Below are 54,092 nucleotides of genomic sequence, written 5' to 3' on the forward strand. Positions count from 1 at the left end.
CACCGACAACATGACGATCTCGGGTGAGACGATCGACTACGGGCCGTGCGCCTTCATGGAGGCCTTCGATCCGGCTTCTGTCTACAGCTCGATCGACCTCCAGGGCCGCTACGCGTTCGGGCGCCAGTCGCGCATCGGCGAGTGGAACCTCGCGCGTTTGGCCGAGGCGCTGCTGCCGACGATCGACGCCGACACCGACCGTGCCGTCGAGCTCGCCCAGAACGCGCTCAGCCGATACGCGGACGCGTTCAACGCCGCCTGGTCGGAGGGAATGCGAGTCAAGCTCGGCATACCAGCTGATGTCGACGAAGCCGTCACGACGGCCCTGTCGACCGATCTGGTCAGTCTGCTGGAGATCGGACGCGTCGACTACACAGGGTTCTTCCGCCGGCTCGCGGACGCGGCGCGGGGCGAAGCGGGGGCGGCGCACGAGCTGTTCGCGGACCCCGAGCCGTTCAACCTGTGGGCACAGCGGTGGCTGGCCCTCGGCCCGGATGCTGCGGCGATGGATGCCCGCAACCCGGTGTACATCCCGCGCAATCACGTGGTGGAAGAGGCGCTGGATGCGGCCACCGCCGGTGACCTCGAGCCGTTCGCGCGCCTGTTGGCCGTGGTCCGCTCACCCTTCGTCGAGCGAGAGGGGTGTGAGCGTTTCGCGCGGCCGGCCCCGGACAGCTTCGGGCCGTACCGGACCTTCTGCGGCACCTGAGCGCATCCGTCGCGATGCGACCGCATCGGCCGGAGCAGCGCCTCAGCGGTAGTTCACGAACTGCAGATCGACGTCGAGGTCGGCGGCCTTGAGCAGGCGCTGCACCTCCTGCAGGTCGTCGCGGCTCTTCGACTGCACGCGCAGCTCGTCGCCCTGGATCTGCGACTTGACCGACTTCGGCCCCTCGTCGCGGATGATCTTGCCGATCTTCTTCGCGTTCTCCTGCGAGATGCCTTCCTTGAGCGTGGAGACGATGCGGAACTCCTTGCCGCTGGCCTGTGGCTCGCCGCTGTCGAGGCTCTTCAGGGAGATGCCGCGCTTGACGAGTTTGGTCTGGAAGACGTCGAGGGCCGCCGTCGCACGCTCCTCGCTGTTGGCCTTGATCAGCACGGCCTCGCCGCTCCATTCGATCGAGACGCCGGTGCCCTTGAAGTCGTAGCGCTGCTCGAGCTCCTTGCGCGCCTGATTGAGCGCGTTGTCGGCTTCCTGGCGATCGATCTTGGAGACGATGTCAAAACTGGAGTCTGCCATCCCTCAAATCTACTCCCGCCTCGCAGTCGCCACCTGTCTGCGGACCCGACGCCGACCGAGTGCGGGGCGGCTCTGGTGAGGTGGGGCGGCATCCGACACACTGAACGGATGGGATCAGCGTTGACCACCATAGGACTTCCCGTCGCGCTCGGGATCATCATGTTCGGCCTGGGGCTGAGCCTCACGCCGCGGGACTTCGCCCGTGTCGCGACCCAGCCCAAGGCCGTGCTCGTCGCCCTCGGGTGTCAGCTGCTGCTCCTCCCGGTCTTGTGCTTCGGTCTGGTGATTCTCTTCCAGCTCCCTCCGATCCTCGCGGTCGGGATGATGATGCTCGCCGCCTCGCCGGGTGGCACGACCGCGAACCTCTACTCACACCTGTTCCGCGGCGACATCGCCCTGAACATCTCGCTCACCGCCCTGAACTCCGTCATCGCCGTCGTGACCCTCCCGCTGATCACGAACTTCGCGATCTGGTACTTCGACCCGTTCGACGATCAGCTCGGCCTGCAGTGGGCCAAGACCCTCGAGGTATTCGCGATCGTGCTGCTTCCCGTCATCGGCGGCATGATCGTGCGCCGACTCTGGCCGCGGTTCGCCCGCGGGATGGACCGGCCCGTGCGGGTCATCTCGGTGATCGTCCTGGTCATCGTGATCGCCGGAGCCGTCGCGGCGAACTGGGCGCTGCTGGTCGAGAACGCCGGGCGCCTCGCACTCATCACCATCGTGTTCTGTGTGCTCAGTCTGTCGGTCGGATACCTCGTGCCGCGACTGGTGCGAGTCGGACGCCGGCAGGCGATCGCGTCGTCGTTCGAGATCGGCATCCACAACGCGACCCTCGCGATCGTCATCGCCCAGACGGTGCTGGGGTCGGTCGAGCTGAGCCTTCCCGCCGCGGTCTACGGCGTTCTGATGTTCTTCATCGCGTTCGGCTTCGGATTCCTCATCCGGGGCAGGCAGGATGCTCCCGACACCGACGGGACAGAAGCGACCGCGGCCTCCACGACCGGGGAGCGGGCATGACGGGCGGATGCCTCCCGGAGCCGTCGGCGGAGTCCTTAGACTGGCCGCACACCGGACGAGGAGGCTGCATGCGCCCGTTGACCGAGAACGACGTCCGCGAGTCGTTCGTGAACGCCGCACCCGACGAGATCACGCGGGTGAAGCTGCCCGCCGACTTCGTGCTGACGGAGTGGGACCACACCGACTTCTTCGCATGGCGCGATCCGCAGACCCGCGGCAGGGGTTACATGATCGCCGAGGTCGGCGGGGAACCGACCGGTGTGGTGCTGCGGGCGAGCTCGGGCTCCTCTCACGCCCGCCCGGCGATGTGCAACCTGTGTCACACGATGCAGCCCGGTGACCAGGTCGCCCTGTTCACGGCGCGCAAAGCGGGGGATGCCGGCGACAACGGCGACAGCATCGGCACATACATCTGCGCCGACCTGTCGTGTCACGAGAACGTGCGGCTTGCCGCGCCGCTGGCTCCGAACGAGATGCGGGCGAGTGTCGACCGCCGTATCGACGGCACCCGCCAGCGCGCCGAGGCGCTCGTGAACCGCGTGGCGGAGGCCGCATGACCGGCTCAGTGGTCGTCATCGGCGACGCGCTCATCGACGAGATCCGCGACGAGCGCGGAGTGCGGGAGTTCGTCGGGGGAGCGGCGCTGAACGTGGCGGTCGGGCTCAGTCGGCTGGGGGTTCCCACAACGCTCATCGCGATGGTCGGCGACGACGAGTCCGGCGATCACATCCGCTCCTACCTCCACGACTACGACGTCGAGCTCCTCGCCTCTCCCGCGCCGCGCGGTTCGTCGCGTGCCGTCAGCACACGGGGTCCCGGTGGCGAGCCCGTGTACGAGTTCAACGAGGCGGCGCAGAACCGCAGCATCCGGTTCGGCGATGTCGAACGCGCCGCGATCTCGAAGGCCGCGGTCGTGGCCGTCAGCTGTTTCCCGTTCGATGTCCCCGCCGAGGCCGAGGCGCTCGCCGACGCGCTCGAAGGATCCGTCGTCGCCCTCGATCCGAATCCGCGCGAGGCGATGATGCACGACCGCGCCGAATTCGTGCGCGGGTTCGAGGCGCTCGCGGCGTCGGCCGACCTCGTGAAGGTGGGGGACGACGACGCGACGCTGCTGTACCGGCAGGGACTCGACACCGTCGTGGAGCGACTGCGCGCGGCCGGAGCCACCGCGGTGCTTGCCACGCGAGGGCGCGACGGCGCGTCGATCGTCGCCGGCACGGAGTCCATGACGCAGCCCATCTCCACCATGCCCGGGCCGATCGTCGACACGATGGGTGCGGGCGACGCGTCATTCGCGGTGACGATCGCCGCTCTCGCCGACGCCGAGGGCGCGGTCGTGCCCGATTGGCGGGAGATCCTCGTCGACGCGATGGATGCGGCGGCTGCCACGTGCCGCTTCGAGGGGGCGCTGCTGCGCCTGCCGTCGGTGTTCGACGACACCGACATCGACCGCATCGGCACGTGACTCCGCGGGGCATCGAGGACCGCCGGCGTCGATTTCTGCGCGTGCGTATCCGGGGGTAAGATTATTGATCGCGCCTCTGGTCGACTGGAAAAGCCGGACAGGTGCGCACCTGGCGAGTTACCCAAGCGGCCAAAGGGATCTGACTGTAAATCAGCCGGCGTAGCCTTCGGGGGTTCGAATCCCTCACTCGCCACCGATCCGAAAGGCCCCGCGATGCGCGGGGCCTTTCCTCGTTTCCGGTTCATCCACAGCCCGTCGCCTGACCCTCGCCCGCGTCGATGACCCCGTGCGAGGATGGTCGATGCGGAGCACCCGCGGAGAAAGGTTCGACCATGACTGCGCCCTATCCACCCGAAGCCCCGGCCGACGAGACCTCGAGCTCGAAGCTGATCCGTGCCGCGATCTGGGTCGCGATCGGCGCGCTCATCGCGGCCGCGTTCGTGTGCGTGGTGTGGGTGTTCGTCGGCTCCGACAACGGCATCATCGGTCGGGCCTTCCTCACGATCCTGCTGTTGGCGGGCTTCGCCGGTGCCGCTCTGCTGGACGCGCATCTCGCGCCACGACGACCGGCGTGGTTCGCGCTGGCGAGCATGGGCGTCTGGATCGTCATCCTGCTGCTCGGGGCGACCATGATCTGGATGCCGGAGCGCTCCTTCTACAGCGGCTTCGGCCGTTTCGTGCAGTTCCTGCTGATCGTGCTGGTGCTGCAGCTCGCGCTGCTGCACGTGCGCCTGTTCACCAAGGCGCTGCAGCGCAACCGCACGACTTTCACTGTCGTCGTCTACGCCGTGACGGTGAGCCTCGTGGCCATCCTCGCCGTCATGCTCGTGCTGCCGCTCGCCTTCCACGAGTACATCCGATTCGCCTCACTTTATTGGCGCTTCGTCGTCGCCATCACGATCCTCGCCGCCGTCGGCACCGCCCTGCTGCCGCTCGTGAACGCCCTGTTCGCACCCCGCCCGCCGCGTGCCCGGCCGGCGCCGGTGGCCTGGCCGACCTACGCCGACGGTCGCACCCCGCTGCCGGTTCTCGTCGACGGAAGCCCCGACTGGAACGCCTACTACACCGGCTACCCCACTCAGCCCTACGCGCAGCCCGGCGCCGCACACCAGCCGACGCCCGCGTACCAGCCCGAGCCGACGTATCCGCCCCCGGCGGCCGCCGCTCCGACGCCAGGCGTCGCCGAGCCACCGGCCTACGCCCCGCAGGCCGCCGCACCCGAACCTTCCGCGCAGCGGCCGCCCGAGACCGCTCCGCCGGTGCCGCCGGCGCCCGCCGATGACCCCGCGCCGGCTCGGCCGGCGGGAGAGGAGCCCGGCGGGGGCGAACCGCAGCCGACATCGGCCGCCGGTCACGCCGCGCGCCAGCAGCCGCCCTCGCCCATGCCCTGGGGACCTGCTCCGGCCACGGAGTCGTCTCCCGCCGGTCCCCAGCGCTCCGGCGCGCAGGAGGATGCCGGTGACGCGGAGACCCCGCCGGCGCCCGGCTACGAGGGCTACCCACCGCCCCCACCGCTGCCGCCGCGCACCTGACAGCTCGGCTCACGCGACCTCCGATGCGTGACGGTCGTCGAGACCCGCGAGCGTCACGCTCCGAGGATCTCCCGCACGGCCATCGCCGCATTGTGGCCGCCGAGACCGCTGACCGCGCCGCCTCGTCGCGCGCCGGAGCCGCACAGCAGGATCCGGTCGTGTGCCGTGGCGACACCCCACCGCTGCGAAGGAGTCTCCAGCGTCTCGCCGGGCTCCGCCCACGGCCACGACAGCGCGCCGTGGAAGATGTCGCCGGCGACCATGCCGAGTGAGACTTCGAGGTCGGCCGTCGTGCGCGCTTCGATGCAGGGGTTTCCCTCCGCATCCTCGTAGAGGCAGCCGGCGAGCGACTCGCCCAGCACCGCGTCGAGGGACCGTTCGGCCGCGGAGAGCAGTTCGCCTCGATACGCGTCCGGGTCGCGGCCCGCCGCCAGCCGGTGCGGCACCTGCAGCCCGAAGAGGGTGAGCGTCTGCGCGCCCGTCGCCCGCAACGGGTCACCGAGGATCGACGGATCGGACAGCGAGTGGCAGTAGATCTCGGCCGGAAGCGGATCCGGCACGTGACCGGCCTGCGCGGCGGCCGCCGCCGAGTCCAGCTGCGAGAGCGTCTCGTTCACGTGGAACGTGCCCGCGAACGCCGCCTCGGGCGCGACGTGCGCATCGCGCAGCCGCGGCAGCCGTCGCAGCAGCATGTTCACCTTCAGCTGCGCGCCCTCGACCGGTGCGCTTGAATCGGCGGCATCCGCCTCGCCCGCACGCAGCAGGTCGGCGAGCACGGCAGGTCCGACTCCGCTGAGCACGATCCGACCGTGCAGCACGCGAGGCTCGTCGCCGCCCACGTGCACCTCGCCGTCGGGCGAGATCGCCGTCACGGGCGCCGCCGTGAGAATCTGCGCGCCCGCGGCGCGGGCGGCCCGTTCGAGTTCGCTCGTCACCCGTCCCATCCCGCCGACGGGCACATCCCAGTCGCCGGTTCCGCCGCCGATGACGTGGTACAGGAAGCATCGGTTCTGCCGGAGAGATGGGTCATCGGCGGCGGCGAACGTGCCGATCAGGCCGTCGGTGAGCACCATGCCTCGAGCGATGTCCGACGTGACGGATGCGCGTACGAGGCCGCCGAGCGGCTGCTCTACCAGAGCCTCCCACAGGCCGTCGTCGCCCCATCGAGCCCTCATCTCCGGTGCGGACGGGAGGGGAGAGGTCATCGACGGGAAGGTCGCCGCGGCGGCGGCGCCGAGGCGGTCGGACAGGTCGGCGAAGCGTCGCGCTTCGTGCGGGTCCCCGGTGACGCGCGCGAAGGAGTCCGCTGTGGCCTGCGCATCCGCCGTGTCGATCAGGACACCGCGATCGGGATGGAGCGGATCGGGCGTATACGAGGAGTATCGCCGGCGCGTCAACCGCACCCGCAGTCCGAGGTCGTCGATCACGTGGCGGGGCAGGAGGCTCACCAGGTAGGAGTACCGCGACAGGCGTGCGTCGACTCCGGCCCACGGCCGTTCCGACACCGCGGCGCCGCCGACGTGGCCGAGGCGTTCGAGGACCGCGACCGAGCGACCGTCTCGGGCGAGGTAGGCGGCGGCGACGAGCGCGTTGTGGCCCCCGCCCACGATGACGACGTCATGGGTGTGCGCGGCGACGGCGACCATGCCTTCACCGTAACCACCCGGCGTATAGCGTGGAGGCATGACGCTTGCCGCCGAACTCGAGGCCATCGCGATCGCCGTCGCTCGAGAGGGCGGCGACCTCGCCCGTCGTCGTCGCAGCGAGGGGGTGGCGATCGCCGCGACGAAGTCGGCCCTGGCCGACATCGTCACCGAGGCCGACCGCGAGGTCGAGACGCTCATCCGCGACCGGATCGCCGTCGCACGCCCCGATGACGGCTTTCTCGGCGAGGAGGGCGGCACGCACGCCGGCACGTCGGGCATCACCTGGGTCGTCGACCCGATCGACGGCACGGTCAACTACGCGTTCGGCATCCCGGCATACGCGACCAGCGTCGCGGCTGTGACCGGAACGCCGACGCCGGGGGAGTGGGAGGTGCTCGCCGGTGTCGTCTACAGCCCCGCCCAGGGAGAGCTGTTCCACGCCGCCGCCGGTCACGGCGCGTGGCTCGATGGACGTCAGCTGAGCGTCAACGCCGCACCCGGCCCCGCTGGAGCGCTGCTGGCCACGGGTTTCGGCTACGACGCCGCCACTCACGCGGCCGACCTCGCGCTCGTCGGCCGCGTGATGCCCCTCGCCCGCGACATCCGCCGCATCGGCGCCGCTGCGCTCGACATCGCGTACGTCGCCGCCGGGCGGGTCGACGGCTTCTTCGAACGCGGACTCAAGCCCTGGGACCACGCCGCGGCCGATCTGCTCGTCACCGAGTCGGGCGGTGAGATCGCGTGGATCGACGATCAGGAGCGCCCGCTGACGGTGGCCGCCGGTCCTGCGCTGATCGAACAGCTGGTCGCCGTCGCGTCGCGACCGGCCTGAAACAGAAACGTCACATATGGATTCGCGAAACCGCATGTCCACGGATGGAGTTCTCAGGGTCGCGCGGGTAGGGTGTTTACCCGATCGTTACTTTTCGCCGTTCGGTCGGTGAGAAGGGTCTATCCCCCGAAAGACCGTCGCTTCCCCTGCGACTCGACCCGAGAGCCCCACCCGCTTGCTTCCCGATTCCCCCCTGGCTGAGCCCGCGCCCACCCGGCGCTCCAGCCGTGTTCACCGCGCGCCTGCCCCGGCGTCGTCGGCGGAGTTTCCGGCCGTCGAGCACGCGGTCCCACGTCACGGCTCAGCGTCCTCGACCGAGATCCCGATGATTCCCGCGTCTCCCCAGCCCGCGGCGCCGACTTCCCGCCGCGCTGCGCGAGCGGCCCGCGCCGTCACCGGTGTGATCCCCGTCGATGAGTCCGCACCCGAGATGGCGACGATGGATGCCGCCAAGGCGCCCGAGCCCTCGGTCATCGTCACTGAGGTGACCGGTGTGGACCGGTCGGCGTCCGACGTCCCGACGGACGAGAGGGACAGCGACGCTCCGGTCATCGACGACTTCGACACCGCCGCGCGGCGTCTCAACTTCACCGGCGAGACGCCCGTGCAGCGAACGGTCGCGGCGGAGGACCCAGCCGACGGTGAGGCGCCTGCAGCGGATCTCGGCGCATCGGCGGCCGCTCCCCGTGTGTCCCGCCGGGTGTCGGGTGCCTCCTTCAAGCGCCTGGCGACCGCGTCGTTCTCGATCGGCGTCATGAGTGTCGTGACGCTCCTGGCCGTCGGCACCACCACGCCGGCCGAAGCGCTCGCCGCCGCCACCGGAGAGAGTGTCGCCGGCACGGTCATCGCTCCCGGAGCGACCGACCTGACGGCCGAGGAGGCCGACGAGATCCAGGCGTACGTTGCGCCGGAAGGTGTGCAGAACCTCCAGATTCAGCGCAGCGAGAGCTACGGCACCGAGACCTATGCCGAGCTCGCCGCCGAATCGGGCATCACCCAGACCTCCGACCTGTTCTACAACGACCCGAACGCCGAGATTCAGTGGCCGTTTGCCGTCGGAGTCCCGATGAGCTCCGGATTCGGCATGCGCTGGGGTGCCCTTCACGAGGGAATCGACTTCGTTCCCGGTTTGGGGTCGCCCATCCAGGCTGTCGCTGACGGCGTCGTGCGGGAGGCGACCGAGTCGGGCGGTGCGTACGGGGTGCACGTCATCATCGACCACGTCATCGACGGCGAACTCGTCTCGACCCATTATGCGCACATGCAGTACGGGTCGCTCCAGGTCGAGGTCGGTCAGGAGATCGAGGTCGGCACGACCATCGGTCTGGTCGGCAACACCGGCCGCTCCACGGGGCCGCACCTTCACTTCGAGGTGCTCATGGGAGGCGAAACGGCCATCGATCCGCTCCCGTGGCTCCGCGAGCACGCCGGGGGCTGATCCGATTTCAAGGGGATGCAGCGACCTGATATCCTCTTTGAGTTGCCCGCTTGCGGGTGGCATGCCCCGATAGCTCAGTGGCAGAGCACTTCCATGGTAAGGAAGGGGTCGTCAGTTCAATCCTGACTCGGGGCTCGCAGCATCCACACAGACCGCGGATGCGTCGCGGCAGGGTAGCTCAGTTGGTGAGAGCGCACGACTCATAATCGTGAGGTCGCGGGTTCAAGCCCCGCTCCTGCTACCGATTCAAACCCCCGGAATTCCGGGGGTTTTTTCGTGTGGGCATGAGCCCCCGGCCCGGCCTGACGTCGCGGGGTCGGTCTGGCAATCAGCAATCCGCGCGAGAGTCAAGGGCCCCTGATCGCGTCGACCTTCTCGGTAGCTTCGCGATATCGCACCCGACGCGGATGGAACCTGCATGCCCCCCTCATCTCCCTTCACCACCGGTGAGCTCATCGGTGGTCGCTACCGGGCGATGGGTGTGCTCGGAAGCGGCGGCATGGCGGACGTCATTCGCGCCGAAGACACGCAACTCGGCCGGACGGTGGCGATCAAACGCTTGCGCGATCAGGATGCCGCAGCGGCGGATCGTGCCCGGAGCGAGATGGCACTGCTGGCGTCGTTGAATCATCCCGGCCTTGTGACGTTGTTCGACGCGCGCATCGCGGAGGACGGCCAGACCTATCTCGTGATGGAATTCGTCGACGGCGTGACGCTCGCCGAAAGACTCGATGGTGGCCCGTTGCCCAGCGATGAAGTGGGCGCTATCGCCCTCGACCTGACGGAAGCTCTCGCCGCGGTGCACGCTGCGGGCATCGTCCATCGCGACGTGAAGCCGGCGAACATCCTGCTGGCGGCTGAGCGTCGTGCGGCGGAACGCCACCGGGCACGACTCGCCGACTTCGGAATCGCTCACCTGGCCGGGACCGAGCGATTCACCGAGCCCGGCCTCGTCGTCGGCACGGCGGCCTTCCTTGCTCCCGAGCAGGTGCGCGGAGAGAGCCCGGCGCCTGCGGCAGACGTGTACGCGCTCGGGCTGGTGCTCCTGCAGGCGCTCACCGGGCAGCGCGCGTTTCCCCAGGCCACGGGTGTGGAATCCGTCGTCGTCCGGCTCACGAACCAACCGCTCATCCCACCGTCCGTGGGGCCGGAATGGGCGCCACTCCTTGCTCGCATGACGGCGATCGATCCGACCGCGCGTCCGACCGCGGTCGAGGTGGCGGCTCACGTGCGCGATTTCGCGCACCCGCACGGCGACCTCGCGCCGTCGCCCCAGCGTGCCGCTGCTGCATGGGACACGCCGACGGTGGGGGACATCGACACCGTCGCGGCACCGGCACCGGCACCGGCACCGGCACCGGCACCGGCACCGGCACCGGCACCGGCGACGCGCACGCTCGTGGACGAAGCCGTGGCCGCGTCTGCGGTCCCTCACGGCAGTGCCGGCGCCCACGTCGCCGGTGCTCGACGCCGGACCACCCGCCATCGCCCCGGATCACGTGGATGGGCCCTGGCGGCATCGGCGACAATGGCGCTGACGCTCGGCTGTTCCGTGTGGTTGGCGTCATGGGCGGTGTCCGCGGACTCGGTCGGTGAAGAGGTTCTCACAGAGCAGACGGTGCTTCCCACTCCGGTCGAGCCGAGCGAGACGGAGACCGGGGATTACGGAGCTGTGAACGAGACCGTGTCGGATGCGCCGAGCGGCTCATCAGGCGACGAGACGACCGAAGACGACGCTTCACAGCCTCCCTCACAGGGGGCGACGGCCAACGTCGATGACGGGAATGCCGAGGAGAACGTCGACGGCGAACTCGACGGGGGCGCCGCGAATGCGGGAGCCAACAGCAACGCCGGCGGGAACGGCAACGACAACGCTGCGGCAAACAGCAATGCTGGAGGGAACGGCAACGCCGGCGGCAACGGCAGGGGACGTGACTGACGCGTCGTTCCATCGTGTGTCAAGGCCGTGCCGCAGACCGTCCCGATCGCCTAACGTCGCGGGCTGGAGGTGATCCTATGAACGGATCCGAGGAGACCGCAGATTTCGAGGCGTCGAAGCGGGCGCGGAAGGCTGCCCTCGACGACTCGTTGTCGAGCGCACGCTCGAGCGACGATCCGGAACCGAAGGGGAGGGCTCGCGCGAACACCGCGGTATGGCTGGTTGCGGGGGGCGCTCTCGCCGTGCTCATGCTCGCGTTCTTCATCTACGGATTCACGCTGCAGATCGTCGTTCCGATCATCGGCCTGATCGTCACCATCGGGCTCTACATCGGTCTGGTCGTCGCGGCCCTGACGATTCCTCACGGGCGCAAGCGGCTTCGGGCGTTGGCCATCATCATGGGCGCTCTCGCGCTGTCCATGCTCGTGCTCGGGCTCGTCTTCTACGGCATCGAGGCGGCGAGCTTCGAGCAGATCAACTCCGTCCCCTGACGCGCTCGGTGAGCAAGACGGAAGGGGCCGCGTCCGCGTCCGCGTCGAGTGGTCGTCCGGAAGCCGACGACCCGGTCAAGGTGCGGTGGCCCACGCGGATCCGGCGAGACACCTGGCGATACTCCCTGCGCCGCGCCGTGCACGAGTTCGGGCAGGACGGATGCGTCGACGCCGCCGCGGGACTGACCTTCTTCGCGGTGCTGTCGGTGTTTCCCGGGTTGCTCGCGTTCGTCTCGATCATCGGGCTCATCGCCGACGGTCCCGAGGTGATCGAGCGCGGCCTGGAAATGATCGAAGGAGCCGTGCCCGCCGCGGTCCTCGACATCGTGCGCGAGCCGCTGTCGAGCATGGCCGCAGGATCCTCCGCATCGCTGAGCCTGGTCATCGGCGTCGCGGCGGCCATCTGGTCGGCGTCGCTCTACGTCGGAGCCTTCGGGCGCGCGATGAACCGCATCTACGAGATCGACGAGGGGCGTCCGTTCTGGATGCGCAAGCCGCTGGATGTGCTGGTCACGATCGTGATCGTGGTCTTCGTCGTCCTCGTCGCGGCCCTCGCTTTCCTCTCCCGGCCGGTGGTGGAGGCCCTCGGCTCCGCACTGGCCTGGCGCGAGGGTGCGGTGATCGTGTGGCAGATCGCCCGGTGGCCGCTTCTGGCCGCGTGCGTGGTCGTCATCATCGCGCTGCTGTATTACGCCACGCCGAACATCCGCCAGCCCAAGGTGCGCTGGCTCACGCTCGGCGCGATCGTGGCGGTCGCGCTCCTCGCGGCGAGTTCGTTCGGCTTCCGCACCTACGTCGCGAACTTCTCCCAGTACGAGCGCACGTTCGGCTCCCTGGCGGGAATCGCGGTGTTCCTGATCTGGGTTTTCATCCTCAACCTCGCGCTGCTGCTGGGTGCGGAATTCAATTCCGAACTCGAGCGCGGTCGCCAGCTGCAGGCGGGTGTGGTCGCCGAGGAGAGTCTGCAGCTTCCGCCGCGTGATGAACGAGCTCTCGACCGCATGCACGCGACCCAGCGTGCAGACGAGGAGCGCGGCGCGCTGCTTCGCCAGGGCGAGCCGCTTCCGAGTCACCCGGTCTCAGCGCTCGACCGCATCAAGGAGATCGTGCGCTCGTGGCGCTCCCGAGGCGATTGAGGTGCGCGCTCAGCCGGCGTGATGGTGATGGATCTCGTCGTGCAGGCGGGACATCGCCGGAATCGTCGTCGCGCCGATCCAGATGATGCGCGGACCGGAGTCGGATCCGCACATCCACTCCGACAGCCACGCGCGCGTCGCGGCCTCGAGGCGTGCCCCGCGAGGGCTCATCGTGGCGTCGACCCCGACATCGGTCCGGCACAGCCAGTGCACCGACATCCCCTCCGGCCGCCGCAGCGACTGGATCTGGACGGAGGTCGCGACCTCGAGGAACACGTGGCCGAAGGCGTCCACCGGAAGGCGTTCGAGCGTCGCCTGCACGTACGGCACGTCGGAGCTGTCGCCGGCGAACAGGAAGAGCGGAGAGTCGGTGGAGACGGTCACCCCTTCAGGTTAGGGTGCCCTAACTTCGAGCGCAACGGATGGGACGGATCAGGCCCCGCCTGACGATGCGGACGGATCCGGGCCGAGCCGGACGGAGCGCCGCTCCACGAGGATCGTGTCGCGCCACGTGCCGGCGTGCGGACCCAGAAGCGAGAGTGCGATCCGCTCCCGCCTGCCCACGACGCGAAAGCCAGTCTGCTCGTGCAATCGCAGACTCGCGGTGTTCTCGGGAAAGATGCTCGATTGGATCGTCCAGTAACCGGCCTCCTCGGCCTCGGCTACCAGGGCCTGAAGCAGTCGTCGACCGATCCCGGCGCCGCGCTTGACCGGGTCGACGTACACGGAGTGCTCGATCACGCCTCGATATGCCGCCCGTACCGATACCGGTGAGGCGGCGGCCCATCCGAGAACCGCCCCGCGCTCATCGACGGCGACGAGTCTTGCCGGTCGGATCCTGCCGGCGTCGAACTGCTCCCACGTGGGCGTGTCGGTTTCGAACGTGGCCTCGCCCGAAGCGATTCCGGCGGCGTAGATCTGCTCGACATCGGTCCAGTCGGCGGCGGTCATCACCTGGATGCGGATCATCAGCAGCACGAACCGCCCTCGGCGAGGCCGGTGGAGCAGACGCCGGTCGCGGGCAGGGTGAGCCGAACCTCTGCTGCGGCGGGTGCATCGCCATCGAGCCATGCCGTGATGGAGCGGACCTGCTCATACCCGGTCGCGAGAAGGAACGTCGGTGCCCGGCCGTAGGACTTCATGCCCGCCAGGAAGAACCCCGGCTCCGCGTGCCGAAGTTCGGCGAACCCGTGCGGCGCGACCGTGCCGCACGAGTGCACATTCGGGTCGATGAGGGGCGCCAGCCGGCGCGGCGCCTCGATGACGTCATCGAGCTCGAGTCGGATCTCGCGCAGCATGCTGAGGTCGGGACGGAAGCCGGTCGCGTTCACCACGACGTCGGCGTCCATGTGGGCCGGCTCGTCGTGGCGGGTGCCGACCACGGTCACCCCGCCGACGTCGGTCGACTCCAGGTGTGAGATCTCGAACGAGTCGATCACCGCGATGCGTCCGGCGTGGACCAACTGCTCCACGCGAGAGCCGAGGGCGGCGCGATCGGTGAGCTCGTCGTCCGGCGACGAGGAGACACGGATCGCGGAGGCGTTGCGGATGAGCCACGTCGCCCGTGTCGCCGGCTCGGTTCTCGCCACCTCGGCAAGGGCGATCAGGGTGTTCGACGCCGAGTGGCCGGCGCCGACGACGACGGTGTGCTTTCCCGCGAACGACGCCCGCTCGGTGCCGAGCACGTCGGGAAGCGCATGGTGCACGAGATCGGGGACATCGGCGAGGCCGAGCGGATCCAGCCCGGACGAAGCGAGCGGGTTCGGCGTCGCGTAGGTGCCGGACGCATCGATCACCGCGCGGCCCGTCAGTTCCTCGACGATCCCCTCGGCGGTCCGCACGCGGAGCAGGAACGGCGCTCGAGCGCGGCCGGCGGTGCGGGTGCGGTCCATCCCCTTCCGCGTCACGGCGATCGCGCGCGTGCCGAACCGTATGCGCGGCCCGATCTGCGGCAGTGCGGCGAGGGGCTCCAGGAATGCGTCGACGAGTTCGTGGCCGGTGGGCGATCGGCTCTCATCGGCCGGCATCGTCCAGCCGGACGCTTCGAGCAGACGTCGGGAAGCCGGATCGATGACGTGCCGCCACGGCGAGAACAGTCGCGTGTGGCCCCAGAGTCGAATGGATGCGGCGACGCGATCGCCGGCCTCGATGACGACGAAGTCCCTGCCCCGCTCGGCGAGATTCGCTGCTGCGGCGAGCCCGACCGGGCCGGCCCCGATGATGACCACCGGCAACGCCGTCCGCGGATCGTCCGCCTCGACTCTCGGCGTCAGTTCGAGCAACGTCATGGTGGCCTCCACGGGATATCGATGAGTATCGATGCACAGTATGACGTCGGGTATCGAAACCTGTCAATATTTACTACTATCGATATATGGTCGCGATGCTCGAGGTCACCGATGTCACGCACGGCACGGCATGCTGCGCGCCCTTGAAGAGGGCGCCGATCGGCCCCGACGAGGCGGAGCGGATGGCCGCCACGCTGAAGGCGCTCGCGGATCCGGCACGGCTGCGATTGCTGTCGCTCGTGGCCTCCCATGCGGATCAGGAAGCCTGCGTGTGCGATCTCATCGATCCGATCGGGCTGTCCCAGCCGACGGTCTCGCACCACCTGAAGGTGCTCACGGAGGCCGGATTCCTCCACCGGTCGAAGCGCGGCACCTGGGCGTACTACCGGCTCGTGCCCGACGCTCTCGAGCGGGTGTCCGCGGTGCTCATCGGTGTCTGAGGCGCCCGCCGTCGGCCCGAGTCCGGTCGGTGGTCAGGCCCACGACGGGTGCGTCCACCGGGCAGGGTGGTCCAGCTCGCCGTAACGCACATCCACTCCGGAAGACGTGATCTCCGCCGCGCACAGCAGCAGCGACTGCGTCGGGTACCCGTGCGGGCGATTGTCGCGGATGATCGCGCGATCGTCGTCGGGGGAGAGCTCCGCGGAGCGGTCCAGCACGCCCAGCCATGCTTCGATCCAGGCGTCCGGCCGGCCGGTCGCCGCGCGGAACGCGTCGAGCCATGCGGCGATGCGAGCGGTGGAGGCGTCGTCGACATCGTCGTGGGCGAGCATGTGGACACCCGGCTCGAGGCTTCGCGACCGGAGATCGCGCCCATCCCACGACACCACGCGCACCGCCGCGCCGTCGACGTCGACCAGATTGAAGCCGTGCGTGCGCGGGTCGCCCGAGGGAACCGAGCCCTGCACCGCATCCAGGGGGAGAACCCCGCGCGAGACCAGGTCGGCCTCGGGTCGGTCCGAGACATCGGCACGGTTGAGCAACACCGCCAGCCGGCCCGCATCCGGCAGCGCCGCCAGCCACGCACCGCCGGCGCGCACGTCACGCACGCCCACGATGCGATCGTCGCGCTCGGGCCACCACGCCCCGAGCGGATTCCAGGGTCGGGCGGGGTCCTCATCGCGCACGGCCAGCAACCGTGTGGGGGCACCCGGCGCGTTCGGGACGCTCACGATCACCGTGCACATGCGGGTCTCCTCGGGTCGGCTCGGGTGAGGCGGTGGCAAGATCGAAGCGTGTTCATCGTCGTCGGCGTCACCGGTGGCATCGCCGCCTACAAGTCCGTCCACCTCGTGCGCCGCTTCGTGAAGGCGGGGCACGACGTGCACGTGATCCCCACCGACGACGCCCTGCGGTTCGTCGGACCGACCACGTGGGAGGCGATCAGCCGCAACCCGGTGACGACATCGGTGCACGATGACGTCGCCCGTGTTCGGCATGTCTCCCTCGGCCAGTCCGCCGACCTGGTGGTCGTCGCGCCGGCGACGGCGAACTTCCTCGCGAAAACGGCCGCCGGACTCGCCGACGATCTCTTGGGCACCACCCTACTCGCGACCACCGCCCCGGTCGTCGTGGCTCCGGCCATGCACACCGAGATGTGGCAGCACCCCGCGACCCGCGCCAACATCGCGACCCTGCGCGGCCGGGGCGTGCACATCGTCGGCCCTGCCGACGGAGAGCTCACCGGCGGTGATTCCGGGCCGGGGCGCATGACCGAGCCGGATGAGATCGCCGACATCGCCCTGACCGTGCTCGCGCCGAAAGACCTCGCCGGTGTTCGCGTGGTGGTCAGCGCCGGCGGCACCCGCGAACCGCTCGACCCGGTGCGCTACATCGGCAATCGTTCGAGCGGTCGACAGGGCATCGCCGTCGCCCTCGCAGCGGCCGATCGTGGTGCGGACGTCACGCTGGTGGTCGCGCACGTCGAGACGGATGCAGCCGCACTCGCGCGCCGGCATCCGCGCATACAGACCGTGGAAGTCGGCACGGCGACTGATCTGCAGTCGGTCGTCGAGGCGGCCGCGGTCGGGGCCGATGTGGTCGTGATGGCCGCGGCCGTCTCCGATTACCGGGTCGCGGCCGTCTCCGACACCAAGCTCGCCAAGGAGACCGATGACGGTCTCACCCTCGAGCTCGTGCAGAACCCCGACATCCTCGCGGGTCTCGCCGCCGCTCGGCCCGGCGGGCAGACGATCGTGGGATTCGCAGCCGAGACGGAGCCGGACCGAGAGCGCCTGCTCGAGCGGGGCCGGCGCAAGCGCGAGCGAAAGGGCGCGGATCTGCTCGTCGTCAACGAGGTGGGGTGGTCGCGCGGGTTCGAGCAGTCGGACAACGCGGTGGCGATCATCGGCCACGGCGGGAACGTGGTCGCCGAGCGGCGCGGCAGCAAGCGCGAGATCGCCGACGCCCTCTGGGATGTCGTCGTGACGGCGCGGCGATCCCGGAACGATCGGGAATGACGAAGGCCGCCACCGGAGGGTGACGGCCTTCGCGAGGTCGATCAGCGGATCAGGACAGCGCCTTCGCCTTGAGCTTCTCGTACTCCTCGGTGGTGATGGTGCCGGCCTTCAGCAGCTCGGCGGCGTGGGCGATCTCCTCGGCCGGGCTCTTGCCGCCCGAGACCTGCTGGATGTACGCGTCGGTCGCCGCCTTCGCCTGCTGCGCCTCGGAGGCGCTGCGCTCGGCCATGCCCTTGCCGCGCGCGATGAGGTAGACCAGCGCGGTCAGGAACGGCACGAAGATCAGGAAGATGATCCACAGTGCCTTCCACCAGCCGTTCAGCTTGTGGTCGCGGAAGAGGTCGCCGATGATGGCGAACAGCGCGAAGAGGTAGGCGATGAACGCGAAGGCGAACAAGAACCACCAGATCACGTCGAAAAAGTTCTCCCAGAAGCCCAAATTCTCGTCCTTTCGGCGTTCTGCATGGATGCGAGGTGTTGCGCAGGTCGTGCAGAGCGAAGCGCGCAAGGAGGAACGCGTCCCCCACCGCGGAATGATACCGCTCCCTGGGAAAACGTTGGGAACGAATTCTGCGGATGCTGCCTGCGGTCGCGCTGACACCGCATCCGGTCCACCTCGTGCAGGTGCGGACGCGGCGGCCCCACCGGATGCGCGCCGGTAAGGTGGGCGTGCGGCGCCACCCGCGCGCCCGTGAACGGATAGGCGCGATGAGCACGACCCCGCCCGGATGGTACGACGACGGACACGGCGCACTGCGCTGGTGGGACGGTGCCCAGTGGACCGAGCACGTCCACGTGCCCGAGCAGCCGGCAGCTGCAGCGGAACCCGACCAGAACGCCCCCGCTGAGGCCTCCACGACGTCCACGGACGCCTCCGCGACACCCGCCGACGCGGACCCCGCTTCGCAGCTGTTCGCGGCCCCGGGAAGCGCCTCCGACGTCACGCCGCCCGGTCAGCCCGCCTTTCAGCAGACGGGTGACCCGCAGGTCTCGGGTCAGCCGCCCGCGGATTACCCCGGGGCGGGGGTCGGAGGCGCGTTCATCTCCGCCACCGAGCCGAAGTCCTCCAAGCTCTGGATCGTCTGGGTGGTCGTGGGTGTCGTGCTCCTGGGCATCGTGGCGCTCGCGGCCGTCTTCATTCCGCTCGCGCTGGGCATGCTGCAAGGCGGCGGCGCCGCATCCGGCGAGTCGGTCGATGAGCGTGCGGCGATCGAGACGGTGCAGACCTACGACAGCGCCTGGCGCGACGGGGACTGCGACGCCTACGTCGCCTCGACCACGGAGTACTTCCGCGACTACCTGGGCATCGCGGACTGCGAGACCTTTCAGGTCAGCGCCGCCGAGTTCGCTGCGACCACCTCGGGCTACGAACTGACGGTGACCGACATCGAGACCGGCGACGGTGAGATCGTGCTGCAGACCCGCGAGACGTACATGTCGAGTGTCGACGAATACGGTTCGCCGCTGCCCGAGCCGCAGCCGGCGCAGGACGACTACACGTATGTCCTCGTGTCGGAGGACGGCGCCTGGCTCATCGACGACGCATCGGTCGAATGAGCGACGCCGCTGTCCGCGCGCGTACGCCGCGCTTCATCGTCACGTGCCTTCTCGTCGGCGCCCTCGCCGGCCTCCTCTCCGGACTCTTCGGCGTCGGGGGCGGCACCGTCATCGTGCCGCTGCTCATGCTCATCCTCGGCTTCGACCAGCGCCTCGCCGCGGGCACGTCGCTCGCCGCGATCGTCCCGACCGCGACGGTGGGGGTGATCTCCTACGCGGTGCACGGCTCGGTCGCATGGATCCCCGCCCTCATCCTCGCCGGGGGCGCGGTGATCGGAGCGCAGATCGGCACGTGGCTGCTCGCCCGTCTGCCGGTCACGGTGCTGCGGTGGGGCTTCGTCGCCTTCCTGGCGGTGGTGATCGTGAGCCTGTTCTTCGTCATCCCGTCGCGCGAGGCGGGGCTGCCGCTGACGTGGCTGAGCGGTGTCGCGCTCGTCGCGCTCGGGGTGATCACGGGCATCCTCGCCGGGCTCCTCGGCGTCGGCGGGGGCGTGATCGTCGTGCCGGCTCTCGTGCTCCTGTTCGGCACCAGCGATCTGCTGGCCAAGGGCACCTCGCTGCTGATGATGATCCCCACAGCCGTGTCGGGGACGATCGGGAACGTGCGCCGCAAGAACGTGGACCTCGTCGCGGCCGCGCTCGTCGGAGGGGCCGCCTGTGCGACCACGGCCCTCGGTGCGCTGATCGCGACATTGGTCGACCCGTTCGTGGGCAACATGCTCTTCGCCGCGTTCCTCGTCGTCATCGCCGTGCAGATGGCGCTGCGGGCGATCCGGGGCCGCCGCCGCTGATCCATCGCGGGATCCATCGTGCCGCAGCCGTCTCGGCGGCCCTCGGTAGGATGGAACCGTGGCAGTGAACCCCGAGCTGGTCGGCCGGACCTTTCCGCCGACGGCCCCGTACCTCGTGGGTCGGGAGAAGGTGCGCGAGTTCTCGCGCGCGGTCTTCGCCGACGACCCCCAGCACACCGACCCCGACGCGGCGCGAGCCCTCGGCTACGACGACGTCGTGGCGCCGCCGACCTTCGCCATGGTCGTCCAGGACCTCACGCTGCAGCAGCTGCTGGCCCTCGACGACAGCGGCATCGCGCTCGAGCGTCTCATCCACGCAGAGCAGCGTTTCCGCTACACGCGCCCGATCGTGGCCGGCGACGAGCTGACCGCTCAGCTGTCGATCTCCGGCGTGCGCGCCGTCGGAAAGGGCGCCATGGTCACCAGCGAGGCGGAGATCGTCGACGCGCAGGGCGCGCACGTCGTCACCGCCGTCTCGGTGCTGCTGGTGGGAGGCGAGGACTCATGACGTCGACCGGGCTGAGCGTGGGCGACCACGTCGCCGCGTGCACCGTGCATCTGACCCGCGAATCCCTCGTGCGGTACGCGGGGGCCTCGGGAGACTTCAACCCCATCCACTACCGTGACGATGTCGCCGAGCGGGTCGGTCTGCCCGGCGTGCTCGCGCACGGCATGCTCACGATGGGGCTCGCGGTGGAGACCATCGTGCCGTGGCTGGGCGATGCCGGCCGCATCGTCGAGTACGGGGTGCGCTTCACGAGGCCCGTCGTGGTCGATGCCGTGTCGGGCGCCGAGGTGTCGGTGGATGCCGTCGTCGGCGCCGTCGACGAGGACACCGCCCGCATCGACCTCACCGTGCGGCACGCCGACACGACGGTGCTCGGCAAGGCGCAGGTGCGGGTGCGACACCCCTGATGGCCGAGATCACGCCGATACGCCTCGCCGAGCTCACCACGCTCCGCACCGGCGGGGCGCCCGAGCGCATGGTCGAGGCGCACACGCGCGACGAGCTCGTCGAGGCGCTCCGTTTCGTCTGGGCGACCGGTGACGAGTGGCTCGTCCTCGGCGGAGGCTCCAACCTCTTCGTCGGCGACGACCCGGTCGAGGGCACCGTCATCCGCGTGCTCACCCGCGGCATCGAGCGCCTGCCGTCGCCCCACGAGGGGCGCACCCGGCTGCGCGTGCAGGCCGGTCACGGCTGGGACGACCTCGTGGCGCACGCGGTCTCGGAGGGGCTCGCGGGCCTGGAGGCGATGTCGGGCATCCCCGGCACCGTCGGTGCCGCGCCGGTGCAGAACATCGGCGCCTACGGCCAGGAGATCGTGCGCACGCTCGTCGAGGTGGACCTGATCGACGAGTCCACCGGCGAGGTGTCCACCGTTCCGGCCGCGGACCTCGGCCTGGGGTTCCGCACGTCCGTGCTGAAGGCTCATTACGGGTCGGTTCCGGAGCGCTCGGCGGTGATCCTGTCGGCGACCTTCGACCTGGCCGAGGTGGGAACCGACGCTCGACCGGTGGCGGGGGTGCAGCTGCGCACCGCGCTCGGACTGGCCGAAGAGGGCACCGCGACCCTCGCCGAGATCCGGGAGCGCATCCTCGAGATCCGCGGGAGCAAGGGGATGGTGCTCGACGCGGACGATCCCGACACGTGGAGTGCGGGCTCGTTCTTCCAGAACGCCGTCGTACCCGCAGCGATCGCACGCTCGCTGCCGCCGGAGTGTCCGCGCTGGCCGGTCGAGCCGGACCTCGACCCCGTTCTCGTGATCCCGCTCGCCGTCTTCGACGGTCACGTGCCCACCCCGGAGACGCGGGAACCCGACGTGAAGGTGAGCGCTGCGTGGCTCATCGAGCAGGCGGGTCTTCGCAAGGGCTTCCGCCTGACGCCGTCGCGGGCGGGCCTGTCGACGAAGCACGCGCTCGCGCTGACCAACCGCGGCGGCGCGACGGCCGCCGAGATCGCGCAGCTGGCGCGATTCATCCGCGCTCGCGTGCATGCCGAGTTCGGCCTGCTTCTGCAGCCGGAACCCGTGCTCGTGAACATCGAGCTCTGACGCCGTGCTGATCGCCGTCCTCACTCTCCTGCTCGGCACCGTCGTGATCCTGGCGATCATCGTCGCCAACGGCTTCTTCGTCGCGCAGGAGTTCGCGTTCATGTCCGTGGACCGATCGCGTCTGCGCGCCCGAGCCGACGGCGGCGACGCGGCTGCGCGGCGCGCTCTGCGGGTCACCCGGCGCACGTCGTTCATGCTCTCCGGCGCCCAGCTCGGCATCACGGTCACGGGCCTCCTCATCGGATACGTCGCCGAGCCGCTGGTGGGGGAGTCGCTCGGCACGCTCCTCGGCGGCACGGGCGTCGATCCGACGGTGAGCATCACCGTGGGCACGGTGATCGCCCTCGCGCTGTCCACGGTCGTGCAGATGATCTTCGGGGAGCTGTATCCGAAGAATCTCGCGATCGCCGCGCCGGATCCGCTGGCCCGCGCACTCGCGCGCCCGACGCTGATCTATCTCGGCGTCTTCGGGTGGCTGATCGTCGTCTTCGACCGGTCGGCCGAGGCCCTTCTGCGCCTGCTGCGCATCGAACCCGTCGAAGACGTCGACAGCAGTGCCACGGCCGACGACCTCGAGCACCTCGTCGCCGAGTCTCGCGACAGCGGCGATCTGCCGGCTGAGCTGTCGCTGATGATCGATCGCATCATCGACTTCCCCGACCGCGACGTCGAGCACGCGATGATCCCGCGCCACCGGGCCGACAGCGTCACGCCGGACCTGCCGCTGGGCGAGCTGCGTGCGCTCATGGCGTCCGGGCACACGCGCTATCCGGTCGTGGACGACGACGAGCCGGTCGGCATCGTGCAGCTGGTCGACCTGCTGCGTGCCGACGATGCCGGTCGGGTCAGTGACATCATGCGCACACCGACGATCGTGCCGACGCTCATGCCGCTGCCCCAGGCGCTTGCGACCATGACCGCCGAGCACAACGAGCTGGCGTGCGTGATCGACGAGTACGGGGTCTTCTGCGGAGTCGTGACGCTGGAGGATCTGGCCGAAGAGATCGTCGGCGACGTCACCGACGAGCACGACGACGGGGCGACGGAGGTCGTGCGACCGCTCGGCGGCTCGCGGTGGCGCATGGGCGGCGACGTGCACGTCGACGAGGTCGGTCGCGCGGTCGGGGTGGAGCTGCCGGTGGGGGACTATGAGACCGTCGCCGGTCTCCTCATCGCCCAGAACGGCGGTCTCCCCGAGGTCGGGACCTCGATCGACATCCCCGTCGACGACGACCCGGCCGACCTCGTGGCCGATGAGCCGATGCGGCGCCTCCTGCGCACGCACGTGTTGGCCGTGGCGCGGCACGTGCCGTCGGTGGTGGAGGTCGAACTCGTCCGCGAGCGCCTCGATGACGTCGAATCGGGAGCAGAGCGATGAACCCGTGGCTGGTCGTCGGCGTGACGCTGGGTCTCATCATCGTCAGCGCCTTCTTCGTCGTGATCGAATTCGCCCTGCTCGCGGTGCGCCGACACCGTCTGGAGGAGGCGGCGCACACGAGCCGATCTGCCCGGGCCGCCCTCAAGGGGGCGAACGAACTGACGGTCATGCTGGCCGGCGCGCAGCTCGGCATCACCGCGTGCACCTTCGCGCTCGGCGCGGTGACCAAGCCGGCGGTCGACGACGCGCTGGCACCGGTTCTGCTCGCCTGGGGGCTCCCGGCGTGGGGTGCCGACGTCGCCGCCTTCGTCACCGCCCTGCTCGTCGTCACCTTCCTTCACCTGGTCGTGGGCGAGATGGCCCCGAAGTCGTGGGCGATCGCGCATCCGGAGCGGGCGGCGATGCTCATCGGCATCCCGTCGCGAGCGTTCGTGTGGGTCTTCCGCCCTCTCCTGATGTGGGTCAACCGGATCGCGAACCGGCTCGTGGCCGCCAGCGGCATCGATCCCGTCGACCGCGCCGCCGCCGGTGGGCTCGACGTCGATGCGGTGCGCCAGCTCGTCGAGCACTCGACGCAGGTCGGCGCGCTCGAGGAGACCTACCGCTCACCGCTCGCCGGCGTCATCGACCTGCAGACGCTCGCCATCGGCGATCTGGTGCGGTCGGATGTCGCTCTCACGGCCGTCGCGCAGGACGCGACCGTCGGCGACATCCACACCGTCGCCGCGGAGTCGGGTCACATGCGCATCCTCGTGCTCGGGGCGGATGCGGCGCCGCGCGTCGTGCACGTGCGCGACGTGCTGCTCGACCCTGCGACGAGGCCGGCCGACGATGTCGCGCGCGCGGCGTTCACGCTCGAGAAGGACACGCTCGTTCACGAAGCGCTCGCGCACATGCGGCGGGCGAGCGAGCAGCTGGCCGTCGTGACCGACGGTCAGCGCGTGACCGGGGTGGTCACGATCGCAGACATCCTGCGCAACGTGCTGCCCCCGACCCCGGACGGCTCGGGGGAGCGACGCGGCTGACGCGGTTCGACCCGTGGGTCAGGAGAACAGCTCCTGCAGGCGACGGATGCCCTCGAGGAGTTCCTCCTCGCCCAGTGCGTATGACAGACGCAGGTAGCCGCTCGGCCCGAACGCCTCGCCGGGAACCACCGCCACCTCGGCCTTCTCGAGGATGAGGTCGGCGAGCTCGAGGGAGGTGGTGGGCGTAGCGCCCGCCCACTCGCGCCCGAGGAGGCCGGTGACGTCGGGGTAGGCGTAGAACGCACCGAGCGGGGTCGGCACCTCCACGCCGTCGATCTTCCGCAGCTCGCTGACGATCAGGCCACGACGGCGGTCGAAGGCGGTGCGCATCTTCTCGGCTTCCGTCTGAGGTCCGGTGAGGGCCGCGAGCGCGGCCCGCTGCGCGACGTTGTTGACGTTGCTGCACAGATGCGACTGCAGGTTGCCGGCGAGCTTGATGGCGTCGGCGGGTCCGATCATCCAGCCCACGCGCCATCCCGTCATGGCGTAGGTCTTCGCGACGCCGTTGACGAGGATCGTCTGCGCCGCGACCTCCGGGACGGCCTCGACCACCGACGTCGCACGGACGCCTTCGTAGACGAGGTTCTGGTAGATCTCGTCCGAGATGATCCAGATGCCGTGCTCGAGCGCCCATTCGGCGATCTCCTGCACCTCATCGGCGGTGTAGACCGAGCCCGTCGGGTTCGACGGCGAGACGAACACGAGCGCTGTGGTCTTCTCCGTGCGAGCCGCTTCGAGCTGGGCGACGGTGACCTTGTATTCCTGGTCGGCGCCGGCGAACACCTCGACGGGCACACCGTCGGCGAGGGCGATCGCCTCGGGGTAGGTCGTCCAGTAGGGCGCGGGCAGGAGCACCTCGTCACCGGGGTTCACCACGGTCTGGAAGGCCTGGTAGACGGCCTGCTTGCCGCCGTTGGTCACGATCACCTGCGAGGGGTCCACCTCCAGCCCGGAGTCCTCGTGCGTCTTCGCCGCGATCGCTTCGCGCAGCACCGGCAGACCCGCGGCGGGCGTGTAGCGGAAGTTCGCCGGGTCGTGCAGGGCCTGTGCGGCGGCGTCGACGATGAAATCCGGCGTGGCGAAGTCGGGCTCTCCGGCGGCATAGCTGATCACGGGCCGGCCGGCGGCCTTGAGGGCCTTCGCCTTCGCGTCGACCTTCAGGGTCGCGGACTCGGCGATCGCGGACAGTTTGCGGGACAGCGGGGCACGTTCGGTCACGCCCCCAGCGTAGTCGCCCGCAGATACCCGGAAACCCCGCCCGGGTCCACCGAATGGGGGACGCCAGATCAGTCGGATGGGCGCTGTCGAGCGGCGCGCATCCGCGGAACCCTGGATGTCATGGCAGAGATCGCGGTGCAGGTGCAGAACCTGCGCAAACAGTACGGGCGCCGAGTCGCCGTGGCGGACGTGTCCTTCGATATCCGCGCGGGTGAGACGTTCGCCCTCCTCGGTCCGAACGGCGCGGGAAAGTCCACGACGGTCGAGATCCTCGAGGGATACCGTCGGCGCAACAGCGGCGATGTGCGGGTGCTGGGTCACGACCCGGCGCGGGCGGATGCCGCCTTCCGGGCCCGCATCGGCGTCGTCCTGCAGTCGGCCGGCGAACTCGGCGCCCTGTCGGTGCGCGAGCAGCTGACCCAGTTCGCCGGGTTCTATCCGCACCCGCGCGACGTCGACGAGGTGATCGCGGCCGTCGGGCTGACCGAGCACGCGGGCCGCCGGGTCTCGAAGCTCTCGGGCGGACAGCAGCGCCGGGTCGACGTCGCCCTCGGGATCATCGGGCGCCCCGAGGTGCTGTTCCTCGACGAGCCCACCACCGGGTTCGATCCGGCCGCCCGCCGGTCGTTCTGGGAGCTCATCCGCTCTCTCTCGGCTGAGGGCGTCACGATCGTGCTCACCACCCACTATCTCGACGAAGCCGCTCAGCTCGCCGATCGCGTCGGGATCATCGCGGAGGGGCGACTTCGCGCGCTCGGAGGCGTCGACGATGTGGGTGGGGCGTCCGCGCGGACCCCCATCGTCCGCTGGCGCGAGGGCGACGCGCTCCGTGAGCGTCGCACGGACGAGCCCGGCGCCGTCGTCGCCGACCTGGTGAGGCGTCTCGGCGGGGAGCCGCCCGACCTCCAAGTGGTTCGCCCCACCCTCGAAGACGTCTACCTCGACCTCGTGGCCGACTCGGCCGCATCCGACCCCGCCCCGATGGAGGCCGCACGATGAGCACCGTCGCGCTGGGCGCCTGGCGCGCCCGCTTCGAACTGATCCAGTACGTCCGTTCCGGAGACACCCTCGTCTTCACCTTCCTCTTCCCGATCGCGCTGCTGGCGCTCTTCTCGACGATCTTCGGCGCGGACGGCGACTTCACAGCCGGTCCGGGACTGCCCGCCATCCCCGTCGCGCAGATGTACCTGCCCGCCATGCTCGCGGCGGGCATGCTGCTGTCGGGGTTCCAGAACCTCGCGATGGACATCGCGACCGAGCGCACCAACGGGACGCTCAAGCGCTTGGGAGCGACGCCCCTGTCACCGGTCTCGTACTTCCTCGGCAAGATCGGTCAGGTCGGGGTGACGGCGGTCGTTCAGGCCGGGCTGATCATCCTGTTCGCCGTGGTGGTCTTCCAGGTGCCCCTGCCGACCGAGCCCGAGAAGTGGCTCACCTTCACGTGGGTGTTCGTGCTCGGGGTCGTCACCTCCGCGCTGCTGGGAGTAGCGCTGTCGGCGGTCCCCCGGTCGGGACGAAGCGCGAGCGCCGTCATCATCCCGATCGTGCTGGTCGTGCAGTTCATCTCCGGCGTCTACCTCTTCTTCTTCCTGCTGCCCGACTGGCTGCAGACGGCGGCGAGCGTGCTGCCGGTGAAGTGGATGGCGCAGGGCATGCGGGAGGTCTTCCTGCCGGCCGAGTACGCCGTGCTCGAGCAGGGCGGTGAATGGAACCTCGGGGGTGTGGCCGTGGCGCTGGGCGTCTGGCTGATCGTGGGTCTGGTGCTGGCGCGGCTGACGTTCCGCTGGAACCGTCGCGACGCGTAGCCTCGATCCCACAGCCTCTGGGAGAGCACATGTACAACACACGTTGGTGGGACATCGCCGTCGCGGCCGGGCTCGCCGCCATCGCGGCGCTCTCGCTGGCGGGCCTCGGTGCCGCGGGCCCGTCGGGGTGGTGGCTGACGGCAGTCTCGCTTTTCGTGTTCGTCGCGGGCTACGCGTTCCTGCGTCCGGGGATCGTGTCGGGAGCCGCACCGACCTGGCGCCTCGCGGTGGGCATCCCGCTCGTCGTGCTGGCCATCGTCATCGGCATCGCCGCGGCGCCGTTCCTGGCGATGCTGCAGACCCTCGCCTACCCGCTCGTCTGGGTGACCACCCCCGCGCGCCGGGAAGCGATCGTGGGCAGCGCGGGCGTCGCGGCAGCCACCTTCGTGGGATTCCTGCTCAACGGGGCCTTCTCGTCGGAGGCGATGTGGTCCGGTCTGCTCACCGCGGGCGTCTCGCTCGTCTTCGCCGTCTCGCTGGGGCTGTGGATCAGCGCGATCGCCGAGTACGGCGAAGACCGTGCCCGGCTGGTCGCCGAGCTCACCGATGCGCAGGAGCAGGTCGAGAGGCTCAGCCGTGAGCGCGGCGCCGCCGACGAGCGGGAACGTCTCGGCCGCGACATCCATGACACCCTCGCTCAGACGCTCGCCGGGCTGACACTGCTCAGCGAGCGAGCCGGAAGGCAGCTGGGGCGCGGCGAGACCGATGCGGCCGCGCAGACGATCGCGACCGTCGAACAGCTCTCACGGGATGCGCTCGCCGAGGCCCGGGGTCTCGTCGCCCGCACGGCCGCGGTCCCGGGCGACGCGGTCCTGGAGGCGGCGGTGGAGCGACTTGCCGAGCGATTCCGTGCTGAGGCCGGGCTCGTCGTGCAGGTCGAGGTGGCGCTCGAGGGCGACGACGGGATGACGCGCGACGCGCAGCTGGTGGTGCTGCGCTGCCTGCAGGAGGCGCTGTCGAACGTGCGCAAGCACGCCGGTGCCGCATCCGTCCGGGTCATCGTCGAGGCCGATGCCTCCGGCATCCGGCTCGCCGTCGTCGACGACGGCCGCGGCTTCGATCCCGACCGCCGGCGCACAGGCTACGGCCTGGACGGCATGGCCGACCGCGTCGCGCTCGCCGGCGGCACCCTGACGATCGACACGACACCCGACCGGGGCACCGTGCTCACGGTCGCCCTGCCGATCGCCACCCCTCCGCTTGCGGGCCTCCCAGAGGAGCAGAACGCATGATCCGCCTGGTCATCGTCGACGACCACCCCGTCGTGCGTGCCGGTCTCGTGGGCCTGCTCTCCGACGAGCCGGGGCTGGAGGTCGTCGGGGAAGCCGCCGACGGAGCGGCGGCGGTGCGGATCGTCGCGGCCACCGCACCCGACGTCGTCCTCATGGATCTGCGCATGCCCGGTGTCGACGGCGTCGAGGCCACCGCGCGCCTGGTGTCCGAGCACGCGGCTCGCGTGCTCATCCTCACCACCTACGAATCCGACGACCAGATCCTCGCCGCCATCGAAGCCGGCGCGAGCGGATATCTGCTGAAGGCCGCCCCGCGGGACGAGATCGTCGCGGGCATCCACTCGGTCGCCGCCGGGCAGACCGCGCTGAGTCCGCAGGTGGCGGTGCGGCTCGTGCAGCGCATGCGAGAGCCGTCGACGGAAGCGGCGGCATCCCTCACCACCCGGGAGACCGAGGTGCTGCGTCTGGTCGCGGCCGGACGCAGCAACAAGCAGATCGCCGTCGATCTCGGCATCGGCGAGTCGACCGTCAAGACGCACCTGCTGCGCGTGTTCGACAAGCTCGGCGTCACCGACCGCACCCGCGCGGTGACCCTCGCGATGGAGCGTGGTCTGCTTCCCTGACGCCGCCGTCGAGCGCCCGCACCCGCTGGTGGATCGCGGGGTGCGAGCACTCGACGGGCGGGTCAGGCGGCCAGGTAGCGGGCGTACGCGCCGAGGGTCAGGAACGCGGGGAACTCCTCGCCGGTCGCGACGTCGCGGAAGATCTCCGCGGCCTCGTCGAAGCGGTCGCCGTCGAAGCGCTCCACCTCACCCAGCACCCCCGTGATCAGCCCCTCGACGTACTCGCGGGTGATGGCGTCGCCCTCCTCCGTGCTGCGGTCCTGGTGGATCCACTGCCAGATCTGACTGCGTGAGATCTCCGCGGTCGCGGCATCCTCCATGAGCCCGTCGATCGCCACCGCGCCGAGACCGCGCAGCCACGCCTCGATGTAGCGGATGCCCACCGACACGTTGTCGTGCACGCCCTTCGCGGTGATCGGGCGGCCGATCTGCAGGTTCAGCAGGTCGGCGGAGGTCACCTGCACGTCGTCGCGCTGTCGATCGACCTGGTTCGGGCGCTCGCCGAGGACCGCGTCGAACTCCGCCCGGGCGGTCGGGATGAGATCGGGATGCGCCACCCACGTGCCGTCGAAGCCGTCGCCGGCCTCGCGCTTCTTGTCGGCGGCCACCTTCTCGATCGCCATCGCGGTCATCTCGGGGTCGCGGCGGTTCGGGATGAAGGCGCTCATGCCGCCGATCGCGAAGGCGCCCCGCTTGTGGCACGTCTTCACGAGCAGCTCGGTGTAGGCGCGCATGAACGGCACCGTCATGGTCACCTCGCTGCGGTCGGGGAGAACGAAGCGCGCCCCGCGGCCTCGGTAGTTCTTGATGATGGAGAAGATGTAGTCCCAGCGGCCGGCGTTCAAGCCGGCGCAGTGGTCGCGCAGCTCGAAGAGGATCTCCTCCATCTCGAATGCCGCCGGCAGTGTCTCGATGAGCACCGTGGCACGGATCGTGCCGTGGGAGATGCCCAGGTACTCCTCGGTGAACGTGAACACGTCATCCCAGAGCTTGGCCTCCTCAGCCGACTCCAGCTTCGCGATGTAGAAGTAGGGTCCACGCCCGCGGTCGATCAGCTCGGCGGCGTTGTGGAAGACGTACAGCCCGAAATCCACGAGCGACCCGGAGGCCGCCATCGACCGGCCGAGCCGATCGGAGAACCGGATGTGCTCCTCGACCAGATGCCAGCCGCGCGGCCGCATCACGATCGTGGGCGTTCGCTCGGCGGTGACCCGGTATTCCTTGCCCGCGTCGCTCGTGAACGTCAGCCGGTCGCGGATCGCGTCGTAGAGCGACAGCTGCCCTTCGATGACGTTCCGCCAGGTCGGACTGGTGGCATCCTCCTGGTCGGCCAGCCACACCTTTGCGCCCGAGTTCAGGGCGTTGATCGTCATCTTGGGGTCGGTGGGGCCGGTGATCTCGACGCGACGGTCCTCGAGCCCTGGTCCCGCGCCCGCCACGCGCCAGTCGGGGTCCTCCCGGATGTGCGCGGTGTCGTGACGGAAGTGCGGATCGTGCCCGTTGCCGATCTCGAAGCGTCGACGCATGCGGTCGGCGAGGCGGTCGTGGCGCCGACCGGCGAAGCGGTGGTGCAGTGCCGCGAGGAAGGTGATGGCGTCGGGGGTGAGGATCTCGTCGTAGCGGTCCCGGCTCTCGCCGACGATCTCGATGGATGCCGTGCCGGCGCCCGTCGGGATCGGTCCCGTCGTGGGGCGGTTCTGGTCGGTCGTGGGCGGCATGCCCGTGTCGGTGATGGTCATGATGTCTCCAGTCGTCGTTCCCGGTCGTCCCGGTCGTCCCCGGTCCCGCATCCCCGCTGTCCCCGGTCCCGCATCCCCGCCTCCCGGGGTTGGTGTCCCACTTTCTGCTCTTCTGCGGCGCCAGAGCAGCAGAAAGTGGGACATGCAAAGGGGTGAGGGGCTATGGGGTGAGGGGCTGAGGGCTATGGGGGTGAGGGCTATGGGGGTGAGGGGGATGAGGGGTAGGGGGTTGGGTCAGTGGAATTGCTGCGCCTCGGTGGATCCCACCAGGGCGAGGGTGGCGCTGTCGGGGTTGAGCGCCGTCGAGAGGTGGTCGAAGTAGCCGGTTCCGGCCTCGCGCTGGTGCTTGGTGGCGGTGTAGCCCTGCGCCTCTGCAGCGAACTCGGCCTCCTGAAGCTCGACGTAGGCGCTCATGGCGCGCTCGGCGTAGCCGCGGGCGAGGTCGAACATGGAGTGGTTCAGGGCGTGGAAGCCGGCCAGCGTGATGAACTGGAACTTGTAGCCCAGCGCCGCGAGCTCCGCCTGGAACCTGGCGATCTGCTCGTCGTCCAGGTGCCGCTTCCAGTTGAAGCTCGGTGAGCAGTTGTAGGCGAGGAGCTTTCCGGGGAACTTCTCATGGATGGCTTCGGCGAACGCGCGCGCCAGCTCGATGTCCGGCTCGCCCGTCTCGACCCACAGCAGATCGGCGTAAGGGGCGAAGGCGAGGCCGCGGCTGATGACCGCATCCAGACCCGGGCGCACGCGGTAGAAGCCTTCACTCGTGCGCTCGCCGGTCGTGAACTCCTGGTCGCGCGGGTCGACGTCGCTGGTGAGCAGGTCGGCCGCGAGGGCGTCGGTGCGCGCGATGATGACCGTCGGCACACCGGCGACGTCAGCCGCGAGACGCGCGGCGTTCAGCGTCCGGATGTGCTGCTGCGTCGGCACGAGCACCTTGCCGCCGAGGTGGCCGCACTTCTTCTCGCTGGCCAGCTGGTCCTCCCAGTGGATGCCGGCGGCGCCGGCCTGGATCATCGACTGCGCCAGTTCGTAGGCGTTCAGCGGCCCGCCGAACCCGGCCTCGGCGTCGGCGACGATGGGCGCCATCCAGTCGCGGGTGATCTCTCCCTCGGCGTGCTCGACGCCGTCCTGGCGCATCAGCGCGTTGTTGATGCGGCGCACGACCGCCGGCACGGAGTTGGCGGGGTACAGGCTCTGGTCCGGGTAGGTCTGCCCGGCGAGATTTCCGTCGGCGGCGACCTGCCAGCCGGAGAGGTAGATGGCCTTCAGCCCCGCGCGCACCTGCTGCACGGCCTGGCCGCCGGTGTAGGCGCCCAGGGCGCGGATGTATTCCTCGGTGTGAAGGAGGTTCCAGAGGTTCTCGGCGCCCCGATGCGCGAGGGTCTGCTCTTCGCGCACCGAGCCGCGCAGGCGGATGACGTCGTCGGCCGTGTAGGTGCGTTCGACGCCGTCCCATCGCGGGTCGGTGTCCCAGACCCGCTGGAGCTCGGCTGCGGTCTGCGTCTGATCGCCCGCGCGGAGGGGCGGCTGTCCGGGGGTGGCGAGATACGTCATCGGCTCTTCTCCTGGTGTTGTCCCTGACGACGAGGTGTCGTCGGGAGGTCGTGACACCACCTTGTGTGAAGTTTCCGGTCTGATCCGAACAAAATCGAAGTGAAGATTCCCAAAAATTCTGCTCGCGTGACAGAATCGGCCCATGGAGAGCGCGAAGACCCTCGTGGACGAGGTCGAGCCGGCTGACGATGAAGAGGTGGACACTCTCACCATCGGCCGGCGCATCCGCCAGCTGCGCACCGCTCAGGGCATGACGCTCGATGCGCTCGCCTCCGCGGTCGACCGCGCACCGAGCCAGCTGTCGATGATCGAGAACGGGCGCCGGGAGCCCAAGCTCACGCTGCTGCGGGCGATCGCGCGCGCCCTCGGCACGTCACTGGACGCGCTGCTGCAGACAGAGCCCCTCGACGAACGCGCCTCGATGGAGATCGCGCTCGAGCGTGCGATGCGCGGCCAGACGTTCCAGGCGCTCGGCATCGCGCCCTTCCGCATCGCCAAGACGATGCCCGACGACGCGCTGCGGACGATGCTCGCGCTGCAGGGCGAGATCGAGCGGCTCCGCGATGAGCGAGCCGCGACCCCGGAGGAGGCGCGCCGCGCCAACGTGTCGCTGCGTCGCCTCATGCGCACGCAGAACAACCATTTCCCCGAGCTCGAGGAGCGGGCGCGGGAGATCCTCGACGCCGTCGACCACCCCGGCGGCCCGCTCACCCAGCGCACCGCATCCGACATCGCGGCGCACCTCGGATTCACCTTGCACTACGTTCCCGACCTGCCGCAGACCACGCGCAGCGTCGCCGACATCCGAAACGGACGTCTGTATCTGTCCAGCCGGCTGGCGTCGAAGGGCGACCCGCGGACCGCGGTGCTGCAGGCGCTGTCGAGTCGGATCCTCGGCCATACCGAACCCACCGACTACGCGGAGTTCCTGCGTCAGCGCGTGGAGACGAACTACCTCACCGGTGCGCTCCTCATGCCCGCGGCGCACGTGGTGCCGGCCCTGCAGGCGGCCAAGCGCGACCGGGCGATCTCGATCGAGGATCTCCGCGACACCTACTCGGTCTCGTACGAGACGGCCGCGCACCGATTCACCAATCTCGCGACGGTCCACCTCGATATCCCGGTGCACTTCCTCAAGGTGCACGAGTCCGGCACGATCACGAAGGCGTATGAGAACGACGACGTGAACTTCCCCGCCGACCGGCTGGGGGCGATCGAGGGGCAGATGTGCTGCCGCAAGTGGACCAGTCGCGTCGTCTTCGACGTCGACGACCACTTCAACCCCTACCACCAGTACACCGACACCGGCAACGGCACATACTGGTGCACCGCCCGCGTGGAGTTCTCGAGCGAGGGCGCCCATTCGGTGAGTGTTGGCGTGCGCTTCGACGACACGAAATGGTTCCTCGGCCGAGACACGACCAACCGAGGTGTGTCGAAGCACTCCGTGGAGGTGTGCTGCCGTCGGGCCCCGGAAGACCTCGAGGCCTCGTGGCGCGAATACTCGTGGCCGAACGTGCGCACGCCCCGGACCCTTCTGGCGACCCTCCCCACCGGCTCTTTCCCCGGCGTCGACACGACCGACGTGTACGAGTTCCTCGAGGCCCACGCCCCCCGCTGACGCCGACACATCTTCCGCAGTCACGTCGTGCGGGTCTGCTGAGGCGACACCCGCATCAAGTGACTGCGGAGCACGTTCGCGTCCGAGGTGTGGCGCGGACGGGGAAGGCGCGCGGCGCGGGCGGTGTCAGGGGGTGGGTTCGAGGGCCTGGAACGCAGCCCACAGCTCGGCGCGCACGGCGAAGGAGGCGAGGTCGCGCGCGAGCACCTTCTCGGCCGATGAGAGGCGGGCGCGCACGGTGTGGCGGTGCACGCCGAGGGCACGGGCGGTCGCTTCGTGCGAGCAGTCCGCACCGAGCCACGCGCGCAGCGTCTCACGCAGCTCCGCGCCGTGGGCGGCGTCGTACACCACGAGCGGGTGCAGGGCTGCGGAGGCCAGGGCGCGGGCATCCGCCGTGTCGAGAGCGGTGAGGATGCCGGCGCGGGCGACGTCGGCGAAGCGGATCACGCCGCGGTCGCCGCGGTCCCGGGCGACGCGGGCCTGCTCCATCGTTCGCGTGAAGGTGTCGTAGGTCGCGGGGGAGGCGACGCCGATGCGGCATCCGAACCGCTCCACGACATCGTCGAGCACGTCGATGCGTGATGCCGGTGCGACGATCACGAGGCCGTCGTCGCTCCGCCCGAAGAAGAGCGTGCCGCGGCGCTCGTCCGCCCGCACTTCGAGGTATTCGGCGAGCGCGTCGGACCAGGCGGCGCTCGCGTCGGTCACGGCCACCGCGAGGGGCGGTTCGGGCAGCGGCCCCCACACGTCTCGGGCGATGCGTCGTGCGGCGGCGGAGTCCTCGCCGCGCAGCGACTGCACCACCCCGGCCCGCAGCGCGCCGCGAGCGCGGGCGAGGTCGCCGTGCTGTTCGAGCGCGAGCCCCGCCATGGCGATCACGGCCGTGACGACCCCGCGCCCCTCGCGATCGAGGTCGCCGGCTGCGATCGCGATGACCCCGCGCAGGTGCCCGCCGCGTCCGAGCGTCTGCAGGGTGAACGGGGTCGCGCCGATTCGCAGGGACGACCCGGCGCGTGCCCCGCGCCGCAGCACCGCGCCGATCTCCTCCCGCAACGTGGTCGCCGTCGCGGGCTCGAGGCCGTTGGCGGGATGCTGCCGGGAGAGCTCGCCGGCGGCATCGAACAGCCCGACCCACGCGCCGAGCTGACGCGCGAGCTCGGCGACGGTCGCCCCGAGCCCATCGGGCCGGAGCGCAGCGAGCGCGATCGCCCGCTGCGCCGACAGCGCCCACGTGCGGCGGGCGTAGGAGGTGGCTGCGACATCTTCGGCGTTCGCTCGCGCGACGGCGATGAACGGCGTGCGGTAGGGCACCTCGAACAGCGGCATGCCCGCGGCTCGGCAGGCGTCGATCAGCGGAGTGGGAACGCCGTCGCGCACGACTTCGGTGCCGAATCCCACGCCGGCCACGCCCCGGTCGGCCAGTCGCGCGACGTACGGCGCATAGGCGTCGTCGGTGACGCCGTCGAACTGGCGTCCGGTCGTCAGGAGCACGAGTCCCTCCGAGAGGAACGGCGTGGGATCGGCCAGGTCGCTGGAGTGCACCCAGCGCACCTCGCGCGCCAGCTGCTCCTCGTCGACGGTGTCCAGGAAGCGCAGAGACAGATCGCCGCGACGCAGCAGCGACGCGACGGTGGGGTGCGTCGGGGCGGTGGGCATGCGGCCTCCTCGGATGCTGTACGGCTCGTATAGGTTCGCATCAAGAATGTACATGCCGGCCGGTGCGAACAACGGTGCCGCGCTCCTACGCTCGCCCCCATGAGCACCACTGCCCTCGAGACCGTGCCCGTCGGCGGACCCACTCTCCCTCAAGAGCGCCGTCTCGTGACCGCGATCCCCGGCCCGGCGTCACGGGCGCTGCTCGCCCGCAAGGCGGCCGCCGTGAGTGCCGGTGTCGGTCACACGGTGCCCGTCGAAGCGGTCGCCGCCGGCGGGGGCGTCGTCGTCGACGCCGACGGCAACTCGCTCATCGACCTCGGATCCGGCATCGCCGTGACCACCGTCGGCAACGCCCACCCCGCCGTCGTCGCCGCGGTTCAGCAGCAGGTGGCGCAGTTCACGCACACGTGCTTCATGATCTCGCCCTACGAGTCCTACGTCGCGGTGGCCGAGGCCCTCAACCGGCTCACACCCGGTGATCACGAGAAGAAGAGCGCCCTGTTCAACTCGGGCGCGGAGGCCGTCGAGAACGCGGTGAAGATCGCGCGCAAGCACACCGGCCGCCCCGCCGTGGTCGCGTTCGATCACGCCTACCACGGCCGTACGAACCTCACCATGGCCCTCACGGCGAAGGCGATGCCCTACAAGAGCGGCTTCGGTCCGTTCGCCGGCGAGGTCTACCGCGCGCCGGTGTCGTATCCGTATCGCGACGGACTGTCGGGACCGGAAGCCGCCGCCCGCGCCATCTCGCAGATCGAGAAGCAGGTCGGCGCGGAGAACCTCGCGGCGGTGGTCATCGAGCCCATCCAGGGCGAGGGCGGATTCATCGTTCCCGCCGACGGCTTCCTGCCCGCCCTCGTCGACTGGTGCCGCGCGAACGGCGTCGTCTTCATCGCCGACGAGGTGCAGACCGGCTTCGCCCGCACCGGTGCGATGTTCGCGAGCGACCTGTTCGGGATCGTCCCCGACCTCATCACGACCGCCAAGGGAATCGCCGGCGGACTGCCGCTGGCGGCGGTCACCGGCCGCGCCGAGATCATGGACGCCTCGCACCTCGGCGGCCTCGGGGGAACCTACGGCGGCAACCCGATCGCCTGCGCGGCGGCCCTCGCCGCGATCGAGAGCTTCGAGCACGACGACCTCGCGCATCGTGCCGACGAGATCGGCGGGATCCTGCGCGATCGCCTCGCCGCGATCCAGGCGGGCGATGCGCGCCTGGGCGAGGTCCGCGGACGTGGCGCGATGGTCGCGGCGGAGTTCGTCGACCCGGCGACCGGCGCGCCCGACGCGGCCCTGACGACCTCGGTCGCGAAGGCCTGCATCGCCGAGGGCGTCATCGTCCTGACGTGCGGCACGTACGGCAACGTGCTGCGGTTCCTGCCGCCGCTGTCGATCGGCGACGACCTGCTGCACGAGGCGATGGACGTGCTCGCACGCGAGATCGACGCCGCCGAGTCGGGCACGGCGCCGCGACTGAGCGACGACGACGCACCGAGGCCCGACGCCGACTGACGACTCCCGCCGGCCCGCGGAAGGGGACGCGGGGCCGGCGATCACGACATCCCCATGCGAAGGAGCACGATGCGCGAACTCACCCGTGATGTGGTGGTCGTCGGCGCCGGTGCGGCGGGTCTGACGGCTGCGCATGAACTGAAGAAGGCCGGTCTCTCGGTGGCCGTCTTCGAGGCCCGCGATCGCGTCGGCGGACGGCTGTGGACGGACGAGATCGACGGCGCGATGCTCGAGATCGGCGGCCAGTGGGTCTCGCCCGATCAGGATGCGCTCATCGAGACCATCGCCGAGCTGGGGCTGTCGACGTTCTCCCGGTATCGCGAGGGTGACAGCGTCTACGTCGGCCCGGACGGGGTCGCCCGGCGCTTCACCGGAGAGATGTTCCCGGTGTCGGCGGAGACCGAGCGCGTCATCGCCGAGCTCACCGAGCGCCTGGATGCGATGGTCGCCGAGATCGATCCCGATCGGCCCTGGGCGCACGAGAAGGCGGCGGAATGGGACCGCATCTCCTGGGACGCGTGGCTGCGCGAGCAGACCGACGACGACGAGGCGGTGCGCAACCTCGCCTTCGCGACGGGCTCGGCGATGCTGACCAAGCCCACCCACACCTTCTCGCTGCTGCAGTCGCTGCTCATGGCCGCGTCGGCCGGGTCGTACTCGAATCTCGTCGACGCGGACTTCATCCTCGACAAGCGCGTCGTCGGCGGACTGCAGCAGGTTCCGCTGCTGCTTGCCGAGCGGCTGGGGTCCGACGTCATCCTGGGCGCGCCGGTGCGCGCGCTCGAATGGGCCGGCGACACCGTGACGGCGAGTGCCGAGGGCGTGACGGTGAAGGCGAGGCACGCGGTGCTCGCGCTCGCGCCCGTGCTGTACGACCGGATCACGTTCGTCCCGCCGCTGCCGCGTCTGCAGCACCAGATGCACCAGCACCTGTCGATGGGGTTCGTCATCAAGGTGCACGCCGTGTACGACCGGCCGTTCTGGCGTGACCAGGGCCTGTCCGGCACCGCGTTCAGTCCGTACGAGCTCGCCCACGAGGCCTACGACAACACCAACCACGGCGATCCGCGCGGCACGCTCGTCGGATTCGTCTCCGACCGCACTGCCGACGACCTCTTCCGGCTGTCGGATGCGGAGCGCAAGGAGCGCATCCTGGAGTCTCTGTCGCACTACTACGGGCCCGAGGCGAAGGATCCGGTCGTGTACTACGAGAGCGACTGGGGCAGCGAGGAGTGGACGCGCGGCGCCTACGCCGCCAGCTTCGACCTCGGCGGGCTCGAGCGCTACGGCGCGGACCTTCGCACCCCGGTCGGGCCGATCCGATTCGCCTGCAGCGACATCGCCGGTGCGGGCTTCCAGCACGTCGACGGTGCCATCCGAATGGGCCGCCTCGTCGCCGCCGACATCGTCGCCGAGGACCGGTCATGACCGCGCACGTCGTCGTCGGGTACACCGCGACCGACACCGGGGCCGACGCCGTCGCGCTCGGCGCGCGCCTGGCCCTCGCCACCGGCGCCGTGCTCGAGATCGTCGTCGTGCTCCCGGCCGAGGGACGCAGCGTCATCACCCCGACCAATCCCGGATACGAGCGGTACCTGCACGAGCAGGCGCAGGCGTGGCTGCGAGAGGCGGCCGACCGTGCACCCGACGGTGTCCAGGTGCGCACGCACGTGCGCGACGACGAGTCGTTCGCGTCGGGCCTCATCGCCGCCGCCCACGACCTGGGCGCATCGCACATCGTCATCGGCGCGGGTCGCGGCGGGTTGCGCGGGCGTCACCGGCTCGGGTCGGTGGCCACCGAGCTGCTGCACTCGTCGGACGTTCCGGTCGCGCTGGCGCCCCGAGGCATCCGCGACCTCGACGCGACACGTCCCCTCGACCGGGTCACCGCCGCGATCGGCATGCGCCCCGGCGCCGACGTGCTCATGGGGGCAGCCGTCGACCTGGCGCGGGCGAGCGGCGCTCCGCTGCGCCTGCTCTCGCTGGTCACGGTCGACCTGCCGCCCACCGTCGACACCGGTGTCATCCGGATCGCGGGAGCCGCGCACGCCGACGAAGTACTCGTCGCCGCGCGGGCGGACCTGCCCGCGGATGTGCGGGCCGATGTCGTGGTCGGGCAGGGCGAGTCCATCGAAGACGCCGTGGCCGCGCTGGAGTGGACCCCGGGTGAAGTCGCCTTCGTCGGTTCCAGCCGCCTCGCCCAGCCCCGCCGGCTGTTCCTCGGTTCGACCGCGGCGAAGATGCTGCACGAACTGCCCGTCCCCATGATCGTGGTGCCGCGCACGCGCACCGCCCCGACCCAGGAAGGAGGGCGGCGATGAGCGTTCCCGGTGGCGCCGCGCCCCTCGCTCCCGCCGCCGGCGACGACGCCGGCGGCATCTCCCGCAAGGGACTCTCCGCCGGCACCGTCGGCCTCATCGGTGCCGTCGTCATCGGCATCTCCTGCATCGCTCCCGCCTACACCCTCACCGCCGCCCTCGGGCCGACCGTGTCGGAGGTGGGCGTGCAGGTGCCGGCGATCATCCTCGTCGGGTTCATCCCGATGCTCCTGGTCGCTTTCGGGTACCGGGAGCTGAACCGGGAGATGCCCGACTCGGGAACCTCCTTCACCTGGGCGGCGCGCGCCTTCGGTCCGTGGGTGGGCTGGATGGCTGGCTGGGGATTGGTGGCCGCGACGATCCTCGTGCTGTCCAATCTCGCCGGCATCGCCGTGGACTTCCTGTTCCTGCTCATCGCGCAGCTGAGCGGGGCGCCCGAGATCGCCGACCTCGCCGCGAACCCCGTCATCAACGTGATCGTCTGCCTGCTGTTCATGGCGGGGGCGACCTTCGTGTCCTATCGCGACATGCAGACGACGCAGAAGCTGCAGTACGTGCTGGTGGGCTTCCAGGTGCTCGTGCTGGTGCTGTTCGCCGGTGCCGCGCTGGTGGAGTTCTCCAACGGCTCGGCGTTCGAGGCGACCCCGTTCGACCTGTCGTGGTTCAACCCGTTCGCGGTGTCGTCGTTCAGCGCCTTCGCCGCGGGGCTGTCCCTGTCGATCTTCATCTTCTGGGGATGGGATGTGACCCTCACCATGAACGAGGAGACGAAGGACCCCGACAAGACGCCCGGGCGCGCGGCGACCCTCACGGTGGTGACGATCGTCATCCTCTACCTGCTCATCTCCGTGGCTCTGCTGATGTACGCGGGCACGGGAGAGGGCGAGTTCGGCCTCGGCAACCCCGACATCCAGGACAACGTCTTCTTCGCGCTCGCCGGGCCGATCCTCGGCCCCCTCGCGTTCCTCGTCTCGCTCGCGGTGCTCACCAGCTCGGCATCCTCGCTGCAGTCGACGTTCGTGGGTCCGGCGCGCACCCTGCTCGCGATGGGGCACTACGGCGCCCTCCCGCGCCGCTTCGCGCAGGTCAGCCCGCGGTTCTTCACGCCCGGATTCGCGACCCTCGTCTCGGCGTTCGTCGCGTCGGCGTTCTACGCGGTGATGAGGTTCGTGAGCGAGAACGTGCTGTGGGACACGATCACGACGCTCGGCATGATGATCTGCTTCTACTACGGCATCACGGCCTTCGCGTGCGTGTGGTACTTCCGACACCAGTGGTTCGACTCGGTGCGCAGCGCCGTCTTCACCCTGATCTTCCCGCTCGTGGGCGGCATCATCCTCGCCGTGCTGTTCGTCACCACCCTGGTGGACTCGATGGATCCCGACTACGGCAGCGGCTCGTCGGTCGGCGGACTGGGCCTCGTCTTCGTGCTGGGGATGGTGATCATCGTCGTCGGTGTGGTGATCATGGTGTGGCAGGCCGTCAAACGCCCCGACTTCTTCCGCGGTCGCACCCTCTCGATGGCGGCCCCTGAGAGCCTCCGGCGCCGCCGGCGCTGACCGGCCGAACGAAAGGAATCACATGAGCGACTACGCCGTGGTCAACCCCGCCACCGGGGAGACCCTCGCCACGTATCCGACCATCGGCGACGCCGACCTCGACGCAGCGGTGGGCCGTGCCCACGCGGCTGCCCGGTCGTGGCGCGTCACTCCGCCCTCGGAGCGTGCCGCGGTGATCCGGCGCATCGCGGAGCTCCACCGGGAACGCCGCGACGAGCTCGCCGCGATCATCGTGCGCGAGATGGGCAAGCCGCTGGCTGCAGCCGAGGGGGAGGTGGACTTCGCCGCCGACATCGTCGAGTACTACGCCGACCACATCGACCAGATCACCGGCGACACCCCCATCGACATCCTCGGTGAGGGGACGGCGGTGATCCGCCGGGCGCCGATCGGTGTTCTGCTGGGCATCATGCCGTGGAATTTCCCGGCATACCAGGTGGCGAGGTTCGCCGCCCCCAACCTCGCGGTGGGCAACACCATCCTTCTCAAGCACGCGCCGCAGTGCCCGGAATCGTCGGCAGCGCTCGAGGCCATCTACACCGACGCCGGACTTCCGGACGGCGCATATGTGAACCTCTACGCCACGAACGAGCAGGCAGCGGTGGTCATCGCCGACCCCCGCGTGCAGGGGGTGTCGGTGACGGGTTCCGAGCGGGCCGGGTCGGCCGTCGCCGAACTCGCGGGCCGTCACCTCAAGAAGGTCGCTCTCGAGCTCGGCGGATCCGACCCCTTCATCCTGCTCTCCACCGACGACCTGGATGCGACGGTCAATGCAGCCGTCGACGCGCGCATCGACAACAACGGTCAGGCGTGCAACGGGGCGAAGCGGTTCATCGTTGTGGACGAGCTCTACGACGCGTTCGTGGCGAAGTTCACCGCGGCGATGGCGGCGACCGTGATGGGAGACCCGTTCGCGGCGGACACGGTGCTCGGCCCACTGTCGTCGTCGGCGGCGGCGGATCGTCTGCAGGAGCAGATCGACCGCGCCGTGGCGCAGGGCGCGACGCTCACGACGGGCGGCACGCGGGAGGGCGCCTACATCGCGCCCACGGTGCTCACCGACGTGACCAGCGACATGGACGTCTATGGCGAGGAGCTGTTCGGCCCAGCGGGTGTCGTCTATCGTGCGGCCGATGAGGACGACGCCGTGCGGATCGCCAACGACACGGCTTTCGGTCTGGGCTCGTACGTGTTCACCACCGACGCGGAGCAGGCCGAACGGGTGGCCGATCGCATCGACGCCGGCATGGTCTACGTCAACCTGGTGCTCGCCGATTCGCCGGAGCTCCCGTTCGGCGGCATCAAGCGTTCGGGCACGTCGCGCGAGCTCGGTCTGCTGGCGGCAGACGAGTTCGTGAACAAGAAGCTCATCCGCATCGCCTGACGCGCTGGCCCCCTGGCGCGCGCCGTGCGCCGGGGGCAGGATGGGGTCATGAACGAGTTCGGCGACGCGGTCACGATCCTCGACGAGCACGAGTGCTGGGAGCATCTGACATCCCACCAGCTGGGTCGTCTGGTCACCCATGTCGGCGACGTCCTCGACATCTTCCCCGTCAACTACGTCCTGGACGGACGCTCGCTGGTGTTCCGCACCGCTGAGGGCAGCAAGCTGCTGGAGCTCACGGTCAACGACCACGTGCTCTTCGAAGTCGACCACTGGACCGACGACCGTGCGTGGAGCGTGGTCGTGCGCGGTCACGCCCGTCGGCTGGATGCGCTCGACGAGGTCGAGGCGGCGGATCGGCTCCCGCTCAAGCCGTGGATACCGACGGTGAAGTACAACTACGTGCGCGTCGTTCCCGCGGAGCTCACCGGCCGCGCGTTCGCGCGCGGGGAAGAGCCCGATCGCGACGCCGTGCAGCCGGGCTGAGGCGGGTGCGGCGCCATCCGCGCGGGTGAGGCCGGGTTCGCCGGTCGTGTGGGCATGCCGTACACTGGGGAGAGCAGGACTTTTCTGCATTCTTTCGCCGTGCCCGCCGTGCGGGTCGCATCCTCTCGATCGGAAGCGGGCGAGGAGTGTGGAACCTCGGGGCTCGCGAGAGTCTCTAGGGCGGTAGCTCAATTGGCAGAGCAGCGGTCTCCAAAACCGCAGGTTGCAGGTTCGATTCCTGTCCGCCCTGCGCGTCAGCGCAAGCTGACACACGGAAGATACAACAGGTGGGTTGATGGTCCAGGACGAACCGAAGGGCGAGATCGTCGCGTCGAGCGACGGGCCGCGCGAGAAGAAGCCGAACGTCTTCGCGCGCATCGCCCTGTTCATCCGTCAGGTCTTCGCCGAACTGCGCAAGGTCGTCACGCCGACGCGCAAGGAGCTGGTGAAGTACACGGCGGTCGTGCTGGGCTTCGTCGTCGTCATGATGGCGATCGTCTACGGTCTCGACGTGCTCTTCGCCTGGACGACGCAGGTCGTCTTCGGCGTTCCCGACGGCGCCTGATCCCACCGGTCGAACAGCGGGTGGTGTGCGCCTGGTGCGCCCACCGACACGGAAGAGAAGCAATTGTCTGAAAGATATGTCGACGACGCCGACTGGGCGACCGCCGCGGAGCAGTCCTCCGAGGACGACGAGGCCCAGGAGGGCAACGAGCTCGCGCGCGAGGAGCAGGCCAGCACGTCGGCGGAGCACGTCGCCATCCACGTCGTCGACGAGTCAGCCGACGACGACACCGACACCTCGCTGGACGATGTGGACACCACCGACCCGGAAGCAGACGCCATCGTGAACGACGCTCTGAACATCGACCGCACCGACGAGGCCGAGGCCGCCGCCGAGGTGCTCACCGACTCGCTCGCCGAGGAGGAGACCGAGCGCGAGGCCGAGGCCGCCGACGAGGTCGCCCCCTACGACGGTCCCGACGTGAACGGCGACGAGGACGAGCCCGCCGTCGACCCCGAGCTGGTGGCCGATGTCGCCGCCGCCGAGGCGATCGTCGACGAGGTCGAGGAGGACCCCTACGAGGCCTTCCGCGCCGAGCTCCGCTCGCTCGAGGGCAAGTGGTACGTCATCCACTCCTACGCCGGCTTCGAGCGCAAGGTGAAGGCCAACATCGAGCAGCGCAAGTCGACGCTCGAGGTCGAAGAGGACATCTACCAGATCGAGGTCCCCATGGAGGACGTCGTCGAGATCAAGAACGGGCAGCGCAAGATGGTCACGCGCGTCCGGATCCCCGGCTACGTGCTCGTGCGCATGGAGCTCAACGAGGACACCTGGTCGGTCGTGCGCCACACGCCGGGCGTCACCGGCTTCGTCGGCAACGCCCACAACCCGACGCCGCTGCGCTTCGAAGAGGCCTTCAACATGCTGAAGTCGCTCGTCGAGGTCAAGGAGACCACGCCCGCGAAGGGCTCCGCCGCGAAGGGGTCGCCGACGCAGGCGCGCACCGTTCAGGCCGAGGTCGACTTCGAGGTCGGCGAGACCATCACGATCAAGGAGGGCTCGTTCGCGGGTCTTCCCGGTTCGATCAGCGAGATCAAGCCCGAGAGCGGCAAGCTCACCGTGCTCGTCTCGCTCTTCGAGCGCGAGACCCCGGTCGAGCTGTCGTTCGACCAGGTCACGAAGATGGTCTGACACCCACAAGACTTCCCGTCCGCGGGATACCGCTGCCCGGAACCGCCGGGTCTGCGGGAGAGCAGGATGCGCAAGCCGCATCCGGTTCGATGAAAGGAAAAGGAAATGGCACCGAAGAAGAAGGTGACCGGCCTGATCAAGCTCCAGATCAACGCCGGTGCCGCCAACCCGGCGCCGCCGATCGGCCCCGCGCTCGGTCAGCATGGCGTCAACATCATGGAGTTCTGCAAGGCGTACAACGCCGCGACCGAGTCGCAGCGCGGCAACGTCATCCCGGTGGAGATCACCGTCTACGAGGACCGCAGCTTCACGTTCGTCCTCAAGACCCCTCCGGCCGCCGAGCTGATCAAGAAGGCCGCCGGCGTGCAGAAGGCCTCGGCCACGCCCCACACCGTCAAGGTGGGCAAGATCACCAAGGACCAGGTGCGCGAGATCGCCCAGGCCAAGCAGCCCGACCTCAACGCGAACGACATCGAGGCCGCCTCGAAGATCATCGCCGGCACCGCCCGTTCCATGGGCATCACGGTTGAGGACTGAGGGGAGTAACGAGAATGGCTACCAAGTCCAAGTCCTACGCAGCCGCAGCCTCGAAGATCGAGGACGGCAAGTTCTACACGCCTGCCGAGGCCGTCGCCCTGGCGAAGGAGACCGGCTCGGCGAAGTTCGACTCGACCGTCGAGGTCGCGCTCAAGCTCGCCGTCGACCCCCGCAAGGCCGACCAGATGGTGCGCGGCACCGTCATCCTGCCCCACGGCACCGGTAAGACCGCGCGCGTCATCGTCTTCGCGAACGGTCCGGCCGCCGAGGCCGCGATCGCCGCGGGCGCCGACGAGGTCGGCAGCACCGAGCTCATCGAGAAGGTCGCCGGCGGATGGACCGATTTCGACGCGGCCGTCGCCACCCCGGAGCTGATGGGCCAGGTCGGTCGTCTCGGAAAGGTCCTCGGACCCCGCGGCCTCATGCCGAACCCCAAGACCGGCACGGTGACGCCGAACCCGGCCAAGGCCGTCGAGGAGATCAAGGGCGGAAAGATCGAGTTCCGCGTCGACAAGCACGCCAACGTGCACTTCATCGTCGGCAAGGCCTCGTTCTCGGCCGACCAGCTCGACGAGAACATCAAGGTCGCCCTCGAGGAGATCGTGCGCCTGAAGCCGTCGAGCTCGAAGGGCCGCTACATCCAGAAGGGCGCCGTGTCGACCACGTTCGGCCCCGGCATCCCGCTGGACGTCAACGCCATCTGAGCCACCGGCTGACCACAACGGGTCCCTCCTTCCGGAGGGGCCCGTTCCGTCGTTCTGGGAGAATGACGACATGACCCCGCCCCCCGAGCTGTGGCGTGCATCCGCCGCCGAGATCGCGGACGCGGTGCGCGCGAGCGTGGTCTCCGCGAGCGAGGTCGTGGCGGCGCACCTGGCGCGCATCCACGAGGTGAACCCGCTGGTCGGAGCTCTGACCACGGTGTTCGACGACCGCGCGCGCGATCGAGCTCGTCGTATCGACGCGCGCCTCGCTCGCGGGGAGGACCCGGGGCCGCTCGCGGGTGTGCCGTTCTCGGTGAAGGAGAACATCGACCTCACCTGGTCGGCGACCACGCACGGATGGCGCGGGGCTCGCGCGGCCGTGCCGGCGGACGACGCGACCGTCGTCGCGCGGATGCTCGCGGCCGGCGCCATCCCGCTCGGTCGCGGGAACATGCCCGACTTCGGCATGCGCTGGGAGACGGAGAACGATCTGTTCGGCCGCACCCGCAACCCGTGGTCCGCCGCGCACTCACCCGGCGGGTCGAGCGGGGGAGACGCGGTGGCGGTGGCCACGGGCATGGTCGCCGTGGGCCTCGGCAACGACTACGGCGGTTCGCTGCGCGTGCCGGCGAACGCCGTCGGGGTCACGGGCTTCCGCCCGACCGGCGGTCGGCTCGCCTCCTCGACAGCGCACCGGACCGAACCGGTGCCGCTGTCGATCCAACAGTTCTCCACCGCCGGGATCCTCACGCGGCACGTCGGCGACACCGACCTGGTGTTCGGGATCGTGCACGGCGCCGACGGGCGTGATCCGTTCGCGGTCACGCGGCCGCACCCGCGGGGATACGACGGACCGCGCCGCGCGGCGATCCTCCGCGACCCGTTCGGCGACGGCGAGAGCGACGAGAACGCGGCGGCCCTGGATGCGGCGGCGGAGTCGCTGGGACGAGCCGGCTGGGAACTCGTCGAGGGGCATCCGCCGCGTCTCGACGAAGCGGTGACCGGGTGGCGTCTGCTCTCGACGACCGAGATGCAGAACGCCTATGAGCCGAGCCGGTGGGATCCGCCCCTCGGGCGCGGTGCGGGGCGATTCCTGGAACTCGCGGGAGGCGCGCAGACCCACCTGGACACGGTCGAGGAATACGCCGCCGTCTGGGCGCGGCGCGCGGTGGTCGCCGCCGCCTGGCAGGATTTCGTGCGCGAGCATCCCGTGCTCATCGGCGCCGTCTCCGAGACCCGGCCGCCGCTCGCGGACGCCGACCTCGCCGACGCCGAGACCGCGGGATCTTGGTGGCGGCGGTACCGCTTGAGCGTCGCCGTCAATTACCTCGCGCTCCCGGCGATCGCGGTGCCGACGGGACGGGCCGCCGATGGGTTGCCGACCGGCGTGCAGGCGATCTCGGATGCCGGCGCAGACCATGTCGCGTTCGCGGCGGCTCGCGACATCGAAGCGGCGTGCGGCGTGCAGACGCCCGTCACGCCACGTTGACGGGGAGCGACAGAGGGCCTCACCCGGTCCGTCGCACCTGGAATCCCCCGGCGCCTTCGAGCGGCGCATCCGACACGACCCGTTCGCGTACGTGGGAGCCCGGCGGCCCCTGATCCATCCAGGCCAGCATCGAGGTGACCTGTTCCTCGCTGCCCTCGATCTCGGCCTCGACCGTTCCGTCGGGGCGGTTGCGGATCCACCCGGCGACGCCGATCCGCTCGGCGACGCCGCGCGCGGTGTAGCGGTATCCCACCCCCTGTACGTCGCCGCTGACGATGACGTGCACACGCTTCATCCGCTCATCCTGCCCTGAGCACGCGCGCCGCGCCAGGGTCGGAGACGGGATGCGGCGGAGTCAGTGGGGCAGCACGAGGCTGATCCCCAGCGCGATCATGATGACCGCGAACGCCGTGTCGAGCACGCGCCAGACGCGCGGGCGTGCCAGCCAGCGACTGAGGAGCCTCGCTCCGAAGGCGAGTGCGGAGAACCAGATCGCGCTGCCGAGCATGGCGCCGGCGGCGAAGACCCAGCGCTGGTCGCCGTGCGTGGTGGCGATGGACCCGAGGAGGAAGACGGTGTCGAGGTAGACGTGCGGGTTGAGCCAGGTGAGCGCGAGCACCGTGAGGACGATGGTCCGCGTGCGGGTCGCGGTGGCCGTGGTACTCGCTCCGGGGGTCGGGGTGGATGCCGTGCCGACGGCCGCGAGTCCGTTCGAGGCGGGGCGGAACGCCCGCCGCAGGGCGAGCAGCCCGTAGCCGACGAGAAAAGCCGCTCCCACCCACCGGACCACGCCGATGAGACCCGGGAGAGCATTCAGGAGCGCTCCGATGCCCGACACCCCCACGGCGATGAGCACCGCATCCGACAGCGTGCAGATCGTCGCGACCAGGAGCACGTGCTGACGCTTCAGCCCCTGGCGCAGCACGAACAGGTTCTGCGCGCCGATGGCGATGATGAGCGACAGCCCGAGGGCGATCCCAGCGAGGAAGGAGTCGATCACGACTCGACGCTATGCTCGGCGTGAGAGGAAGTACAGCGAATGATTCTTATCGAACATGAGCGGAGCTTATGGTGCAGATTCCTCTCGAGGGAGCCGAGACGCTGGCGGCGATCGTCGACGAAGGCAGCATGGATGCCGCAGCGAGGCGTCTGCGCGTCACGCCCTCGGCGGTGAGCCAGCGGGTCAAGGCCCTCGAGGAGCTGGTCGGACGGGTGCTGCTCGTGCGGGCGAAGCCGCCGCGCGCAACGGACGCCGGCGGGGTGGTCGTGCGTCTCGCCCGGCAGCTGTCCCTGGTGCAGCACGAGGCGGCCGTCGAGCTCGGCGTGGCGGCGGCCGATACCCGCGTGAGCGTGCCGATCGCGGTCAATGCGGACTCGCTGTCGACGTGGTTCCTCGCGCCCCTCGCACGCGTGGCGGATCAGCTCCCCGTCGTGTTCGACCTGCACCGAGACGATCAGGACCACACCGCGACCCTCCTCGCGCGCGGCAGCGTCATGGCGGCCGTCACCTCGTCTGCCGTCGCGGTGGCCGGGTGCCGTGCGCATCCGCTCGGCGCGCTGCGGTATCTTCCCGTCGCCGCGCCGGGGTTCGCCGACGCCTGGTTGGGGGAGGGGAAGGCCGGCTTCACGGCCGCGCCCGTGGTGAACTACGACCGACGGGACGAATTGCAGAACCGATGGCTGCGCGCGGCCGGGGTCGACCCGGCGGCCGTGCCCACCCACCTCGTGCCCGCCTCGGCCGACTTCGCCACGGCCATCGCGCTCGGACTCGGCTGGGGCATGCTGCCGGAGGCGCAGGCGCTTCCCATGGTGCGCGCGGGCCGACTCCTCGTGCTCGACGGTCCCCCGCTGGATGTGCCGTTGCACTGGCAGCAGTGGAACCTGCGCTCGCACGTGCTCGACCGGATCGCCGACGAGGTCTCGGCGGAGGCGACGCGCGCGCTGCGTCGTGAATGAGCAGCGTCAGTCGTCGCCGATGCGCAGCACGCTCTTTCCGCGGGTGTGGCCGCGCTCCAGTTCGCGATGGGCGGTGGCGGCCTCGTCGAGGCTGTAGACGCGGTCGATGTACACCTGGATCGCACCCGACTCGAGGAGGCGTGCGATCGTCGCCAGGGCGTTGCCGTCGGGCAGCACCTTGTACGAGGTCGCGCGGACGCCCGCCTCGGCGGCGGCCTCCGCGTAGCCGGGCCAGGAGCCGGTGGGCACCATGATGTACAGGCCGCCGGGCCGCAGCACCGACAGCGATCGGGTGCCGGTGCTGCCATCGGCGTTGCCCACGAGGTCGATGACGACATCCATGTCGCCGACGACCTCGTCGAAGCGGGTGGAGGAGTAGTCGATCACCACCGAGGCGCCGAGCTCGCGCAGCCACGTGGCGTTCGGGCCCGAGGCGGTGGCGGTCACGTGCGCGCCGAAGTACGTCGCGAACTGCACCGCGAAGTGACCCACCCCGCCGCTGCCGGCGTGAATCAGCACCCGCTGACCCTCGTGGGCGTGTGCGGTCTCGACGACCAGGCCCCACGCGGTGAGGGCCGCGAGCGGCACACCGGCCGCCTCCACGTGCGAGAGCGTGCTGGGCTTGCGCGCCATCGACAGCGTCGGCACCACCGCGTACTCGGCGTAGGTGCCGCCCGATCGGGGAAAGGGCACCATCCCGTACACCTCGGTTCCGGGCGGGAAGGGATGCGCCTCGTACGGCGCGTTCATTACGATGCCGCTGAAATCGAACCCGAGCGTGCTCGGCAGGGCGGTGATCGCGCCCGATACGCCGCGTCCCGCGCGCGTCTTCGCGTCGATGGGGTTCACGCCGGCGGCGACCACCCGCACGAGCAGTTCGCTGATGACGGGAGCCGGTACGGGGAGCGTGGCGGTGTGGAGCACATCCGGATCTCCCGTCTCGTCGAAGACGACGGCTCGCATCGTCTCGGGCGGATCCGGCAGCGCGATCTCGCGCGCCACGGATATCGGTCGCAGCGGCCGGAACTTCATCGGTCGCCCCCTCCCTGCGTGCCGACATCGGCACTCGTGTTGCCTGTGGGAACAGTCAATCGCGAGTTTGTCTCGACCGTGTTACGACGCGGTCACCGTGCCGCTAAGGAGTGTCGGCGTCCTCGCGCAGGGCGCGGAGGAGGCGGGTGAGGGTGTGGATGTCATCGACGTCCCAGGTCGACATGCGGCGCATGAGCGAATTGCGCTGCGGGTCGCGAGCGGTCTCGAGCCGGCGTAACCCCTCCTCGGTCGGGGCGAGCAGGCTCACCCTGCCGTCCTCCGGATCGGGCGAGCGGTGGATGAGGCCCAGTCGTTCGAGGTCGCGCACCGTCCTGCTGACCTGGGCCTTGTCGGCTAAGAGCGCCTCGCCCAGCGCGGAGCTGGAGACCGGTGCCATGCGGGTGATCGTCGTGAAGGTCTTGTAGGCGCCCGGGAGCATGCCGGGGCTCACGCGCGCGGCCTGTTCGGCGAGCAGAACGCGGAATTGCGCGATCAGCTGCCCGAACTCCGCCTCGAGAGCGCGCGTGGCGGCGACGTGGGCGTCGCTGGTCGCGACGTCGTGCGCCGCCGCCCCGGGTCCCGGTTCCGATCCGCTCATCGCTGTCGACCCTAGCGGCGCTCGCGGCCGGCGTCGGTGTCGCGCGGCTCCGCCGGCGCGGACGGCGTGGTGATCGTGCCGGTGGCGGCCAGCGCATCCATCCCCTCGCTCACCGAGACGGTGGCGAGGTCGGCCTCGGTCGCCTCGATCCGCTCGCTCGTGGTCATGCGCGTGAGCGGCACGTTCGGCAGGAAGGCGATCGCGATGAGGCTCACCACCGCGACGGGCACGGCGATGAGGAACGCGTGCGCGATCGAGGTCGCGTACACGTCTTCGAAGATCACCCGCAGGCTCTCCGGCAGCGTCGCGACCTGCGGGATCGTTCCCGATTGCAGCTGGGCGGCGATCTGCGCACCGTCGGCCCCGAGTGCCGCGAGGGCCGCACCGATGTCGTTCTGGCGCTCGGCGACGAGGTTCGATGCCGAACTCGCGAGCGTGGCTCCCATCACCGAGACGCCCACCGTGCCGCCGAGCGACCGGAAGAACGTCACGCCGGAACTGGCCACCCCCATCTCGGTGGGGCGTGCGGTGTTCTGCACGATGAGGACCAGGTTCTGCATCGTCGTGCCGACGCCCGCGCCCAGAAGGAACATGTACAGCGACACGAGGGCGAAGTTCGTGTCGTAGTGGATGGTCGACAGGGTGTACGAACCGGCGATCAGGAGCACGGCCCCGGCGATGAGGTACGGCTTCCAGTGCCCGTGCCGCGTGATGAGCGCTCCGACGACGACGGATGCGAGCAGCAGGCCCGCGATCATCGGGATCGTCATGACACCGGCCTCGGTGGGCGTGGCGCCTCGAGCCATCTGCATGTACTGGCTGAGGAACACCGACGTGCCGAACATCGCGATTCCCGTCGCGATCGAGGCGATCACGGCGAGGGTGAAGGTGCGGTTGCGGAACAGCGTCAGGGGCACGAGGGGTTCGGTCGAGCGGAGTTCGACGACGACGAAGAGCACGCCCGCGACGACGGCTCCGCCGACCATGAGGATCGTCTCCGTGCTCCACCAGTCATAGGACGTGCCGGCGTTGGTGACCCAGATGAGCAGCAGCGAGACGGCGGTGCTCAGGAGCACGATGCCGACGTAGTCGATGCGCACCCGCTTCTTGGGGCGGGTGGGAAGGTGCAGCGTGCGCTGCTGGATGATGAGTGCGGCCACGGCGAAGGGGAGGGCGATGAAGAAGTTCCAGCGCCAGTTCAGCGTGTCGGTGACGACGCCGCCGAGGAGGGGCCCGCCGACGGTGGCGACGGCCATCACGGCGCCGAACAGGCCCATGTAGCGGCCGCGCTCGCGCGGGCTGATGATGTCGGCCATGATCACCTGGCTGAGAGCTGCGAGCCCACCGGCGCCGATGCCCTGCACCGCGCGGCACGCGATGAGCATGGTGGTGTCCTGCGAGAAACCGGCGGCCGCGGTGGAGAGCACGAAGATCGTGATGGCGATCTGGATGAGCATCTTGCGGTCGAACAGATCGGCGAGCTTGCCCCAGATGGGGGTCGAGATCGCGGTCGTGAGCAGGGTGGCCGTCACCACCCAGGTGTAGGCGGCCTGATCCCCGCCGAGGTCGTGGATGATGACCGGCAGCGAGGTGGAGACGACCGTCGAGGCGAGCATCGACACGAACATCCCGAGCAGCAGGCCGATGAGGGCCTGGAGTACTCGGCGACGGTCGCGCGGCGTGGTGGCGGATTCGGAGAGGGGTTGCGACATGAGGACCTCGTGACGAAGAGCGGAACGCGGCGGCGACGGTGACGCGCACAAAGGTTGATCTGCGTCAACTATACGCAGATGGTTGATCTGCGTCAACCAAAACGGTCGTGGTGCTCTGTGCTGCGGTGGCGGCACGGGAGATGATGGCGGGATGAGGAGCGTGGAGCTCGTCTTCGACGAGGAGAGCGACGCCGGGGTGCGGCGCGCATGGGACGCGCTGATCGAGCGAGGGCTGCCGAGCGCCGGTCGCCATGCCGGAGCGACGAACGCGCCGCACGTCACGCTCGCCGTCCTGGACGGGACCGACCGCGCCGGCGCCGAGGATGCGCGGCTGCTGTCGGGTCTCGCGGGTCGGCTGCCGCTCGAGCTCGCGCTGTCCGGCATCATCCTGTTCGGAGACGGGCCGCGCAGGGTGCTTGCCTGCCCCGTGATCGTCGCGGCCGACCTGCTCGCGCTGCAGCGGGAGGTCGTCGCGCGGCTCGGCGGCGCCGAGCGCGTCATCCCGCACGCGGTCCCCGACGCCTGGACCCCTCATGTGACGCTCGCTCGACGAATGCCGGTGGACCGTCTCGCCGAAGCGCTCGACCTCGTCGGCGACGCGCCATCCCGTGTGCGTGCGGTGCGGATGCGGGTGTGGGATGCCGAGGCGAAGCGCGTGTTCGCCGTCGGCGCGGCCTAGTCGGCCAGCGCGAGCGCGCGGTAGGGCTGTCGATCGCGCCGGGGCGGCGCCGTGCGCGCATGCAGCGACCTGCCGAGCTGCGTGCGGTGGTAGAGCTCGTCGATCAGCGCGGTCGCGAGGCTGACGAGCTTGCCGATCTCGACCTCGTCGCGATCCACCCACTGGCACCGGGGCTCGTCGTGGATCGGGACGAAGTCGTCGTGCTGCTCCCACGCGACGAGGGTGCGCTCGGCGCCGAGCACGTGCTGCTGCCACCACACCTGCCGGAGGTAGGAGCGGGGGATCGAGCGCCAGGCCTTGTTCGTCGTCTTGATCTCCGCGAGCACGACGTGTCCGCTCGTGTCCACCCCGATGCCGTCGGGCGTGGCGAGGTGTCGCTTCTCGACGACGGCGTGGAACAGCGCGCTCGAGGGCTGGATGCCATGGGTCGCCGCCACCCATGCCGCGATCTCCGGCTCGCGCGCGCGGCCGTGTGCTGTGAAGGCGTTTCCCGAGAAGCCGGATCCGAGCAGCTTCGCGTCGGCTGCCCGCGCGATGGCGCGTTCGGAGGTGAGGGTCGCGACGTCGGTGGCGGTGATGCCGCGCGAGCGGGCGCGCACCCAGGAAACGCGATCCCGGGAGTCCGCCACGATGCGTGCGGCGAGCTCCGGAGTCATCCCCCCAGGCTACCCACCGCATCCCCCCCCCCCCCCCCCCC

The 54,092-nt window shown here is 69.9% G+C and carries 54 protein-coding genes and 4 tRNA genes; 41 read left to right on the forward strand and 17 right to left on the reverse strand.

All coding sequences use genetic code 11. The annotated features are described in order from the left end of the window. A partial coding sequence (locus B3S45_RS08205) for a protein adenylyltransferase SelO family protein (RefSeq protein ID WP_286719655.1) occupies positions 1-709 on the forward strand: 709 nt, incomplete at its 5' end. 42 nt (positions 710-751) lie between these two features. Here B3S45_RS08205 and B3S45_RS08210 read toward each other — a convergent pair. Next, a complete protein-coding gene (locus B3S45_RS08210; RefSeq protein ID WP_286719657.1) occupies positions 752-1,240 on the reverse strand; it encodes a YajQ family cyclic di-GMP-binding protein in 489 nt (162 codons plus the stop codon). A 120-nt stretch (positions 1,241-1,360) separates the two neighbouring features. Here B3S45_RS08210 and B3S45_RS08215 point away from each other — a divergent pair, with 120 nt between their 5' ends. The 5 genes from B3S45_RS08215 to B3S45_RS08235 all read left to right on the forward strand — a co-directional run bounded on the left by B3S45_RS08215 (position 1,361) and on the right by B3S45_RS08235 (position 5,257). Beyond that, positions 1,361-2,260 carry a bile acid:sodium symporter family protein gene (locus B3S45_RS08215; protein WP_286719660.1) on the forward strand — a complete coding sequence of 300 codons (900 nt, stop codon included), beginning with the start codon at positions 1,361-1,363 and terminating at the stop codon, positions 2,258-2,260. 68 nt (positions 2,261-2,328) lie between these two features. Further along, positions 2,329-2,817: an FBP domain-containing protein gene (locus tag B3S45_RS08220; protein WP_071043840.1), complete on the forward strand. Its 489-nt coding sequence runs from the start codon at positions 2,329-2,331 to the stop codon at positions 2,815-2,817. Further along, complete coding sequence (locus B3S45_RS08225; protein ID WP_071043839.1) at positions 2,814-3,725, forward strand: carbohydrate kinase family protein; 912 nt, start codon at positions 2,814-2,816, stop codon at positions 3,723-3,725. Before B3S45_RS08220 ends, B3S45_RS08225 begins: the two co-directional genes overlap by 4 nt. Positions 3,726-3,836: 111 nt before the next feature. After that, a tRNA-Tyr gene (locus tag B3S45_RS08230) sits at positions 3,837-3,918 on the forward strand. A gap of 139 nt (positions 3,919-4,057) precedes the next feature. Beyond that, positions 4,058-5,257: a hypothetical protein gene (locus B3S45_RS08235; protein ID WP_286719663.1), complete on the forward strand. Its 1,200-nt coding sequence runs from the start codon at positions 4,058-4,060 to the stop codon at positions 5,255-5,257. Between the two features lie 53 nt (positions 5,258-5,310). Here B3S45_RS08235 and B3S45_RS08240 read toward each other — a convergent pair whose 3' ends face one another. Continuing rightward, positions 5,311-6,903, reverse strand: coding sequence for a phytoene desaturase family protein (locus B3S45_RS08240; protein ID WP_286719665.1), 1,593 nt, complete (start codon positions 6,901-6,903; stop codon positions 5,311-5,313). A gap of 37 nt (positions 6,904-6,940) precedes the next feature. Between B3S45_RS08240 and B3S45_RS08245 the strand changes: the two genes are divergently transcribed. The 7 genes from B3S45_RS08245 to B3S45_RS08275 all read left to right on the forward strand — a co-directional run bounded on the left by B3S45_RS08245 (position 6,941) and on the right by B3S45_RS08275 (position 12,739). Continuing rightward, positions 6,941-7,735, forward strand: a complete 795-nt coding sequence (locus B3S45_RS08245; RefSeq protein WP_071043812.1) for an inositol monophosphatase family protein — start codon at positions 6,941-6,943, stop codon at positions 7,733-7,735. A 325-nt stretch (positions 7,736-8,060) separates the two neighbouring features. Further along, positions 8,061-9,173, forward strand: a complete 1,113-nt coding sequence (locus tag B3S45_RS08250) for a M23 family metallopeptidase (protein WP_083336409.1) — start codon at positions 8,061-8,063, stop codon at positions 9,171-9,173. A gap of 63 nt (positions 9,174-9,236) precedes the next feature. Then, a tRNA-Thr gene (locus tag B3S45_RS08255) sits at positions 9,237-9,308 on the forward strand. A 32-nt stretch (positions 9,309-9,340) separates the two neighbouring features. Next, positions 9,341-9,414, forward strand: a tRNA-Met gene (locus tag B3S45_RS08260). A gap of 177 nt (positions 9,415-9,591) precedes the next feature. Next, positions 9,592-11,112, forward strand: a complete 1,521-nt coding sequence (locus tag B3S45_RS08265; RefSeq protein ID WP_286719670.1) for a serine/threonine-protein kinase — start codon at positions 9,592-9,594, stop codon at positions 11,110-11,112. A 77-nt stretch (positions 11,113-11,189) separates the two neighbouring features. Then, a complete protein-coding gene (locus B3S45_RS08270; protein ID WP_071043809.1) occupies positions 11,190-11,603 on the forward strand; it encodes a hypothetical protein in 414 nt (137 codons plus the stop codon). 8 nt (positions 11,604-11,611) lie between these two features. Then, entirely contained in the window at positions 11,612-12,739 is a 1,128-nt protein-coding gene (locus B3S45_RS08275) for a YihY/virulence factor BrkB family protein (RefSeq protein ID WP_071043808.1), read from the forward strand. 9 nt (positions 12,740-12,748) lie between these two features. Here B3S45_RS08275 and B3S45_RS08280 read toward each other — a convergent pair whose 3' ends face one another. The 3 genes from B3S45_RS08280 to B3S45_RS08290 are packed head-to-tail and all read right to left on the reverse strand — an operon-like array spanning position 12,749 to position 15,027. Then, complete coding sequence (locus B3S45_RS08280) at positions 12,749-13,123, reverse strand: SIP domain-containing protein (RefSeq protein ID WP_071043807.1); 375 nt, start codon at positions 13,121-13,123, stop codon at positions 12,749-12,751. A 48-nt stretch (positions 13,124-13,171) separates the two neighbouring features. Then, positions 13,172-13,708, reverse strand: a complete 537-nt coding sequence (locus B3S45_RS08285; protein ID WP_286719969.1) for a GNAT family N-acetyltransferase — start codon at positions 13,706-13,708, stop codon at positions 13,172-13,174. Continuing rightward, complete coding sequence (locus B3S45_RS08290) at positions 13,708-15,027, reverse strand: FAD-dependent oxidoreductase (protein ID WP_071044092.1); 1,320 nt, start codon at positions 15,025-15,027, stop codon at positions 13,708-13,710. The genes B3S45_RS08285 and B3S45_RS08290 overlap by 1 nt, the downstream gene beginning before the upstream one ends. Positions 15,028-15,113: 86 nt before the next feature. On the opposite strand from B3S45_RS08290, the gene B3S45_RS08295 reads away from it, so the two are divergent. Then, on the forward strand, positions 15,114-15,467 hold the full coding sequence (locus B3S45_RS08295) for an ArsR/SmtB family transcription factor (RefSeq protein ID WP_286719676.1): 354 nt from the start codon (positions 15,114-15,116) through the stop codon (positions 15,465-15,467). Between the two features lie 33 nt (positions 15,468-15,500). Here the strand turns inward: B3S45_RS08295 and B3S45_RS08300 are convergent, their stop codons facing one another. After that, positions 15,501-16,214 (reverse strand): NRDE family protein, encoded by a 714-nt coding sequence (locus tag B3S45_RS08300; RefSeq protein ID WP_286719678.1) that lies wholly within the window; start codon positions 16,212-16,214, stop codon positions 15,501-15,503. 48 nt (positions 16,215-16,262) lie between these two features. Between B3S45_RS08300 and coaBC the strand changes: the two genes are divergently transcribed. Then, on the forward strand, positions 16,263-17,486 hold the full coding sequence (gene coaBC / locus B3S45_RS08305; protein ID WP_286719680.1) for a bifunctional phosphopantothenoylcysteine decarboxylase/phosphopantothenate--cysteine ligase CoaBC: 1,224 nt from the start codon (positions 16,263-16,265) through the stop codon (positions 17,484-17,486). Between the two features lie 49 nt (positions 17,487-17,535). Here the strand turns inward: coaBC and B3S45_RS08310 are convergent, their stop codons facing one another. Then, the gene (locus tag B3S45_RS08310; protein WP_071043803.1) at positions 17,536-17,925 is read right to left on the reverse strand and encodes an SHOCT domain-containing protein; all 390 of its coding nucleotides are present in this window, start codon (positions 17,923-17,925) and stop codon (positions 17,536-17,538) included. Positions 17,926-18,194: 269 nt separating this feature from the next. On the opposite strand from B3S45_RS08310, the gene B3S45_RS08315 reads away from it, so the two are divergent. The 7 genes from B3S45_RS08315 to B3S45_RS08345 are packed head-to-tail and all read left to right on the forward strand — an operon-like array spanning position 18,195 to position 24,288. Further along, positions 18,195-19,043 carry a DUF2510 domain-containing protein gene (locus B3S45_RS08315; RefSeq protein WP_286719685.1) on the forward strand — a complete coding sequence of 283 codons (849 nt, stop codon included), beginning with the start codon at positions 18,195-18,197 and terminating at the stop codon, positions 19,041-19,043. After that, positions 19,040-19,834: a sulfite exporter TauE/SafE family protein gene (locus tag B3S45_RS08320; protein ID WP_071043801.1), complete on the forward strand. Its 795-nt coding sequence runs from the start codon at positions 19,040-19,042 to the stop codon at positions 19,832-19,834. Before B3S45_RS08315 ends, B3S45_RS08320 begins: the two co-directional genes overlap by 4 nt. Positions 19,835-19,892: 58 nt before the next feature. Next, positions 19,893-20,342, forward strand: coding sequence for an FAS1-like dehydratase domain-containing protein (locus B3S45_RS08325; protein WP_071043800.1), 450 nt, complete (start codon positions 19,893-19,895; stop codon positions 20,340-20,342). After that, positions 20,339-20,749 (forward strand): MaoC/PaaZ C-terminal domain-containing protein, encoded by a 411-nt coding sequence (locus tag B3S45_RS08330; protein WP_286719688.1) that lies wholly within the window; start codon positions 20,339-20,341, stop codon positions 20,747-20,749. The genes B3S45_RS08325 and B3S45_RS08330 overlap by 4 nt, the downstream gene beginning before the upstream one ends. Next, positions 20,749-21,885 carry a UDP-N-acetylmuramate dehydrogenase gene (locus tag B3S45_RS08335; RefSeq protein ID WP_286719691.1) on the forward strand — a complete coding sequence of 379 codons (1,137 nt, stop codon included), beginning with the start codon at positions 20,749-20,751 and terminating at the stop codon, positions 21,883-21,885. Before B3S45_RS08330 ends, B3S45_RS08335 begins: the two co-directional genes overlap by 1 nt. A 4-nt stretch (positions 21,886-21,889) precedes the next feature. Further along, positions 21,890-23,263 (forward strand): hemolysin family protein, encoded by a 1,374-nt coding sequence (locus B3S45_RS08340; RefSeq protein WP_286719693.1) that lies wholly within the window; start codon positions 21,890-21,892, stop codon positions 23,261-23,263. Then, positions 23,260-24,288 (forward strand): CNNM domain-containing protein, encoded by a 1,029-nt coding sequence (locus tag B3S45_RS08345; RefSeq protein WP_286719696.1) that lies wholly within the window; start codon positions 23,260-23,262, stop codon positions 24,286-24,288. Before B3S45_RS08340 ends, B3S45_RS08345 begins: the two co-directional genes overlap by 4 nt. 18 nt (positions 24,289-24,306) lie before the next feature. Here the strand turns inward: B3S45_RS08345 and B3S45_RS08350 are convergent, their stop codons facing one another. Next, on the reverse strand, positions 24,307-25,506 hold the full coding sequence (locus B3S45_RS08350; RefSeq protein ID WP_071043795.1) for a pyridoxal phosphate-dependent aminotransferase: 1,200 nt from the start codon (positions 25,504-25,506) through the stop codon (positions 24,307-24,309). A 120-nt stretch (positions 25,507-25,626) separates the two neighbouring features. On the opposite strand from B3S45_RS08350, the gene B3S45_RS08355 reads away from it, so the two are divergent. The 4 genes from B3S45_RS08355 to B3S45_RS08370 are packed head-to-tail and all read left to right on the forward strand — an operon-like array spanning position 25,627 to position 29,166. Beyond that, positions 25,627-26,505, forward strand: a complete 879-nt coding sequence (locus B3S45_RS08355) for an ABC transporter ATP-binding protein (protein ID WP_286719700.1) — start codon at positions 25,627-25,629, stop codon at positions 26,503-26,505. Further along, positions 26,502-27,311, forward strand: coding sequence for an ABC transporter permease (locus B3S45_RS08360; protein WP_286719703.1), 810 nt, complete (start codon positions 26,502-26,504; stop codon positions 27,309-27,311). The genes B3S45_RS08355 and B3S45_RS08360 overlap by 4 nt, the downstream gene beginning before the upstream one ends. A gap of 29 nt (positions 27,312-27,340) precedes the next feature. After that, the gene (locus tag B3S45_RS08365; RefSeq protein WP_286719706.1) at positions 27,341-28,543 is read left to right on the forward strand and encodes a sensor histidine kinase; all 1,203 of its coding nucleotides are present in this window, start codon (positions 27,341-27,343) and stop codon (positions 28,541-28,543) included. Then, positions 28,540-29,166, forward strand: coding sequence for a response regulator (locus B3S45_RS08370; protein WP_286719709.1), 627 nt, complete (start codon positions 28,540-28,542; stop codon positions 29,164-29,166). Before B3S45_RS08365 ends, B3S45_RS08370 begins: the two co-directional genes overlap by 4 nt. 62 nt (positions 29,167-29,228) lie before the next feature. Here B3S45_RS08370 and aceB read toward each other — a convergent pair whose 3' ends face one another. Next, on the reverse strand, positions 29,229-30,905 hold the full coding sequence (aceB, locus tag B3S45_RS08375) for a malate synthase A (protein ID WP_286719711.1): 1,677 nt from the start codon (positions 30,903-30,905) through the stop codon (positions 29,229-29,231). Between the two features lie 234 nt (positions 30,906-31,139). Next, the gene (gene aceA, locus B3S45_RS08380; RefSeq protein WP_286719714.1) at positions 31,140-32,456 is read right to left on the reverse strand and encodes an isocitrate lyase; all 1,317 of its coding nucleotides are present in this window, start codon (positions 32,454-32,456) and stop codon (positions 31,140-31,142) included. A 142-nt stretch (positions 32,457-32,598) separates the two neighbouring features. On the opposite strand from aceA, the gene B3S45_RS08385 reads away from it, so the two are divergent. Further along, on the forward strand, positions 32,599-34,077 hold the full coding sequence (locus B3S45_RS08385) for an XRE family transcriptional regulator (RefSeq protein ID WP_286719716.1): 1,479 nt from the start codon (positions 32,599-32,601) through the stop codon (positions 34,075-34,077). Between the two features lie 126 nt (positions 34,078-34,203). Here the strand turns inward: B3S45_RS08385 and B3S45_RS08390 are convergent, their stop codons facing one another. Further along, positions 34,204-35,733, reverse strand: coding sequence for a PucR family transcriptional regulator (locus B3S45_RS08390; RefSeq protein ID WP_286719718.1), 1,530 nt, complete (start codon positions 35,731-35,733; stop codon positions 34,204-34,206). Between the two features lie 99 nt (positions 35,734-35,832). Here B3S45_RS08390 and gabT point away from each other — a divergent pair, with 99 nt between their 5' ends. The 12 genes from gabT (at position 35,833) to B3S45_RS08450 (ending at position 47,418) form a co-directional block, all read left to right on the forward strand. Further along, positions 35,833-37,245 (forward strand): 4-aminobutyrate--2-oxoglutarate transaminase, encoded by a 1,413-nt coding sequence (gene gabT / locus B3S45_RS08395; RefSeq protein ID WP_286719719.1) that lies wholly within the window; start codon positions 35,833-35,835, stop codon positions 37,243-37,245. A gap of 69 nt (positions 37,246-37,314) precedes the next feature. Continuing rightward, positions 37,315-38,673 carry a flavin monoamine oxidase family protein gene (locus B3S45_RS08400; protein ID WP_286719720.1) on the forward strand — a complete coding sequence of 453 codons (1,359 nt, stop codon included), beginning with the start codon at positions 37,315-37,317 and terminating at the stop codon, positions 38,671-38,673. Then, a complete protein-coding gene (locus B3S45_RS08405; protein WP_286719723.1) occupies positions 38,670-39,566 on the forward strand; it encodes a universal stress protein in 897 nt (298 codons plus the stop codon). Before B3S45_RS08400 ends, B3S45_RS08405 begins: the two co-directional genes overlap by 4 nt. After that, positions 39,563-41,122 (forward strand): APC family permease, encoded by a 1,560-nt coding sequence (locus B3S45_RS08410; protein WP_286719725.1) that lies wholly within the window; start codon positions 39,563-39,565, stop codon positions 41,120-41,122. The genes B3S45_RS08405 and B3S45_RS08410 overlap by 4 nt, the downstream gene beginning before the upstream one ends. 22 nt (positions 41,123-41,144) lie before the next feature. Next, positions 41,145-42,506, forward strand: a complete 1,362-nt coding sequence (locus B3S45_RS08415; protein ID WP_286719728.1) for an NAD-dependent succinate-semialdehyde dehydrogenase — start codon at positions 41,145-41,147, stop codon at positions 42,504-42,506. 48 nt (positions 42,507-42,554) lie between these two features. Then, positions 42,555-42,992, forward strand: a complete 438-nt coding sequence (locus B3S45_RS08420; protein WP_194384731.1) for a pyridoxamine 5'-phosphate oxidase family protein — start codon at positions 42,555-42,557, stop codon at positions 42,990-42,992. Positions 42,993-43,169: 177 nt separating this feature from the next. Then, positions 43,170-43,242 (forward strand) — tRNA-Trp (locus tag B3S45_RS08425). A 45-nt stretch (positions 43,243-43,287) separates the two neighbouring features. Further along, on the forward strand, positions 43,288-43,557 hold the full coding sequence (gene secE, locus B3S45_RS08430) for a preprotein translocase subunit SecE (protein WP_194384732.1): 270 nt from the start codon (positions 43,288-43,290) through the stop codon (positions 43,555-43,557). A 63-nt stretch (positions 43,558-43,620) separates the two neighbouring features. After that, entirely contained in the window at positions 43,621-44,688 is a 1,068-nt protein-coding gene (gene nusG, locus B3S45_RS08435) for a transcription termination/antitermination protein NusG (protein WP_071043780.1), read from the forward strand. A 105-nt stretch (positions 44,689-44,793) separates the two neighbouring features. Further along, entirely contained in the window at positions 44,794-45,225 is a 432-nt protein-coding gene (rplK, locus tag B3S45_RS08440) for a 50S ribosomal protein L11 (RefSeq protein ID WP_071043779.1), read from the forward strand. Between the two features lie 14 nt (positions 45,226-45,239). Continuing rightward, positions 45,240-45,929 carry a 50S ribosomal protein L1 gene (gene rplA / locus B3S45_RS08445; protein WP_071043778.1) on the forward strand — a complete coding sequence of 230 codons (690 nt, stop codon included), beginning with the start codon at positions 45,240-45,242 and terminating at the stop codon, positions 45,927-45,929. 70 nt (positions 45,930-45,999) lie between these two features. After that, positions 46,000-47,418 carry an amidase gene (locus tag B3S45_RS08450; protein WP_286719733.1) on the forward strand — a complete coding sequence of 473 codons (1,419 nt, stop codon included), beginning with the start codon at positions 46,000-46,002 and terminating at the stop codon, positions 47,416-47,418. Positions 47,419-47,437: 19 nt separating this feature from the next. Here B3S45_RS08450 and B3S45_RS08455 read toward each other — a convergent pair whose 3' ends face one another. Together B3S45_RS08455 and B3S45_RS08460 are read right to left on the reverse strand one after the other, a co-directional pair. Further along, positions 47,438-47,713, reverse strand: coding sequence for an acylphosphatase (locus B3S45_RS08455; RefSeq protein WP_194384734.1), 276 nt, complete (start codon positions 47,711-47,713; stop codon positions 47,438-47,440). Between the two features lie 60 nt (positions 47,714-47,773). Then, positions 47,774-48,418: a LysE/ArgO family amino acid transporter gene (locus B3S45_RS08460; RefSeq protein ID WP_286719736.1), complete on the reverse strand. Its 645-nt coding sequence runs from the start codon at positions 48,416-48,418 to the stop codon at positions 47,774-47,776. 68 nt (positions 48,419-48,486) lie between these two features. On the opposite strand from B3S45_RS08460, the gene B3S45_RS08465 reads away from it, so the two are divergent. Next, on the forward strand, positions 48,487-49,374 hold the full coding sequence (locus B3S45_RS08465) for a LysR family transcriptional regulator ArgP (RefSeq protein ID WP_286719739.1): 888 nt from the start codon (positions 48,487-48,489) through the stop codon (positions 49,372-49,374). A 6-nt stretch (positions 49,375-49,380) separates the two neighbouring features. On the opposite strand, the gene B3S45_RS08470 is transcribed toward B3S45_RS08465, so the two are convergent. From B3S45_RS08470 to B3S45_RS08480, 3 genes are all read right to left on the reverse strand, one after another. Further along, positions 49,381-50,406, reverse strand: a complete 1,026-nt coding sequence (locus B3S45_RS08470) for an NADP-dependent oxidoreductase (protein ID WP_286719742.1) — start codon at positions 50,404-50,406, stop codon at positions 49,381-49,383. Positions 50,407-50,509: 103 nt separating this feature from the next. Further along, positions 50,510-51,004, reverse strand: coding sequence for a MarR family winged helix-turn-helix transcriptional regulator (locus B3S45_RS08475; RefSeq protein ID WP_286719743.1), 495 nt, complete (start codon positions 51,002-51,004; stop codon positions 50,510-50,512). Between the two features lie 11 nt (positions 51,005-51,015). Further along, positions 51,016-52,716, reverse strand: a complete 1,701-nt coding sequence (locus B3S45_RS08480) for an MDR family MFS transporter (RefSeq protein ID WP_286719746.1) — start codon at positions 52,714-52,716, stop codon at positions 51,016-51,018. Between the two features lie 151 nt (positions 52,717-52,867). On the opposite strand from B3S45_RS08480, the gene B3S45_RS08485 reads away from it, so the two are divergent. After that, a complete protein-coding gene (locus tag B3S45_RS08485; protein WP_286719748.1) occupies positions 52,868-53,395 on the forward strand; it encodes a 2'-5' RNA ligase family protein in 528 nt (175 codons plus the stop codon). On the opposite strand, the gene B3S45_RS08490 is transcribed toward B3S45_RS08485, so the two are convergent. Then, positions 53,392-54,051 carry a YqaJ viral recombinase family protein gene (locus tag B3S45_RS08490; RefSeq protein ID WP_194384740.1) on the reverse strand — a complete coding sequence of 220 codons (660 nt, stop codon included), beginning with the start codon at positions 54,049-54,051 and terminating at the stop codon, positions 53,392-53,394. The genes B3S45_RS08485 and B3S45_RS08490 overlap by 4 nt on opposite strands. Between the last annotated feature and the right edge of the window lie 41 nt (positions 54,052-54,092).

It is taken from the genome of Microbacterium sp. UBA1612 (genome assembly GCF_002321605.1).
GTDB classification, from domain to species: Bacteria; Actinomycetota; Actinomycetes; order Actinomycetales; family Microbacteriaceae; genus Microbacterium; species Microbacterium luteum.

Excerpts from the sequence above, each read along its gene's own strand:
- B3S45_RS08210 (WP_286719657.1), bottom strand. The coding sequence starts at position 1,240 with ATGGCAGACTCCAGTTTTGACATCGTCTCCAAGATCGATCGCCAGGAA.
- B3S45_RS08220 (WP_071043840.1), top strand. The coding sequence starts at position 2,329 with ATGCGCCCGTTGACCGAGAACGACGTCCGCGAGTCGTTCGTGAACGCC.
- B3S45_RS08225 (WP_071043839.1), top strand. The coding sequence starts at position 2,814 with ATGACCGGCTCAGTGGTCGTCATCGGCGACGCGCTCATCGACGAGATC.
- B3S45_RS08235 (WP_286719663.1), top strand. The coding sequence starts at position 4,058 with ATGACTGCGCCCTATCCACCCGAAGCCCCGGCCGACGAGACCTCGAGC.
- B3S45_RS08240 (WP_286719665.1), bottom strand. The coding sequence starts at position 6,903 with ATGGTCGCCGTCGCCGCGCACACCCATGACGTCGTCATCGTGGGCGGG.
- B3S45_RS08245 (WP_071043812.1), top strand. The coding sequence starts at position 6,941 with ATGACGCTTGCCGCCGAACTCGAGGCCATCGCGATCGCCGTCGCTCGA.
- B3S45_RS08250 (WP_083336409.1), top strand. The coding sequence starts at position 8,061 with ATGATTCCCGCGTCTCCCCAGCCCGCGGCGCCGACTTCCCGCCGCGCT.
- B3S45_RS08265 (WP_286719670.1), top strand. The coding sequence starts at position 9,592 with ATGCCCCCCTCATCTCCCTTCACCACCGGTGAGCTCATCGGTGGTCGC.
- B3S45_RS08270 (WP_071043809.1), top strand. The coding sequence starts at position 11,190 with ATGAACGGATCCGAGGAGACCGCAGATTTCGAGGCGTCGAAGCGGGCG.
- B3S45_RS08285 (WP_286719969.1), bottom strand. The coding sequence starts at position 13,708 with ATGATCCGCATCCAGGTGATGACCGCCGCCGACTGGACCGATGTCGAG.
- B3S45_RS08290 (WP_071044092.1), bottom strand. The coding sequence starts at position 15,027 with ATGACGTTGCTCGAACTGACGCCGAGAGTCGAGGCGGACGATCCGCGG.
- B3S45_RS08295 (WP_286719676.1), top strand. The coding sequence starts at position 15,114 with ATGGTCGCGATGCTCGAGGTCACCGATGTCACGCACGGCACGGCATGC.
- B3S45_RS08300 (WP_286719678.1), bottom strand. The coding sequence starts at position 16,214 with ATGTGCACGGTGATCGTGAGCGTCCCGAACGCGCCGGGTGCCCCCACA.
- B3S45_RS08315 (WP_286719685.1), top strand. The coding sequence starts at position 18,195 with ATGAGCACGACCCCGCCCGGATGGTACGACGACGGACACGGCGCACTG.
- B3S45_RS08320 (WP_071043801.1), top strand. The coding sequence starts at position 19,040 with ATGAGCGACGCCGCTGTCCGCGCGCGTACGCCGCGCTTCATCGTCACG.
- B3S45_RS08330 (WP_286719688.1), top strand. The coding sequence starts at position 20,339 with ATGACGTCGACCGGGCTGAGCGTGGGCGACCACGTCGCCGCGTGCACC.
- B3S45_RS08335 (WP_286719691.1), top strand. The coding sequence starts at position 20,749 with ATGGCCGAGATCACGCCGATACGCCTCGCCGAGCTCACCACGCTCCGC.
- B3S45_RS08345 (WP_286719696.1), top strand. The coding sequence starts at position 23,260 with ATGAACCCGTGGCTGGTCGTCGGCGTGACGCTGGGTCTCATCATCGTC.
- B3S45_RS08355 (WP_286719700.1), top strand. The coding sequence starts at position 25,627 with ATGGCAGAGATCGCGGTGCAGGTGCAGAACCTGCGCAAACAGTACGGG.
- B3S45_RS08360 (WP_286719703.1), top strand. The coding sequence starts at position 26,502 with ATGAGCACCGTCGCGCTGGGCGCCTGGCGCGCCCGCTTCGAACTGATC.
- B3S45_RS08365 (WP_286719706.1), top strand. The coding sequence starts at position 27,341 with ATGTACAACACACGTTGGTGGGACATCGCCGTCGCGGCCGGGCTCGCC.
- B3S45_RS08370 (WP_286719709.1), top strand. The coding sequence starts at position 28,540 with ATGATCCGCCTGGTCATCGTCGACGACCACCCCGTCGTGCGTGCCGGT.
- aceB (WP_286719711.1), bottom strand. The coding sequence starts at position 30,905 with ATGACCATCACCGACACGGGCATGCCGCCCACGACCGACCAGAACCGC.
- aceA (WP_286719714.1), bottom strand. The coding sequence starts at position 32,456 with ATGACGTATCTCGCCACCCCCGGACAGCCGCCCCTCCGCGCGGGCGAT.
- B3S45_RS08385 (WP_286719716.1), top strand. The coding sequence starts at position 32,599 with ATGGAGAGCGCGAAGACCCTCGTGGACGAGGTCGAGCCGGCTGACGAT.
- B3S45_RS08390 (WP_286719718.1), bottom strand. The coding sequence starts at position 35,733 with ATGCCCACCGCCCCGACGCACCCCACCGTCGCGTCGCTGCTGCGTCGC.
- gabT (WP_286719719.1), top strand. The coding sequence starts at position 35,833 with ATGAGCACCACTGCCCTCGAGACCGTGCCCGTCGGCGGACCCACTCTC.
- B3S45_RS08400 (WP_286719720.1), top strand. The coding sequence starts at position 37,315 with ATGCGCGAACTCACCCGTGATGTGGTGGTCGTCGGCGCCGGTGCGGCG.
- B3S45_RS08405 (WP_286719723.1), top strand. The coding sequence starts at position 38,670 with ATGACCGCGCACGTCGTCGTCGGGTACACCGCGACCGACACCGGGGCC.
- B3S45_RS08410 (WP_286719725.1), top strand. The coding sequence starts at position 39,563 with ATGAGCGTTCCCGGTGGCGCCGCGCCCCTCGCTCCCGCCGCCGGCGAC.
- B3S45_RS08415 (WP_286719728.1), top strand. The coding sequence starts at position 41,145 with ATGAGCGACTACGCCGTGGTCAACCCCGCCACCGGGGAGACCCTCGCC.
- B3S45_RS08420 (WP_194384731.1), top strand. The coding sequence starts at position 42,555 with ATGAACGAGTTCGGCGACGCGGTCACGATCCTCGACGAGCACGAGTGC.
- secE (WP_194384732.1), top strand. The coding sequence starts at position 43,288 with ATGGTCCAGGACGAACCGAAGGGCGAGATCGTCGCGTCGAGCGACGGG.
- rplK (WP_071043779.1), top strand. The coding sequence starts at position 44,794 with ATGGCACCGAAGAAGAAGGTGACCGGCCTGATCAAGCTCCAGATCAAC.
- rplA (WP_071043778.1), top strand. The coding sequence starts at position 45,240 with ATGGCTACCAAGTCCAAGTCCTACGCAGCCGCAGCCTCGAAGATCGAG.
- B3S45_RS08450 (WP_286719733.1), top strand. The coding sequence starts at position 46,000 with ATGACCCCGCCCCCCGAGCTGTGGCGTGCATCCGCCGCCGAGATCGCG.
- B3S45_RS08455 (WP_194384734.1), bottom strand. The coding sequence starts at position 47,713 with ATGAAGCGTGTGCACGTCATCGTCAGCGGCGACGTACAGGGGGTGGGA.
- B3S45_RS08465 (WP_286719739.1), top strand. The coding sequence starts at position 48,487 with ATGGTGCAGATTCCTCTCGAGGGAGCCGAGACGCTGGCGGCGATCGTC.
- B3S45_RS08470 (WP_286719742.1), bottom strand. The coding sequence starts at position 50,406 with ATGAAGTTCCGGCCGCTGCGACCGATATCCGTGGCGCGCGAGATCGCG.
- B3S45_RS08475 (WP_286719743.1), bottom strand. The coding sequence starts at position 51,004 with ATGAGCGGATCGGAACCGGGACCCGGGGCGGCGGCGCACGACGTCGCG.
- B3S45_RS08480 (WP_286719746.1), bottom strand. The coding sequence starts at position 52,716 with ATGTCGCAACCCCTCTCCGAATCCGCCACCACGCCGCGCGACCGTCGC.
- B3S45_RS08485 (WP_286719748.1), top strand. The coding sequence starts at position 52,868 with ATGAGGAGCGTGGAGCTCGTCTTCGACGAGGAGAGCGACGCCGGGGTG.
- B3S45_RS08490 (WP_194384740.1), bottom strand. The coding sequence starts at position 54,051 with ATGACTCCGGAGCTCGCCGCACGCATCGTGGCGGACTCCCGGGATCGC.